We start from the raw sequence: 57,671 nt of genomic DNA, 5'->3' as shown, positions 1-57,671 counted from the left end.
CGGATAGCATATTTCGCTTTTTCACCGTCGGTCGCCGCGATCTTCACAGTACCATCATCTTCGATTTCGATGGTGGTGCCGGTTTCTTCGGTCAGAGCACGGATAACAGAACCGCCTTTACCGATAACGTCTTTGATTTTGTCCGGGCTGATCTTAATGGTGTGGATACGCGGAGCGAACTGAGAGATGTCGCCGCGCGGCGCATTGATCGCCTGTTCCATCACGCCCAGGATGTGCAGACGCGCACCTTTAGCCTGGTTCAAAGCAACCTGCATGATCTCTTTGGTGATACCTTCGATTTTGATATCCATCTGCAGTGCAGAGATACCATCGCGGGAACCCGCCACTTTAAAGTCCATGTCGCCCAGGTGATCTTCGTCACCCAGAATGTCAGACAGAACCACAAAGTTATCGCCTTCTTTCACCAAGCCCATCGCGATACCCGCAACAGCGGCTTTGATCGGCACGCCTGCGTCCATCAGTGCCAGAGAAGCACCGCACACGGAAGCCATGGAAGAAGAACCGTTGGATTCGGTGATTTCAGACACAACACGTACGGTGTACGGGAATTTGTCCAGTTCCGGCATAACTGCCAGCACGCCGCGTTTCGCCAGACGGCCGTGACCAATCTCACGACGCTTCGGAGAACCGACCATACCGGTTTCGCCTACGCAGTACGGAGGGAAGTTGTAGTGGAACAGGAAGTTGTCAGTACGCTCGCCCATCAGTTCGTCGAGGTTCTGCGCATCACGGGTGGTGCCCAGGGTCGCAGTAACCAGCGCCTGAGTTTCGCCACGGGTGAACAGTGCGGAACCGTGAGTACGCGGCAGTACGCCAGTACGCACGTCCAGACCACGGATCATGTCTTTTTCGCGGCCATCGATGCGCGGCTCGCCTGCCAGTACGCGGCTACGAACGACGTTTTTCTCGATAGCGTGCAGGATTTCACCCAGTTCGTTAGCGTCCAGGGTTTCGTCTTCTGCAACCAGCTGAGCGATGGTTTCAGATTTGATCACGTCAACCTGAGCATAACGCTCTTGCTTGTCGGTGATACGGTAAGCATCGCTCAAACGCGTTTCTGCCAGCGCGGCAACGCGTGCATTCAGCGCTTCGTTGACAGCTTCTGGCTGCCAGTCCCAACGCGGTTTGCCAGCGACTTTAACCAGCTCGTTGATTTCTTTGATAACAATCTGCTGCTGTTCGTGACCGAATACGACAGCGCCCAGCATCTGGTCTTCGCTCAGCAATTCAGCTTCGGATTCAACCATCAGTACGGCAGCTTCAGTACCGGCAACAACCAGGTCCAGCTTGCTTTCTTTCAGTTCGTCTTGAGTCGGGTTCAGTACATACTGGTCATTGATATAACCAACACGAGCAGAACCGATCGGGCCGTTGAACGGCAGACCAGACAGGGACAGCGCAGCGGATGCGCCGATCATTGCCACGATATCTGGGTTAACCTGCGGGTTAACGGAGACAACGGTCGCAATAACCTGAACTTCGTTGATGAAACCTTCCGGGAACAGCGGACGAACCGGGCGGTCAATCAGACGCGCGATCAGGGTTTCGCCTTCACTCGGACGGCCTTCACGACGGAAGAAACTACCCGGGATACGGCCAGCAGCGTAGGTACGCTCCTGATAGTTAACGGTCAGCGGGAAGAAATCCTGGCCTGGCTTGGTCTTTTTCTGACCAACAACGGTCACAAATACCGCGGTGTCATCCATGCTAACCATAACAGCAGCAGTAGCCTGACGTGCCATCATGCCGGTTTCCAGCGTTACGGTATGTTGGCCGTACTGGAATTTACGAACGATCGGATTAAGCAAAATAATATCCTTTCTCTTTTTTAACGGCGTATTTATACACGCCATCGTTAATACCCGACCTTCTGCGCATCCTCGCGACTAATGACAACCCTAACCCACGCGTATTGGGTAAAGCCTCTCATTAGCCGCGCGAACCTCTGCGACGGAAGATCATTCATAGCAACAATACATTAGTTTCCAGCGAATTGCTGCCATCTGCTGGAAAAAAGGGGCCATGAAGGCCCCCTCTTTCTGAAACTCGAAAGACTTAGCGACGCAGACCCAGACGCTCGATCAGCGCAGTGTAACGTGCAACATCTTTACGCTTCAGGTAGTCGAGCAGTTTACGACGCTGAGAAACCATACGCAGCAGACCACGACGGCTGTGGTGATCTTTTTTGTGTTCAGAGAAGTGACCCTGCAGGTGGTTAATCTGTGCAGTTAACAGAGCAACCTGAACATCGGTAGAACCGGTGTCGTTTGCATCACGACCAAACTCAGAAACAATTTTAGCTGTAGCTTCAGTACTTAGAGACATTTTAAAACTCCAAAGTGTTAAGAATGTAAGGACGCCGATCTCTAATTCAGCGATCCCAGTGTATACACTTCATCCTTCAAACTGCCTCTGCGTTGGCTGCGTCCGCTCACCTCAGTCACTTACTTCAGTAAGCTCCTGAGGATCCTCAGACTTGCCGCCTTGATGCAGCTCGAATGATTTTGTGTACACGCCGCGCGAACTGTTAAATAATTTACGCGACGTTAAGCGGCGGTATTCTACTCGCAGCGCCTGCTTATCGCAAGACAGAGAGCGCTATGCAGGATACTCAACCACCAGTCGACGAGGGGCGACACGACCTTCATCGTCGATCTCCCCCATGCCGATAAATTTGCCATCATCGCCTTCCGTCACGCGAACCAGCCCTTCCAGCGGCACGCCCGACGTACGTACCGGATTACCATTTTTAAAGTAAACCGATGATGTTAAAGGCAGATTAACAATGGGATAGTCCGATGCCGGACTGTCCATTGGCATCAGCAGCGGATCAAGTAATTCTGCCGCCGGAATGTTCTGCTGTTCAGCCTGTTCAACCAGGCTGTGCAGATGTTCCAGCGTGACCATGCGGTCTACCGGATACTTGCTGACCGTCAGACGACGCAGATACGTCACGTGCGCGCCGCATCCGAGCTTCTCGCCCAGATCGTCAACAATCGTGCGAATGTACGTGCCTTTGGAGCAATGGACTTCCAGCTCCAGTTCATTACCTTCGTGGCGAATAAACAGCAGTTCGTACACGGTAATCGGTCTGGATTCACGCGGGACCTCAATACCCTGACGCGCGTACTCGTACAGCTTTTTACCCTGATACTTCAGCGCTGAGTACATCGACGGGATCTGTTGGATGTCACCGCGAAACGTCTCCAGCGCGCTGGCAAGCTGTTCCGGGGTAAACGTCACCGGACGCTCCTGCACAATTTGCCCATCGGCATCAGAGGTATCAGTACGCTGTCCCAGGCGGGCCACCACGCGATAGCGTTTGTCAGAGTCCAGCAGGTACTGCGAAAACTTGGTCGCCTCTCCCAGGCAGATAGGCAGCATGCCTGTCGCCAGCGGATCCAGCGCACCGGTATGGCCGGCACGGTTGGCATTGTAGAGGCGTTTTACTTTTTGCAGCACGTCATTGCTGGACATGCCTTGCGGCTTATCCAGCAACAGGACGCCATGAATGTCGCGACCACGACGACGAGGACGACTCATTAGTCCTCCTTGCTGTCGTCCGCAGGATTCACACGACGTTCATCGTCATGCTTCACCACGCTGGTCACCAGGTTAGACATGCGCATCCCTTCGACCAACGAGTTGTCGTAGAAGAAAGTCAGTTCCGGCACGATACGCAGGCGCATGGCTTTACCCAGCAGAGAGCGGATGAAACCAGAGGCTTCCTGCAAGGCTTTAATACCGTTCTTCACGGCAGCTTCGTCCTGGTCATTCAGGAACGTCACGAACACTTTGGCATACGCCAGGTCACGAGACATCTCAACGCCGGACACGGTAGTCATCACGCCGACGCGCGGATCTTTGATTTCGCGTTGCAGGATGAGTGCGATCTCTTTTTGCATCTCCTGGGCCACGCGCTGCGGGCGACCAAATTCTTTCGCCATAATAAATTCTCCAGAATAAAGACAAAAAAGGGGCCATAAGCCCCTTTTTAAATTTCATTGCCGGGTGGCGCTTCGCTTACCCGGCCTACCTCAAATAAGCTTCTATGCCTTGAGCTGCCAACACAGCGGCAGCCCAAAAGACGACGAAAATTATGCGATGGTACGTTTGATCTCGATGATTTCGAACACTTCGATCATATCGCCAACGCGAACGTCGTTGTAGTTCTTAACGCCGATACCACATTCCATGCCGTTACGGACTTCGTTAACGTCATCTTTGAAGCGGCGCAGGGATTCCAGCTCGCCTTCATAGATAACCACGTTGTCACGCAGAACGCGGATTGGGTTGTGACGTTTAATCGTACCTTCGGTAACCATACAACCTGCGATGGCGCCAAATTTCGGTGATTTGAACACGTCACGTACTTCAGCCAGACCGATGATCTGCTGTTTCAGTTCCGGAGACAGCATGCCGCTCATCGCAGCTTTCACTTCGTCGATCAGGTGATAGATGACGGAGTAGTAACGCAGATCCAGGCTTTCAGATTCAATCACTTTACGTGCAGAGGCATCAGCACGAACGTTGAAGCCAACCAGAATCGCGTTGGATGCCGCAGCCAGCGTGGCGTCGGTTTCGGTGATACCACCTACGCCGGAACCGATGATCTTCACTTTCACTTCGTCGGTAGACAGTTTCAGCAAGGAATCGGAGATCGCTTCGACAGAACCCTGAACGTCAGCTTTCAGGACAACGTTCACTTCGTGAACTTCGCCTTCGGTCATGTTGGCGAACATGTTCTCGAGTTTAGATTTCTGCTGGCGAGCCAGTTTAACTTCACGGAATTTGCCCTGACGATACAGTGCAACTTCACGCGCTTTTTTCTCGTCACGTACGACGGTAACTTCGTCACCCGCAGCCGGAACGCCGGACAGACCCAGGATTTCAACTGGAATAGACGGACCTGCTTCCAGGACTTCCTGACCCAGTTCGTTACGCATTGCACGAACGCGGCCATACTCGAAGCCACACAGTACGATATCGCCCTTATTCAGGGTACCTTCACGAACCAGGACGGTAGCAACTGGGCCACGACCTTTGTCCAGGAAGGATTCGATTACCGCACCGCTTGCCATACCTTTACGAATCGCTTTCAGCTCCAGAACTTCAGCCTGCAGCAGGATAGCGTTCAACAGGTCATCAATACCGGTGCCTGCTTTCGCAGAAACAGGGATGAACTGAGATTCGCCGCCCCACTCTTCCGGCATAACGCCGTACTGAGACAGTTCGTTCTTAACGCGATCCATATCGGCTTCTGGCTTATCGATTTTGTTGACTGCAACAACCATCGGCACCTGCGCTGCTTTCGCATGCTGGATAGCTTCAATGGTCTGAGGCATCACGCCATCATCTGCTGCAACAACCAGAACAACGATATCTGTTGCCTGTGCACCACGAGCACGCATAGAGGTAAACGCGGCGTGCCCCGGGGTATCCAGGAAGGTGATCATACCGTTGTCAGTTTCAACGTGGTATGCACCAATGTGCTGGGTAATGCCGCCCGCTTCGCCAGAGGCGACTTTCGTTGAACGAATGTAGTCCAGCAGAGAGGTTTTACCGTGGTCAACGTGACCCATGATGGTCACAACCGGTGCACGCGGTTCAGCCGCTGCGCCAGTGTCACGGTCGCTCATTACCGCTTCTTCCAGCTCGTTTTCACGACGCAGGATAACTTTGTGGCCCATCTCTTCAGCAACCAACTGTGCGGTTTCCTGATCGATGACCTGGTTGATGGTGGCCATCGCACCCAGCTTCATCATCGCTTTGATGACCTGAGAACCTTTAACCGCCATCTTGTTCGCTAAGTCGCCAACGGTGATGGTTTCGCCAATCACAACGTCACGGTTAACGGCCTGAGCTGGCTTCTGGAAGCCTTGCTGCAGGGAAGAACCTTTACGCTTGCCACCTTTACCACCGCGACCAGCAGCACGTGCTTCTTCGCGATCGGCTTTAGATTCAGCGTGCTTATTGCCTTTCTTCTGAGGACGAGCAGCTTTCGTCGCAGTACGCGTACGGCCACGGCCGCCTTCTACTTCGCGATCGTTTTCGTCTTCTGCCTGGCGAGCATGCTGAGAAGTGGTGACGTGATAATCGGTCTTATCCTCTTCACCTTTTGCTTTCTCTTGTTCTGCCCAAACACCGGCATTTTCTTCCGCCATACGACGGGCTTCTTCAGCCACACGGCGAGCTTCTTCTTCAAGCTTGCGACGCGCTTCTTCTTCCGCTTTACGCTTCAGTTCTGCGGCTTCATTTTCACGGCGGGCTTTTTCGGCCTGGGCGGTTTTAGTCATATCGTCGGTCTGTTGATTGCTCACTTTGTCTTTTTCCGCAGCTTCACGTTTCGCTTTATCAGCGGCTTCACGTTTAGCTTGTTCTGCGGCCTCACGTTCGGCTTTTTGTTGCGCCTCGCGTTTAGCAGTTTCTTCTGCCTCACGACGGGCTTGCTCTTCCGCTTCACGCTGCGCCTGCTCTTCCGCGGCAAGGCGTTCTGCCTCTTGCGGATCGCGTTTCACAAAGGTGCGTGTCTTGCGGACTTCGATTTGTACCGATTTACTTTTTCCACCGGTACCAGGAATATTGAGAGTACTGCGCGTTTTACGCTGCAATGTCAACTTATCTGGTGCAGAGCCGTTCTCACGGTTCAGGTGCGCCAGTAAGGTTTGCTTCTCTTGTGCGGACACAGAGTCGTCAGCAGACTTCGGGATACCTGCATCAGCAAATTGCTGTACCAGGCGATCCACGGAGGTCTGTATCTCTGCAGCCAGCGTTTTTACGGTTACATCTGTCATACTGTTCCTTCCTGCTACAGTTTATTACGCTTCGTCGCCGAACCAGCAAATATTACGGGCAGCCATAATCAGCTCACCGGCTTTTTCGTCGGTCAACCCTTCGATATCAGCCAGATCATCAATGCCCTGTTCAGCGAGATCTTCCAGCGTACAAACACCACGGGCAGCCAGTTTGAAGGCCATATCACGATCTAATCCTTCCAGATTCAGCAGATCGTCAGCCGGTTTGTTATCACCGAGGCTTTCTTCCTGGGCCAGTGCCAGAGTGGTCAGTGCGTTTTTAGCACGCTCGCGCAGCGCTTCAACGGTTGCTTCATCCAGGCCGTCGATTGCCAGAAGCTCTTTCATTGGCACGTAGGCCAGCTCTTCCAGCGTAGCAAAACCTTCTTCTACCAGAACCGTCGCGAAATCTTCATCGATATCGAGATATTTGGTGAAGGTATCAATAGCAGCATGCGCTTCAGCCTGATGCTTAGCCTGCAGGTCATCAACGGTCATTACGTTGAGTTCCCAACCGCTCAATTGTGAAGCCAGGCGGACGTTCTGACCATTACGTCCAATCGCCTGAGCCAGGTTACCGGCTTCAACCGCGATATCCATGGTGTGTTTATCTTCATCCACCACGATAGACGCGACGTCTGCAGGCGCCATTGCGTTGATCACGAACTGTGCCGGGTTATCATCCCACAGGACGATATCGATACGTTCGCCGCCCAGTTCGGTAGAAACCGCCTGAACGCGTGCACCGCGCATACCTACGCAAGCACCCACCGGATCGATACGCTTATCGTTGGTTTTCACCGCGATTTTCGCACGAGAACCCGGATCGCGAGCCGCCGCTTTAATTTCAATCACTTCTTCGCCAATTTCTGGCACTTCAATGCGGAACAGTTCAATCAGCATTTCCGGTTTGGAACGCGTCACAAACAGTTGCGCGCCGCGTGCTTCCGGGCGAACGGAGTACAGAACACCACGGATACGGTCACCCGGGCGGAAGTTTTCACGCGGCAGCATGTCTTCACGCAGGATCACGGCTTCAGCATTACTGCCGAGGTCCAGCGCAATGTTGTCACGGTTAACTTTCTTCACCACACCGGTGACGATCTCACCTTCGTGCTCGCGGAATTGATCAACAACCATCGCACGTTCAGCTTCACGTACTTTCTGTACGATAACCTGTTTCGCCGTCTGGGTGGTGATACGGTCAAAGGTGACTGATTCAATCTGGTCTTCAACGTATTCACCCACGTTCAGACTCTCGTCTTCGTAACGTGCGGCTTCCAGAGTAATTTCTTTGGTTGGCTGAGTGACTTCTTCCACAATTACCCAACGGCGGAAGGTATCGAAATCACCGCTTTTACGATCGATTTCTACGCGAACGTCGATCTCTTGTTCGTATTTTTTCTTTGTTGCTGTAGCCAGCGCACTTTCCAGCGCTTCAAAAATTTTCTCGCGTGGCAGCGATTTTTCATTGGATACGGCTTCAACAACAGCCAAAATTTCTTTGTTCATCGCGGGCTTTTCACCTCAATCCAGACTGTTAAAAGTGGGGAACCAGGTTCGCCTTCTGGATATTACTCAGCGCGAACACTTCATCTTTACCGTCGACTGTGACAGTGATCATCTCACCATCCACCGCTTTGATAACGCCCTGCCATTTACGGCGATTTTGTACCGCCATACGAAGAACCAGCGTGACTTCTTCACCCAGGAAACGTACGTAGTGTTCAGCCGTGAACATAGGACGATCGAGACCCGGTGAGGAGACTTCCAGGTTATAAGCAACGGTGATCGGATCTTCAACGTCCATCACGGCGCTAACCTGGTGGCTCACATCAGCACAATCATCAACATTGATGCCATCTTCACTATCAATATAGATGCGCAGTGTGGATGTGCGACCACGAATAAATTCGATGCCGACCAGCTCGTAGCCCAAGGCTTCAACTGGTGCTTTAATCATCTCTGTTAATTTTTGCTCTAATGTGGACAAGCCCACCCCCAAGACATAAAAAAAGGGCCTAAAGCCCAGTTATTCTGTAATCAGATAACAAAAAACCCCGATAAATCGGGGCTTTAGATAACTGAACCCTATAACCGCACCTGCGGTTCGGAGAACCTTCCGAAAGAATTTTTTTTCAAATCCAGCTACGAAGGCCTAAGTCTTCACAGTATATTTGAAAAAGAACTCTAAGGGAAAGTGGTTGCGGGGGCCGGATTTGAACCGACGACCTTCGGGTTATGAGCCCGACGAGCTACCAGGCTGCTCCACCCCGCGCCTGAAACGTGGCAAATTTTACTCGCTTTGGGTAAAAAATGCAAATACTGCTGGGATTTGGTACCGAGGACGGGACGTAAAATCTGCGCACAGTATATTGATTTTCTATCCCTTATGTCAACCTTGTTACTACTATGCAAATGAATGAATGCCAGCCTGCGCAAATTTAGCAAAGTGCAACAAAGATAAATCTGCCTTCAACGCCGTTATTTAACGAAATTATCACTAAACTCTTCCTGTCACCGTTAAAAGGTGATTAAATGAAAACTCATTTATTTTGCATAAAAATGCACTTAACATAAAAAACCGACCTCTTCACCAGTCTATCAAGCAGGGTTTTATTTTATGACGACGATTCTCAAGCATCTCCCGGTAGGTCAACGTATTGGTATCGCTTTTTCCGGCGGCCTGGACACCAGTGCTGCACTGCTGTGGATGCGACAAAAAGGGGCTGTCCCATATGCATATACTGCGAATTTGGGACAACCGGATGAGGATGACTATGACGCCATCCCTCGCCGTGCAATGGAATATGGTGCTGAGAACGCTCGCCTGGTTGATTGCCGCAAGCAACTGGTTGCCGAAGGGATCGCAGCGATTCAATGTGGTGCATTCCATAATACCACCGGCGGACTGACCTATTTCAACACCACGCCACTAGGCCGCGCGGTGACCGGCACCATGTTGGTGGCCGCCATGAAAGATGACGGTGTGAATATCTGGGGTGACGGCAGTACCTATAAAGGCAATGATATTGAGCGTTTCTATCGTTACGGTCTGCTGACCAATGCCGAACTGCAGATTTACAAACCATGGCTGGACACTGACTTCATTGACGAACTCGGCGGTCGCCATGAGATGTCTGAATTTATGATCGCCTGCGGTTTCGACTACAAAATGTCTGTCGAAAAAGCGTATTCCACTGACTCCAACATGCTCGGCGCTACGCACGAAGCGAAAGATCTGGAATTCCTTAACTCCAGCCTGAAGATCGTTAACCCGATTATGGGCGTCAAGTTCTGGGATGAAAGCGTGAAGATCCCGGCGGAAGAAGTAACCGTACGTTTTGAGCAGGGACATCCAGTTGCGCTGAACGGCAAAACCTTCAGCGACGATGTTGAGATGATGATGGAAGCCAACCGCATTGGCGGCCGTCATGGTCTGGGCATGAGCGATCAAATTGAAAACCGTATTATCGAGGCGAAAAGCCGTGGTATTTACGAAGCCCCGGGAATGGCGCTGCTGCATATCGCTTACGAGCGTCTGCTGACCGGTATTCACAATGAAGATACCATTGAGCAGTATCACGCTCACGGCCGCCAACTGGGTCGTCTGCTGTACCAGGGTCGCTGGTTTGACTCCCAGGCGCTAATGCTGCGTGACGGTCTGCAACGTTGGGTTGCGAGCCAAATCACCGGCGAAGTTACGCTGGAGCTGCGTCGCGGTAACGACTATTCCATTATGAATACCGTCTCCGACAACCTGACCTACAAGCCAGAACGTCTGACCATGGAGAAAGGGGATTCCGTCTTCTCACCGGACGATCGTATCGGTCAGTTGACTATGCGTAACCTGGATATTACCGATACCCGCGAGAAGCTGTTCGGCTACGCCCAGTCGGGCCTGCTGACCGCCTCTTCCGCCACCGGTCTGCCGCAGGTAGAGAATCTGGAAAACAAAGCGAAGTAATCGCCAACAGAAATGACAAAAGCCGCGCAAGCGGCTTTTTTATGCGCGGAATTTAAGGCGTGTAGCCGCCATCCGACAATTTGCAGGACATGCCTGATAGCGCTATCGCTTATCAGGCCTACGTGCTACTACGCACACCTACGGATCACAACATACAGACGAAAAAAAGACGCTTTTCAGCGTCTTTCTTTCGGAATATTGGTACTGAGGATGGGACTCGAACCCACAAGCCCGTTAGGGCACTACCACCTCAAGGTAGCGTGTCTACCAATTCCACCACCTCAGCACAGATACTACTATTAGCGCGGGATATCGCTGGTCGGCTGAGCCGGAGCAGCTGGCTGAGTTTGCTCGGTTTTCGCCGGTGCACTCAGATTTTCCCACTCACTTCCTTTATTGGTCTTATTGCTGTTCATGTTACCCAGCACCAGACTGATAATGAAGAACAAGGTTCCCAATACAGCTGTCATTCGGGTCATGAAGTTACCAGAACCACTTGAACCAAACAGTGTACCAGAAGCGCCTGCGCCAAAAGAGGCTCCCATATCAGCGCCTTTGCCTTGCTGCAGCATGATCAAGCCTACCAGGCCAATTGCTACAATAAGGAAAACTACTAAAAGAGCTTCGTGCATAATCAACCTGTTCCTTGCGGAGTTGCCGCGTACCAATGCTTCGACCATTAAAGCGGGAATGTTTAACTGTTTCCCACTGAAGCGGGTGTGAATACTAACCAATGCGAATAACCTTCGCAAGGGCAATTTAAGTGTATTGTATCAACTGAAGAAAAAATCGCCACATCAATCAAAAACGCAGCAATTTATCCCAGCATCGCTGCATCACGGGTCGCTGATCGTCAAGGTTTGCCCAAACAACGACCGGGATTTCACCTATCAGATCTGAATTATCTGGCCAACAGTGGATAACTTCATTATTCACTAATTCTTCAGCCACCATCGACTCGGGCAACCATGCCATTCCCATATGGCGCAGCACCATTTCCCGGATTGTTTCGCTTAACCCACTCTCAAAGACCTTTTTTTAGTCGTGGGTGAACCTGTTGCTCTAGCGGATCGATAATGCGTCTGACAAAGGTATAGTCGCTGTAGCAAAGCCAGGGAATCGGAGCATCTGGAGAATCAAGCTTGTCCGCCAGTTGGGCTGAAATCACCGGGATGAACCGCTCATATCGCCACAATGAGCGTTTTAGCCCCCCGACAATCTCCAGCCCCGGCTGCGAAGACGGCAAATCGTAGGTTACCAGAAAATCAATTTGCCGGTTTATCAGCGCGTTAAAGTGATTATCAATTCCCTGGATGCTGGCGTTTACCGTAAAACTTAATTGTGGTTCGCTTTGGCGCAGGTAATTGATCATGTCAGGCAGGATATTCACCGACAGCGTGTGAAGACTGACCATCACCAGCGTATTTTCCGTTGCCGGCATCATGGCGGCCAGTTCATGACGCGCCTCGGTAAGCGTACTGAGGACATGCCGGGCATAGGGTTCAAACCGTTCACCATAACGGGTTAACGTAACGGGTGTCGTGGTACGATCAAATAGCGGGACGCCTAACGTCTCTTCCAGCGCTTTAATACGCCGACTTAGCGCAGGCTGAGTAATATGCCGCTGTATGGCGGCCTGGGAGTAATTCCCATGCTGACTTAAAGCCAGGAAATCATCTAACCACTTACTATCCACGTCGCATTCTCCACCATTCCATATCCGTATCCTCCGATAACAAATCGGAAATAGTCACAGTTATAGTAATGGCTTTAGTGTGGACCGCATAACAACAATATTCTGTTTCACCTGCCGAGTCTCCCTCCCCTTGACGTTTGACAGGACTAATATGTTTACTTTACTGACTAATGCCCGTGTCTTTTCCCCGGAGGATTTAGGCCTCTGCTCTCTGCTCATATATGCCGATCGTATTGTGGCGGTAGGCAACGATATTTCACGTTTCGATGGCGTCAACGAGGTCATCGATTGCCGGGGTAAATGGGTAATTCCGGGGATTATCGACCAGCATGTCCATCTGACCGGCGGCGGTGGTGAAGCAGGATTTGCCAGCCGAACGCCTGCCGTAAAACTGCGCGATCTGCTTCAAGCTGGCATTACGACGGTCGTCGGCGTGCTGGGCACCGATGCCATTTCTCGCTCGCCCAAAGATCTGTACGCCAAAATGCAGTCACTGAATCTGGAGGGCGTGCGCGCGTTTATGCACACAGGGGCTTACGCGGTACCCAGCCCGACAATTACGCAATCCATTCGCGATGACATAACCTTTATCCCGGCCATTCTCGGCGTTAAAATCGCCCTCGCCGATCATCGGGGTTCATATCCCTCTTTCCAGGAGCTGTTGAGAATCGTCAGCGATATCCGCGTGGCCTCACTGCTGGCGGGGAAAAAAGGGCTGCTGCATGTGCACCTGGGCAACCTGCCGGAAGGCATGTCGCAACTTAGTGCGCTTTGTGATGCCGGTATTCCGATCCACCATATTTCACCGACTCACGTGGCCAGAACCGAAGCCCTGTTCAACCAGGCGATCGCTTTCGCCCATCGCGGCGGCCATATTGACGTGACGTCTGGCGGTAGCCGTTTTATGCCTCAGGAACAGGCCATTCTCCACGCGTTGGAGGCTCAGGTTCCAGCCGATCGCATCACCATCAGCTCAGATGGCAATGGCAGCGTGCCGCGCTTTAATGCTCAGGGTATGGTTGAAGGACTCACGGCCGCGCCGGTAGGCGGTAACCTTGCACTGCTCCCTCGCCTGATTGATGCGGGCATTCCGATCGCACAGGCCGTGGCCATGATGACGGCAAACGTTGCATGCTCGCTGGGAATTTCCGGCGGCAAGCTTTGTGCCGGAGAACGCGCCGATATTTGCGTCCTCAATGATGACCTGTCGCTGGCGCATCTGTTTGCCGCGGGTAGACCGTTACTGCGCGATGGAGAGTGTTTGGTCAACGGCAACTTTGAGTGAGGATGAAAGAATGTCTTTATTGCTGGCGCTAGTCGCCATTGTCTTTGCCGGACGGCTGATCCTGAAAAAGTACCATCCCCAGTCCGTGCTGCTGCTCACCGGGATTGTATTACTACTCATCGCCCATTTTAGCGGAATGACCACGCTCAGTAGCCTGGTGAAGAAAAGCACCGGGTTTGGCCCCTTTGATGCGTTTGAGTTTATCCGCGATACCCTGAGCGTGCGCCTGGGTGGCCTTGGTCTGCAAATTATGCTGATTGGCGGCTTTGCCACCTATATGTCAGCCATTGGTGCCAGTCAGGTGCTGGTTCGGGTGACTTCGCGTCCATTACAGCGTCTGAACTCGCCATATCTCCTACTGGGGCTGGCGTTGCTGCTGGGGCAATTTTTGTCGCTGTTTATCAGTAGCGCTACGGGGTTGGGTTTGTTGTTGATGGCAACGCTTTATCCGCTGCTCACCCGCCTTGGCTGCAGCCGTGCCGCCGTCGCCGCCGTTATCGCCAGTACCTGTGCGGTTGAATTCGGCCCCGGTTCCGGTAACTCGGTTCTTGCCGCCAAAACAGCGGGTATCGAGGTGGTGAACTATTTTGTTCACGATCAGCTTCCCATCGTCGTGCCGGTCATTCTTTTCATCGCCCTGCTCCATATTGTCGTCCAACGCTTTTTCGATCGCCGAGAAAGCGGCGGCGATGTAACCCAGCAGATGCAAACGTTGACCGCCACAGAAGAAACCCACGCCCCGATCGCCTGGCTGTTTCTGCCGATGCTACCGTTGGTATTGATGCTGCTGTGCAGTGATTTACTGTTTAGCTCGCTCAAAATTACGCTGGATACCGCCGTTCTGATTAGCCTGGCCATTACGCTGATTTGCGAGTATTGGCGTCATCGCAAGGCACGTGAAGTGATGGCTGGCGTGCAAAAAGTTTTCGACAGCATGGGCAGCGTGTTTGCCACCGTCGTAACGTTGATTATCGCGGGTGAAGTTTTTTCAGCCGGGCTAAAAGCCATTGGTGCAGTCGACGCGCTGCTTTCACTCTCCGGCGAATTTGGTCTCAGTGCCGCCTCGATAATCCTGCTGATGACGCTGATCACCTTTGCGATTTCTGCGTTGATGGGGTCGGGGAATGCCGCGTTCTTCTCCTTCGCCCCCATGGTGCCGGATATCAGCCGCCATATCGGCAGCGACATCGCCGTGATGATGCTACCTATTCAGATTTCGGCGGGTATTGGCCGGACGTTATCGCCGATCGCTGGCGTGATCATTGCCATTGCCGGGATCGCAGGCGTATCGCCAGTGGATATTGTTAAACGTACCGCAATTCCAATGCTGGGAGGGTGGTTGTTGATGATTGCCCTGACATTTGCCCGTTCAGGGCATTTGCTGGCGGTCCTGCCGTGGCTGGCTGCTCTTGTGCTGATGATGGCCGGGGGCTACTTCTGGCAGCATCGACGCAAACAAGCACTTTCAGTAGGATAAAAAAAGCCGGAGTCTCGGACTCCGGCTCTCAAACTTCAGGAGTTATACGGCTTTCACCGCATCTGCAATACGGTGCGCGAACTCAGTAACCTGCGCTTCATCTTCGCCTTCAACCATCACACGGATTAACGGCTCAGTACCTGATTTACGCAGCAGAACACGACCTCGGTTACCCAACGCCGCTTCAACGTCCGCCATCACCGCTTTCACGGTTTCATGTTCCAGCGGATCGCCGCTACCGGCGGTAAAGCGAACGTTAACCAGCAGTTGTGGGAACATTTTCATACCGCTGCACAGGTCGTGCAAACTCATATGGTTACGTACCATTGCTGCCAGCACCTGCAGACCCGCCACAATACCGTCACCGGTGGTGGTTTTATCCAGCAGGATCACGTGCCCTGAGTTTTCAGCCCCGATGCGCCAGCCTTTTTCCTGCATTTTTTCCAGCACGTAGCGGTCACCCACTTTCGCCCGAGCAAAGGGAATACCCAGCTGCTTCAGCGCCAGCTCGAGACCCATGTTGCTCATCAGCGTACCGACAGCACCACCACGCAGTTGCCCCTGACGTAACGCTTCACGGGCAATGATATACATGATCTGATCGCCATCGACCTTATTACCTTCGTGGTCCACCATGATCACGCGGTCGCCATCACCATCCAGCGCAATACCCAGATCGGCTTTTTCTGCAATCACGCGCGCCTGCAGCGCACGAACGTCGGTCGCACCCACTTCTTCATTGATGTTGACGCCATCCGGCTCACAGCCAATCGCAATGACATTTGCGCCCAGTTCACGGAGTACATTTGGCGCAATGTGATACGTCGCGCCGTTCGCACAATCCACCACGATTTTTAGCTCGTTCAGGCTCAGCTCGTTCGGGAACGTACCTTTGCAAAATTCGATATAGCGGCCCGCAGCATCGACAATACGGCTGGCTTTCCCCAGTTCAGCAGAGTCCACACAGGTGAGCGGCTTTTCCATCTCGGCTTCGATAGCTTCTTCAACGGAGTCAGGTAATTTGGTCCCGTCGATGGAGAAGAACTTAATTCCGTTATCATAAAACGGGTTGTGCGAGGCAGATATGACAATCCCTGCTTCGGCGCGGAAAGCGCGCGTCAGATACGCAACCGCGGGGGTTGGCATTGGCCCGGTGAATGAAGCAGACAGGCCCGCTGCGGCCAAACCAGCCTCCAGCGCTGACTCCAGCATATAGCCAGAAATACGCGTATCTTTACCGATAATAATTTTACGTGAACCATGACGTGCCAGCACTTTTCCTGCCGCCCAGCCCAGTTTGAGCACAAAATCAGGCGTAATTGGGGCATCGCCAACGCGACCGCGGATACCGTCAGTGCCAAAATATTTACGATTACTCATAGCGTTTTTTTTCCTTTGCAGACAATGTGGCTTCCACCACACGCATCGCTTCTACGGTTTCTTTGACGTCATGGACACGAATAATCTGCGCGCCCTGCATGGCAGCAATCACCGCACATGCCAGGCTTCCGCTCAAACGTTCAGATGGCCCCACGTTCAGTAACTGACCAATCATTGATTTTCGTGACATCCCGACCAGCAGCGGCAGATTAAAATGATGAAACTCTGCCAGGCGTGCCAGTAATGTGTAGTTGTGGGTAAGATTTTTACCGAAACCGAATCCCGGGTCGAGCAACAATTTATCTTTTGCGATCCCAGCCCTTTCACAACGTGCTATTTGCTCAACAAAGTAGCGATTTACCTCAGCAAAAACATCTTCGTACTTTGGCGCTTCCTGCATGGTCTTCGGCTGCCCCTGCATATGCATCAGACACACGGGTAATCCAGTTTCCGCCGCAGCTTCCAGTGCACCTGGTTCTGTCAGGGAGCGAATATCATTAATGATATGCGCACCGACTCGGGCACATTCACGAATCACCTCCGGTTTTGAGGTATCCACCGAGATCCACACCTCAAAGCGTTGGGCAATGGCCTCAACGACCGGGATCACCCGTTCCAGTTCTTCTTCTACGCTGACGTCTGCCGCCCCCGGCCGCGTGGATTCGCCACCCACATCAATGATAGTCGCCCCGGCGTTAATCATCAGATTGGCGTGTTTCACCGCCTCAACCAAGGTGTTGTGCGCGCCGCCATCGGAAAAAGAGTCCGGCGTGACGTTTAAAATCCCCATGACGTGGGGATGGCTGAGATCCAGCGAAGAACCCTGAGCAAAGAGTTTCATAGTGTTATCCCTGGTATATACCCATCGTCTTTCAAGCTGCATCTGCGTTAGCTTTATTCGGCCTTCGGCCTCACCCCTTCGGGGCCAGCGCAAGCGCTGTTCAAACCGGCATAGCCGGTTTGTCCTCGATCACCCCAGTCACGTACTGATGTACGCTCCTGGGGATTCCCCTTCGGGGCCAGCGCAAGCGCTGTTCAAACCGGCATAGCCGGTTTGTCCTCGATCACCCCAGTCACGTACTGATGTACGCTCCTGGGGATTCCCTGCGTCGCCGCCTTGATGCAACTCGAAATTCATTGGGTATAAGTTGATAAATAAAAAAACCCCGGAGCAAGCCCCAGGGTTTTCAATTAAAGCACGGTCATCAGCAACGATAACTTATTTGTCACCTAACTGCTCTGACATGTTACCCGGATTCGGCGAGGTCGGTTCATCAACCGGACGCGGCGCACTTGGGGTGCCATTATTGCCAGAGTTGTTAGACGTACCTGACTCTTCCCAACCTGCTGGCGGACGCACATCGCGGCGAGCCATCAGATCGTCAATCTGCGGTGCATCGATGGTCTCATATTTCATGAGCGCATCTTTCATCGAGTGCAGAATGTCCAGGTTATCGTTCAGAAGACGACGAGCACGCTCGTAGTTACGTTCAATCAGCAATTTAACTTCCTGATCGATAATGCGCGCGGTTTCATCGGACATATGTTTTGCTTTAGCAACAGAACGACCGAGGAACACTTCGCCTTCTTCTTCCGCGTACAGCAACGGACCCAGCTTTTCAGAGAAGCCCCACTGCGTCACCATATTACGTGCCAGGTTAGTCGCGACTTTAATGTCGTTCGACGCGCCGGTAGAAACATGTTCAGCACCGTAGATAATCTCTTCAGCCAAACGACCGCCGTACAGCGTAGAGATCTGACTTTCCAGTTTCTGACGGCTAGCGCTGATTGCATCGCCTTCCGGCAGGAAGAAGGTCACACCCAACGCACGACCGCGTGGAATAATCGTTACTTTGTGCACCGGATCGTGTTCCGGTACCAGGCGACCGATAATCGCGTGGCCTGCTTCGTGGTACGCGGTAGATTCTTTCTGCGCTTCCGTCATCACCATGGAGCGACGTTCCGCACCCATCATGATTTTGTCTTTCGCTTTCTCGAACTCAACCATCGATACAACGCGCTTGTTACCACGGGCAGCGAACAACGCTGCTTCGTTCACCAGGTTCGCCAGGTCTGCACCGGAGAAACCAGGCGTACCACGAGCGATAATTGCCGCATCGATATCCGGAGACAGCGGTACGCGACGCATATGCACTTTCAGAATCTGTTCACGACCGCGAACGTCTGGCAGTCCGACCACAACCTGACGGTCAAAACGGCCTGGACGCAGCAGCGCTGGGTCAAGTACGTCTGGACGGTTAGTTGCTGCGATAACGATAATACCTTCGTTACCTTCGAAGCCATCCATCTCAACCAGCATCTGGTTCAGCGTCTGCTCACGTTCATCGTGACCACCGCCCAGACCTGCGCCACGCTGGCGGCCTACGGCGTCGATTTCATCGATGAAGATGATGCACGGTGCTGCTTTCTTGGCCTGTTCGAACATGTCACGCACACGAGATGCGCCGACACCCACAAACATTTCCACGAAGTCAGAACCAGAAATAGTGAAGAACGGAACCTTCGCTTCACCCGCGATGGCTTTTGCCAACAGGGTTTTACCGGTACCCGGAGGGCCGACCATCAGGATGCCTTTCGGGATCTTACCGCCCAGCTTCTGGAAACGGCTCGGTTCGCGCAGGTACTCAACCAGCTCAGCCACCTCTTCTTTCGCTTCGTCACAACCTGCAACGTCGGCAAAAGTGGTTTTGATCTGATCTTCCGTCAGCATGCGCGCTTTACTCTTACCGAACGACATGGCGCCTTTGCCACCCCCGCCCTGCATTTGACGCATGAAGAAGATCCAGACACCAATCAGCAGCAGCATTGGGAACCAGGAAATGAAGATAGAAGCCAGCAGGCTCGGCTCTTCAGGCGGCTCGCCAACAACCTTGACGTTTTTGGTCAGCAGGTTATCAAGCAGCTTCGGATCGTTAACCGGGATGTAGGTCGTGTAACGGTTACTGTCTTTCTTGGTAACGTTAATCTCACGTCCGTTGATACGCGCTTCACGAACCTGGTCCTGATTGACCTCTTGCAGGAAGGTAGAGTAATCCACCTTACGGCCATTAGACTCGCTGGGCCCAAAGCTCTGGAATACTGACATCAGCACAACGGCAATGACCAGCCAGAGTATTAGGTTTTTCGCCATGTCACTCAAGGGATTAACCTCTTATTACAACTGTGTTAAAAACAGCGTCAGGATACTCTATATCCAGCGTCTTTCAAACTTTCGTTTAAAATCTGCCGGTTATGGTTTACGCCCGGTCGCTACAATGTACACTTCACGCGAACGAGCGCGGGAAGAGTCCGGCTTACGAACTTTGACCTTCGTAAACAGGGAGCGAATCTCTCTTAGATACTCATCGAAGCCTTCGCCCTGGAACACCTTAACTACAAAACTACCACCTGGCGCTAATACATCACGAGCCATTCCAAGCGCCAGCTCTACCAAATACATGGCCCGGGGAATGTCCACCGCCGGTGTTCCACACATATTTGGTGCCATATCGGACATGACAACTTGTACTTTACTGTCACCTACGCGCTCAAGTAACGCTTTCAGGACTAATTCATCACGAAAGTCGCCCTGAAGGAAGTCCACACCAACGATTGGATCCATAGGTAAAAGATCGCAAGCGATAATGCGGCCGCTGTTTCCGATCTGCGTAACCGCATATTGCGACCAGCCACCGGGTGCAGCGCCGAGGTCAACTATCGTCATCCCCGGTTTAAAAATTTTGTCACTTTGCTGTATTTCATCAAGTTTAAACCAGGCACGGGAACGTAACCCCTTTTTCTGTGCCTGCTGAACATATTTATCGCTAAAGTGTTCCTGAAGCCAGCGGCTTGAGCTGGCAGAACGCTTTTTACCTGTCATTTTACTTTCCCATCGGGCAGTTCATCGTAACCAATGGTGTAAATTTCTACACTGCTATTTGGTGATATATGGGAGATGGCGGTAGAATGACCCGTTTTCAATCCCAACCTAAGCAAAAATATACGATGAATCTGAGTACTAAACAAAAACAGCACCTGAAAGGTCTGGCACATCCGCTCAAGCCTGTAGTCATGCTTGGCAATAATGGTTTGACCGAAGGGGTACTGGCCGAGATTGAACAAGCGCTAGAGCACCATGAACTTATCAAGGTGAAAATCGCCTCGGAAGATCGCGATAACAAAACCTTGATCGTGGAAGCTATCGTACGCGAAACCGGCGCCTGTAACGTACAGGTCATCGGCAAAACGCTGGTACTGTATCGCCCGACTAAAGAACGTAAAATCTCGCTGCCACGCTAAGAATATCCCAAAGTTGAACACGTAGTTTGTGTAAAACGCGGGAATTTCCGCTAGCAGGAGAGCAAAATGCCACGCTCTCTTCGTTGATAAAAGGCCGCTATGCGGCCTTTTTCCTTTCTTTACAATGTATCAACATCTTAACCAAGATGCGAATTACAGGTATTCTACTTTCACCACTTCATATTCCACTTCACCGCCCGGCGTTTTGATAACCACCACGTCATCCTGCTCTTTGCCAATCAGGCCACGAGCAATAGGCGAGTTAACTGAAATTAGGTTCTGTTTAAAATCGGCTTCGTCATCACCTACGATGCGCCAGGTCTGTTCTTCATCGTTATCAAGATTCAGAACGGTCACCGTTGCACCGAAAACGACACGGCCACTGTTCGGCATTTTAGTGACGTCGATAACCTGCGCGTTAGACAGCTTAGCTTCGATATCTTTAATGCGTCCTTCGCAGAATCCCTGCTGTTCACGGGCCGCGTGGTACTCCGCGTTCTCTTTCAAGTCACCGTGCTCACGCGCATCGGCGATCGCGGCAATGATTTCAGGGCGGCGCACAGATTTCAGAAAATCCAGCTCTTCACGCAGTTTTTCAGCACCACGTAAGGTCATCGGGATAGCTTGCATTTGTTATACCTCTTGAACATTCCTGTAGGGGGCGGTTGTCCTCACCCCGGCTGCTAAGCCCACCCTGGCAAACGCGATGCCAGAGTCAGAAGCAAAAAAATACCGACCCGGGCCCGAGGACCCAGGTCAGCTACAATTCTCTATTTGATGATCATTTTACCCTGGAGTTCCCTATGGGTCATCGTTTACTTTTTGGGGCGTTGCGCCGTAGTATGACGGCCTGTTTCCAGGTTGTTAGCGCGAGATTATGCGATTTCCCAGATTTACCATCGGATTGACTGCCAGTATTGCGGCGTTCAGCGTTCAGGCTGCGAATGTTGACGAGTATATCAACCAGCTCCCTGCCGGGGCCAACCTCGCCCTTATGGTACAGAAGGTTGGGGCTCCGACGCCTGCTATTGATTACCATAGCCAACAAATGGCCCTACCCGCCAGCACCCAAAAAGTCATCACCGCCCTGGCGGCCTTGATCCAGCTTGGGCCGGACTTCCGTTTTACTACTACGCTAGAAACCAAAGGTAGCGTGGAAGGCGGGGTATTGAAAGGTGACTTGGTGGCGCGATTTGGTGCCGATCCGACGCTAAAACGTCAGGATATTCGCAATATGGTAGCAACCCTGAAAAAATCAGGCGTGACGCAAATTGCCGGAAATGTCCTCATCGACACGTCCATTTTCGCCAGTCATGATAAAGCACCTGGCTGGCCCTGGAACGACATGACGCAGTGTTTTAGCGCACCGCCTGCGGCAGCGATTGTTGATCGTAACTGCTTCTCGGTGTCGCTTTACAGTGCGCAAAAACCTAACGATCTCGCCTTTATTCGCGTGGCATCATACTACCCGGTAACCATGTTCAGCCAGGTTCGCACCCTCGCACGTGGTTCTGCAGAAGCGCAATATTGTGAACTGGATGTCGTTCCTGGCGATTTAAACCGCTTCACGCTAACCGGTTGTCTGCCCCAGCGCACCGACCCACTGCCGCTGGCGTTTGCCATTCAGGACGGCGCCAGCTATGCCGGGGCAATTATTAAAGATGAGCTGAAACAAGCGAGTATCGCCTACAGCGGTACGCTGCTGCGCCAGACGCAAGTCAACGAGCAGGGTACCGTTGTCGCCAGCAAGCAGTCAGCACCTTTACATGACCTGCTTAAGATTATGCTGAAAAAGTCGGACAACATGATTGCTGACACCGTTTTTCGTATGATCGGCCACGCGCGATTTAATGTCCCTGGCACCTGGCGCGCAGGTTCCGATGCCGTACGCCAGATCCTGCGCCAGCAGGCGGGTGTCGATATTGGTAACACGATCATTGCCGACGGATCCGGCCTCTCTCGCCACAACCTGATTGCGCCCGCCACCATGATGCAGGTGCTGCAGTACATCGCACAGCATGACAACGAGCTGAACTTTATTACGATGCTGCCGCTGGCAGGCCATGACGGCTCTCTGCAATACCGTGCGGGTCTGCATCAGGCTGGCGTGGATGGCAAAGTCTCCGCGAAGACCGGCTCGTTACAGGGGGTGTATAACCTTGCAGGATTCATTACCACGGCAAGCGGGCAACGCATGGCGTTTGTACAGTATCTGTCTGGCTATGCGGTAGAACCCGCTGACCAGCGTAACCGCCGTATCCCGCTGGTACGCTTTGAAAGCCGGTTGTACAAAGATATTTATCAGAACAACTGACGGTGATGCTGTCGGATAGCGCTTGCGCGTATCCGACCTACACGCATTTGCGGCCCGTTGATATTGTTGGCCGGATAAGACGCAATCGCGTCGCCATCCGGCACCAGGATTAACGCTTGTAGATGAACTCAACGCCTTCTTCGTCGTCTTCGTCCCAATCTTCATCCCAGTCATCTTCCGCTTCGTCTTCGACTTCAGCGAGCTGCTGACGGTGATAATCGTCCCACATGAACTCCACTTTCTCTGGCTGCTTCGCTTCTTCAGCCTGAACAATTGGGTTCTCAATGATAAACGTCATCACATCCCAGCAAAGATCCTTCACGCCCAGCTGACTGGCAGCAGAGATCAGGTAATATTTACCTTCCCAGCCCAGCGCTTCAGCGATCGCTTTCGCTTTCTCTTCCGCTTCGTCTTTGTCCATCAAATCAATTTTGTTGAACACTAACCAACGCGGCTTGGAGGCCAGATCCTGACTGTATTTCTCCAGTTCACCAATAATAATACGGGCGTTTTCTACCGGATCTGAACCGTCAATCGGATCGATATCGATGAGGTGCAGCAGGACGCGGCAACGCTCCAGGTGCTTCAGGAATCGGATCCCCAGACCCGCGCCTTCCGCAGCGCCTTCAATCAGACCCGGGATGTCAGCAACCACAAAGCTCTTTTCGTTGTCCATACGCACAACGCCCAGACTCGGCACCAGCGTGGTGAACGGATAATCCGCCACTTTCGGTTTCGCTGCAGAGACCGCACGGATAAACGTTGATTTACCGGCGTTTGGCATACCCAGCATACCGACATCCGCTAACAGCATCAGCTCCAGCATCAGATCGCGTTTATCGCCCGGCGTACCCATTGTTTTCTGACGCGGAGTACGGTTGACCGAGGATTTGAAACGGGTGTTACCCAGACCGTGCCAGCCGCCTTTAGCGACCATCAGACGCTGACCGTGCTTGGTCATGTCGCCCATGGTTTCGCCCGTGCCCTGATCGATCACACGCGTACCGACAGGCACTTTAATCGTAACGTCTTTACCACGCTTACCGGTGCAATCACGGCTCGCGCCATTCTGACCACGTTCCGCACGGAACGATTTTTCGAAGCGGTAATCGATCAGCGTGTTCAGGTTTTCGTCGGCTTCCAGCCAGACGTCACCACCATCACCACCATCACCGCCGTCCGGACCGCCTCTCGGGATGTACTTTTCGCGGCGGAAGCTGACGCAACCATTACCGCCATCACCTGCAACGACCAGAATCGATGCTTCATCAACAAACTTCATTTTACTCTCCGTAAATCATTCGCCTGAGCGGGGTTGCGAAACCACCGTTTCATGCTTACGTAAACCGCCCCAAATACGATGACCAATGGCGGAATACATCGCGCCCGCAACCACGATAAACGCACCGAGATAACCTAAAAGGTTTAGCATCGGTCTGGCGAAGAAATCGGGCCAGGCCAGTGATAATAAATCTGAAAATAATAACGTAAACAGCGGTGTGAGCGTAATAATGGCGCTCACCTGAGCCGCCTGCCAGCGCGCCATTGCTTCCGCAAGTGCGCCGTATCCTACCAGCGTATTCAGGCCGCAGAATATCAGGCAAGCCAGCTGCCAGTCGCTGAGCTGCGTTATCACACCGGGTTTAGCCAGCGGCAACAACGCGAGCGTACATAAAGTGTACAGTAAAAACAGGATCTGCTGTGATGCCAGGCGACGCAATAACACCTTTTGCGCAACCCCATAGCTCACCCAGACCGTCGCCGCACCCACACCAAAGATCACACCCCAGGTGTAATCAGTGAGTTTGGTAAAAATCTCGATCAGACTGGTATTAAAAAACATCACCAGTCCACTCAGCAGCATTATGGCGCCAATAATCTGCGTACCGCGCATCTTTTCCTTCAGGATAAAGACGCTGGCGACCATCATGCCAACCGGTGACAATTGTCCGATAACCTGCGAAGTCGTTGGGCTCAAATATTGCAAAGATGAACTAAACAGAATGAAGTTACCAAACAGCCCACCGGTGGCGATTGCCAACAGTACCAACCAACGCGCTTTGCGAAAAATACGCAATGGCGGGAGCTTTTTTTTAACCGCAAGAATCGCCCCAAGGCCAATACTTGCCATTAAAAAACGGTAGAACACTACCGTAGGAGGCTCCATCACCTCCAGCACTTGCTTCATCGCTATTGGTAAAGCGCCCCAACAGACTGCCGTCGTCAGCGCTAAAAGAATACCAATACCTGCCTGCTGCTTCATGCCGTATTTCCTGCAAGAGCTCGTTTCCGGGTTGTCACGGCGAGACGAGCATATTTACCGGCCATCGAATGTAAAAAGCCCCGCAACACGTTGCGGGGCTTTCATCCGTTACCGGGACGCGAAAAACTTATTCAGCAACAATGCTGATGAAACGACGGTTTTTCGGGCCTTTCACTTCGAATTTCACTTTACCGTCTGCTTTAGCAAACAGAGTGTGGTCTTTGCCGCAGCCCACGTTAGAACCAGCGTGGAACTGAGTACCACGTTGACGAACGATGATGCTACCTGCCAGAACTGTTTCGCCGCCAAAGCGTTTTACGCCCAGACGTTTAGCTTCTGAATCGCGACCGTTACGAGTCGAGCCGCCAGCCTTTTTATGTGCCATTTAATCTGCTCCTCTTAACTTAAGCGCTGATGCCAGTGATTTTCACATCAGTGAACCACTGACGATGGCCCTGCTGCTTACGGTAGTGTTTACGACGACGAAACTTAACAATTTTAACTTTCTCGCCACGACCGTGAGCAACAACTTCAGCTTTGATAACGCCGCCATCAACGAAAGGAACGCCGATTTTGACTTCTTCACCGTTTGCGATCATCAGAACTTCTGCGAATTCAACAGATTCGCCAGTTGCGATGTCCAGCTTTTCCAGGCGAACGGTCTGACCTTCGCTTACTCGGTGTTGTTTACCACCACTTTGGAAAACCGCGTACATAAAAAACTCCGCTTCCGCGCACACCTTTTTGATGATTCAGAGTGCGCTATAAATATTCACAATAGGGCGCGAATATTACGCAAAACGCGAGCCTTTGACAAGTGCTACCGTCAATACATGCAGAAAAAAAACACAACGTGTATGGTAACGTTTATCTGTGGCGTTTTTTCAGTACAATCAGCATATATTTCTAACCCTAAACCCGTAGTTACCTTGCCATACAGTGAGGTAATCGGGGCGAGAAGCCCGGCTTTTGCGATGAATTTAGAAAAAATCAATGAGTTAACCGCGCAAGATATGGCGGGTGTCAATGCGACAATCCTTGAACAGCTCAATTCCGACGTCCAGCTGATCAATCAGTTGGGGTACTACATCATCAGCGGCGGCGGAAAACGCATTCGCCCAATGATCGCCGTACTTGCTGCTCGCGCCGTTGGCTATCAGGAAAACGCCCACGTTACGATCGCGGCCCTAATCGAGTTTATCCACACCGCAACCCTGCTTCATGACGATGTGGTGGATGAATCCGACATGCGCCGTGGGAAAGCAACGGCAAACGCAGCGTTTGGTAATGCAGCCAGCGTACTGGTCGGCGATTTTATCTATACCCGCGCCTTTCAGATGATGACCAGCCTTGGCTCACTGAAAGTGCTGGAAGTGATGTCTAAGGCAGTGAACGTCATTGCTGAGGGTGAAGTTCTGCAATTGATGAACGTCAACGACCCTGACATTACCGAAGAAAACTATATGCGCGTCATCTACAGCAAGACAGCGCGCCTGTTTGAAGCGGCAGCACAGTGCTCTGGTATTCTTGCCGGCTGCAGCGAAGAACAAGAGAAAGGCTTGCAGGATTATGGCCGCTATCTTGGCACAGCTTTCCAGTTAATCGACGACTTACTCGATTACAGCGCAGACGGCGAGCAACTGGGTAAAAACGTGGGCGACGATCTCAACGAAGGGAAACCGACGCTGCCGCTGCTGCATGCGATGCGCCACGGTACCCCAGAACAGGCGCAAATGATTCGTCAGGCTATCGAGCAAGGAAACGGGCGTCATCTTCTGGAGCCGGTTCTGGAGGCCATGAACGCCTGCGGCTCGCTGGAATGGACCCGCCAGCGTGCAGAAGAAGAGGCCGACAAGGCCATCGCCGCGCTTCAGGTACTCCCTGAAACGCAATGGAAAGAAGCCCTGATTGGCCTGGCACATATCGCCGTACAGCGCGACCGTTAATCCTTTCCTCGCCTTTCTTCGTATAACATCATCCCGTGCACTGCACGGGATTTTTTATATTCCAATAAGTTCCAATAAAAACAACGATTTTACATAACACTAGAAAAAATCTTGGTTTATTCTGAATATATAAACCCTTTACACGAACATTTTAGAACATTCGTTCTCCGCGAGTATAGTGTCACTACTGGCTAATTGTTAAACCACAAGTGGTGAACCAAAGGAGAAAGGGACGTATGGAAAGCAAGCTCATTGACTGGCATCCAGCTGATATCATCGCAGGACTGCGCAAGAAAGGGACCTCAATGGCCGCAGAGTCGCGGAGAAATGGGTTGAGTTCATCAACGCTGGCAAATGCGTTAACTCGTCCATGGCCAAAAGGAGAAGTCATTATCGCGAAAGCGCTAGGCACTGAACCCTGGGTAATTTGGCCGTCGCGATATCACGACGCAAAGACGCATGAATTCATCGACAGAACACGGATGATGAGAGTGCGTAAAAACAGCGAAAAATAATGGCACACAGCGATAGAAGTCTTTGTAGTATGGTTAAGGATAAAACGACTAATCCTTAACCGCTTATCCGACTTATTTTAGTACGGTGCAGTCGAAGACTGTTTATCGATATCTTCCGGCCAGCGGACGGTGGTAAAGGGTGTCCAGTCCCGGGGCCTGTCGGTCCACAATGGTTTTGTCGGCACCGGCTTTGCTTCCATATAGTGACAGCAATGACTCCACAGGCCGTAAACCGCTGACACATCCCCCACGGTCCAGGTCAGGACAAAACGGTCCACAACGTCGCAGGTGCCTGGTTTACAGACCGCGCAGTATATCCGGTGCCCCCATTCTGCATGCCCGCTCATCTGCACCCGTTCGGCATGAATATCCGCCCAGTCAAAAACCTTCACCTGCACCGGCCAGCGTTTCCACGACCAGATACCGCGCTGGTATTCATAGGCATACACTTTCTGCCGCTTACGGTTAAAGCGGAGCGGCGCACCACGGGGTTCGAATAAAACAATTTTAAGAAAAAAAACATTCAATGAACCTAATAAAATAAAAGATATTAAATAAAAAATAAAACCTGATATTCCGGAAAACATATCCAATAAGGCATAAGGTGAAGTGACGAAATAACAAGCAGATAATAATATAACGATGCAAACCAACCATACTCCCCACCAGCCATGATTTACATAGCGGGGGATCTCCATCCAGATATCGTTAATTTCATTCACCCGGATTAGCTGCGGAGGATAATACTGCTCTGCCGCCGTGTCGGGCAGATCGCCGCTCCAGTGTTCCACCGGCGGTGTCATCCGTGGAGTCACCGGCTGACGGACTTTCCTGGCGCGACGTTTAATTTTTCCCATTGGTGATATTCATCCCTGTGCTGTCTGGTGGGGTGCTCGACTCCCGGTCGATATCTTCCGGCCAGCGGACGGTGGTAAAGGGCGTCCAGTCCCGGGGCCTGTCGGTCCACAATGGTTTTGTCGGCACCGGCTTTGCTTCCATATAGTGACAGCAATGACTCCACAGGCCGTAAACCGCTGACACATCCCCCACGGTCCAGGTCAGGACAAAACGGTCCACAACGTCGCAGGTGCCTGGTTTACAGACCGCGCAGTATATCCGGTGCCCCCATTCTGCATGCCCGCTCATCTGCACCCGTTCGGCATGAATATCCGCCCAGTCAAAAACCTTCACCTGCACCGGCCAGCATTTCCACGGCCAGATACCACGCTGGTATTCATAGGCATACACTTTCTGCCGCTTACGGTTAAAGCGGAGCGGCGCACCACGGGGTTCGAATAAAACAATTTTGAAAAAATGAGCTAAAAAGGACAGAAAAATAAAAACAATAACTCCCGTGACAAACAACAATAAATAGTTTAATTCCCTATATATCTCAAAAATAAACAATATACCTGCAGTTATTGGTATTAATGGAATGAAAGAGAACAACCATATACCCCACCAGCCATGATTTACATAGCGGGGGATCTCCATCCAGATATCGTTAATTTCATTCACCCGGATTAGCTGCGGAGGATAATACTGCTCTGCCGCCGTGTCGGGCAGATCGCCGCTCCAGTGTTCCACCGGCGGTGTCATCCGTGGCGTCACCGGCTGGTGGGCTTTCCTGGCACGACGTTTAATCTTGCCCATTGTGTTTAGTCCCGCTTCGCGCTGACCGTCAGCCCCAGTTGATAATGGGGGTCGCTCTTATCTGGCCAGTATGCAACCACCAGCGTGGCCTCTGGCGTGCTGAATTCCTTCACCCAAATGCTGACGATCACGCTCAGGCTTTTCGGTTTTGTGACTTTTTCGTCCTTATTATCCGCACCTTCAATGCGATATGCATATTTATAGTAGCCCTGCGGACTGCTGCTCTGGCGATGGTTTTCAACGCCTGGCACATCACTGGATTCAGCAAACAATACCTGGCTCCCCCCGGTCAGCGTGAGCGACCAGCCGCTGCGTTCTTCCTGCCATCCTGGCAGGCTTACGCGAAAATCCAGTCGTCGGTGTGCCACAGCGTCGATGGTTGTGTTGCCCGTCACGACATCCAGCGCCGAGGCGAAGGCGATATCAGCCACCATTCCGCTAACAATGGCCCGGTATTCCACTACGGACTCCGCCAAATCCTCGAGACTCCAGGCTCGCCAGACAAAACCGTGAAATTCGCTGGCCGGAATGCCAAAGCAGGAGCGCCGCAGCCAGTGTTCAAACGCCATCGTCCTTAGTTCATTGGCAATAAACGCCAGCGTAACCCCGGCAATGATCAGTAGAGTGGCCCATCCGGCAGGACCAAGTCCAAGGAGACCGGTAGTACTGATCAAGGCAAAAATGCCATGCCCCCCATACCCCCCGCTGATAATTCCACTGGAAATAAACGCCACTGCACTTATTCCATAAGCGTAAGTTGCGCCGGCATCGCCTACCTTATAAGCTTCCCAACCATCCTTCCCGTTTCTCAACCCCTCCACAATAGCCGCCATCCCACCCAGTACCGCACCAAACCGGACCAATGAAGGTATCTGCTGTGCTTTAGAGAGCACCGCCCAGTTTTGTTTTAACGCCAGTTTGGAAGCAAAGCCGGAGAGCTCCGTGAAACCCTCAATAAGCAGCAGGTTGTTAATGGAAATATCGGCAACAACATCCACATCGGAGCCACCGGATGTCTCCAGGCGTTCTAACAGATCGCTCCAGTTTGCCACCTGTAGCGCCATCAGCCCGGCTCCCAACATCAGTCCGGCGCTGTCACCGCTAATCAGGCGCATTCCCCGCTCATGCCATACTGCCAGTTGTGCATAGCTTGCTTTTACTACCGGGCCAGCAAGCCCTTTTCCCTGTAATGACAGATCGGAAATAAACAGGTCGTGGATCTCACTGACCATTGCCGGATTGTTGAAAGGTGTTTTCCCCATATTAAGATAAGGGAGTTCCGCCCGTAGCTGCTCCAGTGTACCGGGCGCGCTGTAACGCACCCGTATTGGGGTATCCAGTGCCTTGCCCCGCATGCTCATCAGCTCATCAACTACCCGCGCGCCACCGCCCCGATAGCCAGTATCTTTAAAAGTAGCGTTATTCACTGACAGCGACTGACGTAAGGTCTCGTTATTTTTAAGATGCCGCTTTAACTTACGGAAGGTCGTTTCATACTCCAGCACAACGGTAGATTCTCCCGCAGTTAGCATTGCCGCCTGCGTCATTGCCAGATAACTTTTGCGGGTCGCTTCATTCAACGTTTTGTTCAAACGGCTGAATGAACCCGCAGCCGCCAGAAGCCTGCTTGCCCATCCCTGCTTAATGGCTGCACTTTTCAGATATCGGCCAAATTCATCCGACGTTGCTGCCGCCTTGAGATCACCATAAACATTAGCGCCGCTGAACACGAGTGCCGTCAATGACGTTTTCATTCCGGTAAACCCCAGCCAGGCTGGAGAATCGGATGTCTGTAGCCACTGGTGCCAGACTTTGTCCGTCGCCTCCCCCATAGCCCCGCCCTGAAGGCAGGCTGACAACGACAGCATCTGCGCCGCCCAATCAGCAATACATGTTTCCGGAGCATAGTCATTAGTGAGAATATTTTGCCAAAGCACAGACTGGTACCAGGCGGCCAGATCGGTATCAACGTCATTAAGTCGTTGCAGCGGCCAGGTGAATTTACTGTCAAACTGTCTGTCAAAATCAGCCCTGACCGGCTCCTTATAGCTTTTTAATAAGCGGGCATACTTTCGGGCAAACGCCTCTGCAGCAACATCTTCTTGCGGAATAGCCTTTGGTCCATAACTGCCGATTGACGGTCCAGTAGATTCAACAAGCGGGCCACTTTGCGCGGTAATATCAGACTTTAGTTTCTCGAGATACTGGGTGATGGCCTGCGATATCACATATTGGTGGAGAACTTCTGGTCGCTCAATATAGGCCTGAATAGACTCCGTCAGCTGCATGCGGGCGTTGTTCAACTCCTGAATAATACCCATCTCATCAGCAAGCGGTACTGCCATTACAGTACAGTGATACTCCTGAGACAAGCGGAATATCTGATAGCTCAACGCGTCCTGCTTTTCAGGATCGGTGCGAGGGTAAAATCCATGCACGCCCCCCACATCGTCACCCTCAACCTGTTCAATATTTTGAAAATTTTCGCTGTTAAATTCGGCCACGTTGGCTTTGAGCGTAGAAAGAGACTCATCCAGAGCAAAGCATCCATCCCCGGATACCTGTCCTTCTTTTGAGAGGATAATTTTGGTAAAACGACTGTCCGGACGGGAACCATCCTGGTAGCCTTTCAGCACATCAGGACTCCATGGATAACGACTAAAGGCCAGCCAGGCTTCGCTGTAGCACGTATTATCGATGTTGATAAACCCTGCTATAACATCATGGTTAGTCATCCTGCACATCTGCGCAAGCGGCTCGACGGTGTCACCTTCTGGCATTAATAGCGCCTCAAATTGCCGCATACACCCATCCGCCGTAACTTCATAACCATGCCAGACAATTTTATCGAGTAGTACATACAGATACCCCATCCGCAACGTGCGCAGGGCATACTTAAATTCATCTCCGCTTAGCTGGACATCCTGTTCAGGGACTTCGGGACGCCATGTTGAGCCAGCCTGCCCTCTCGGCACTGCAGCGACGCGCAGTGGGTAGACAGGAACACCTTTACGTTCACAAACTCTGCAACCGGTAGGGTACGAAGCTGCCTGCAGGCTGGCGACACGATTACGGTTTAATTCTTCACGAAGTCCCATAGCGAATTAATCCATTATGTTTGCATGGTTTAATACACATACTACTCCATAGTGACTTAACCGAAATTCGATCCACCTGAAATTCAGATATTATCAAGGAAGAACTGGCGACCCAGGCAGCCAAAGGCTAATCGGCATTCAAGGAACTGCAGCAATTTTAGTGATCAATGCGCAACTGGCATTTACTGTCAGGTAGTGGCGTACTACGAGGGGCCAGACTCTCGCCAGAACGGCGAGAGTGCTGTAGAAAAAATTACTCGCCTTTCACGCGCTCGATATTTGCGCCCAGCGCACGCAGCTTATCTTCGATGCGCTCATAGCCGCGATCGATGTGATAAATGCGATCAACTACCGTGGTGCCTTCTGCAATACAGCCTGCCAGTACCAGGCTTGCTGACGCACGCAGATCCGTTGCCATCACCTGCGCGCCGGAGAGCGTTTCAACGCCGTGACAAATCACGGTATTGCTTTCAATCTCCGCGTGAGCGCCCATACGGCTAAGTTCAGGCACGTGCATGAAGCGGTTTTCAAACACGGTCTCCGTGATGAAGCCGGTGCCTTCTGCCACCAGATTCAGCAGCGTGAACTGTGCCTGCATGTCAGTCGGGAACGCCGGATGCGGAGCAGTGCGCACATTGACCGCTTTCGGACGCTTGCCGTGCATGTCGAGGCTAATCCAGTCGGCCCCGACTTCAATATCCGCACCTGCATCACGCAGTTTCGCCAGAACGGCATCCAGCGTGTCCGGTTGTGCGTTATGGCAGATGATTTTGCCGCGAGAAATCGCCGCTGCCACCAGGAACGTCCCGGTTTCAATACGGTCTGGCAGAACGCGATACACGCCGCCACCGAGACGCTCAACGCCCTCGATGGTGATACGATCGGTGCCCTGACCGGTGATCTTCGCACCCAGTGCAATCAGGAAGTTCGCGGTATCAACGATTTCCGGCTCGCGCGCGGCGTTCTCGATGATGGTCGTACCTTCGGCAAGCGTAGCCGCACACATGATAGTGACCGTCGCGCCGACGCTCACTTTATCCATCACGATGTGCGCGCCTTTCAGACGGCCATCAACGGACGCCTTCACATAGCCTTCTTCCAGCTTGATGGTCGCCCCTAACTGCTCCAGACCGGTAATGTGCAGGTCAACCGGACGCGCGCCAATCGTGCAGCCGCCCGGCAGTGATACCTGGCCCTGACCAAAGCGAGCCACCAGCGGACCCAGCGCCCAGATGGACGCGCGCATGGTTTTTACCAGGTCGTATGGCGCGCAGAAGACGTTAACATCGCGAGCATCAATGTGCACGGAACCGTTACGTTCAACCTTTGCGCCCAGCTGACTCAGCAGCTTCATCGAGGTATCAACGTCCTTCAGTTTCGGGACGTTTTGGATTTCGACAGGTTCTTCTGCCAGCAATGCCGCAAACAGGATTGGCAGTGCGGCGTTTTTAGCGCCTGAAATTGTGACTTCGCCCTGGAGCTTAGTCGGCCCCTGTACACGAAACTTATCCATTATTCTGTTCTCTGTTAAGAATTCATATTCGCTACCGGCGCATCACCCGTAGCTCAAAAACCGTTAAGTTTGCGATCGCGTGCCCATTCCGCTGGGGTAAATGCTTTGATCGACACGGCATGAATGCGGTTGTCCGCAATGTACTCCATCAATGGGCCATAGACCGATTGCTGCTTCTTGACCCGGCTCATGCCGTCAAACATCTCACCCACGGCAATAACCTGAAAGTGACTGCCATCGCCAGAGACGTGGACTTCCTGGAGGGAGAGTGCGTTCATCAGCACGCTCTGAATTTCATTATTTTCCATGGGCTCTTCATTCGTCAGATAGTGAAAACAGCCCAACATCTTAGAGCAAAGTTGCGCTGTCATAAATAAGCAAAAAGCCTCGCCGATAAATCAGACAAGGCTTTGGTGGCTGCTACCCCCTCAGGGGGTTTGCCGGATGGCGGCACAAGACCTTATCCGGCCTACAAAAAATTAACGCGGAAGGACATCGTCAGGCAGATTGTAAAGCTTTGCCAGCGTATAAACCTTATCGTTCACACCGCTGAGTACAACACGGTTCCCCTGCCTCTTGCCCTGGTCAATAAGATGGACCAGCAGTGCCAGTCCACCGGTATCAACCCGGGAAACCTGGCTCAGATCGATGCAGGTAACCCCTTTCATCGCTTCAACACGCGCATCCCATAATGGGTTTAACACGTCCTGATCCAGTTCCCCCACCAGCAACAACTTGTCACCTTCACGCGTCCAGGCGAGTGACTGCGTCATTATTTTTTCTCTTCCAGAGTGATTTTCTGCTGAGAAATAGATTTCAGCTGCGCCGTCAGGCCATCAATACCTTTGGTCCGCAGCAGGTCACTCCACTCATTTTGTTTGGTGGTGATCATGCTGACGCCTTCGGCGATCATGTCATACGCCTGCCAGTGACCGGTCTGGGAGTTTTTACGCCACTGGAAATCCAGACGTACCGGAGGACGGCCATTCGGATCGATAATGGTGACACGGATCGGCACGATGGTCGCGTCACCCAGCGGTTGTTCCGGGGCAATCTGATAAGTCTGGCCATGGTACATCGCCAGCGCCTGGCCGTAGGCCTGTTTCAGGTACTCACGAAACGCAGCAAAATACGCGTCACGTTGTGCAGGCGTCGCTTCTTTGTAATAACGACCCAGCACCAGCGCGCCGGCATATTTCACCTGCACGTACGGCAACAGCTCCTGATCGACGATATCACGCAGGTAATCCGGGTTAGAACGGATTTTCGGCTGTTCGTTCTTCAGACGGTCGAAGGTTTTCTGCGCCGCCTCATCCATCTGTTTGTAAGGGTTGGCTTGATCCGCTGCCGTTGCTGCGCTAAGTGGAGCAATGACCAGCATAGCCACCATCATCAATCGTTTAAACATATGTCGATTCTCCTGAGATTATTTCGTCGCGCCCGCAGGCGTGGTGGCTTCATTATTACCCTGAGCCGCAGTCGGCGCATCGCCAGAATTCTTATTGTCATCGCCTTTACTGTTACTGTTGTAAAGGAACTGACCAATCATATCTTCCAGCACCATCGCCGATTTGGTGTCCTGGATCGTATCACCATCCTTGAGAATAGCGGTTCCCAGTTCAGGATCCTCAAAACCGACGTTCAATGCCAGATATTGCTCACCCAACAGACCGGAAGTGCGGATACTCAGCGAACTGGTATCTGGAATCTGGTTAAAGCGCGATTCAATCTCCAGCGTCACACGCGGCAGGTACGATTTCGGATCCAACGAAATGTCCGACACGCGTCCAACAACTACTCCGCCAATCCGCACCGGAGAGCGTTCTCTCAAGCCGCCAATGTTATCAAAGGTCGCATAAATCGTGTAGGTCGGCTCAGTACGCATAGAGGTGACGTTAGCTGCTTTCAGGCAGACGAACAGCGCCGCCAGCAGCGCAACCAACAGGAATAACCCGACCCAAATTTCATTTTTTTTCGTTTGCATGAACTCAATTCCCAAACATCAGTGCGGTCAGCACAAAATCCAGCCCCAGAACGGCAAGAGAGGCGTGCACAACGGTACGTGTCGTTGCCCGGCTAATCCCGGCAGAGGTCGGGATTGCATCATAACCATTGAACAATGCAATCCATGTGACCGTAATGGCGAACACCACGCTCTTAATTAAACAGTTGACCAGGTCCAGGCGCCAGTCGACGGCATTTTGCATCGCAGACCAGAAAAAGCCTGCATCAATACCTTTCCAGCTTACGCCGACCAGTGAACCGCCCCAGATACCTACCGCGACAAAAATAATCGTCAGCAGCGGCAGTGAAATCACCCCCGCCCAAAAGCGTGGGGATATCACCCGACGCAGGGGATCAACCGCCATCATTTCCATACTGGAAAGCTGTTCGGTTGCCCGCATCAGACCAATTTCTGCGGTTAAGGCCGACCCGGCTCGCCCGGCGAACAGCAGCGCCGCCACAACCGGTCCCAGTTCACGCAGCAGCGAAAGCGCCACCAGCATACCAAGACTGGTTTCCGCACTGTAGGTGGTCAGAACCAGGTATCCCTGCAGCCCCAACACCATACCGATGAACACGCCAGAAACGATAATAATCAGCATCGATAAGACGCCGACATTATAGAGCTGACGGATCAGAAGCGGCGCATGTTTGCGAAACTCCGGCTTGCCGACTACCGCATTGAACAACATTAATCCAGCACGCCCGAACGTCCTGAGGGTTTTAATCCCTCGATGTCCGAGTGAGGCCAGCGCATTTAACAACATGGATGGCTTAACTCCCTGTTTTAAGTAAATCGGAGTGGTAATCGCCCGCCGGGTAGCGGAACGGAACCGGCCCATCAGCAATGCCATCGAGGAACTGACGTACACGCGGATCGGCATTTTCTTGCAGTGCCTGAGCACTACCGTAGGCCACAATTTTTTTATCCGCCATTATATAGGCGTAATCCGCAATACTCAGAACCTCCGGCACATCATGAGATACCACCACACAGGTGACGCCCAGCGTGCTGTTCAGTTCAGAGATCAGCTTCACCAGCACGCCCATGGTGATGGGGTCCTGACCGACAAACGGCTCATCAAACATGATCAGGTCTGGTTCCAGCGCAATGGCGCGTGCAAGTGCGGCACGTCGCGCCATCCCACCAGATAATTCAGAAGGCATTAATTTTGCTGCACCGCGCAGGCCAACGGCCTCAAGCTTCATCATCACCGTGCTTTTCAGCAACGGCGCGGGTAGCGTCGTATGCTCACGTAGCGGATAAGCAACGTTGTCGAACACGTTCATATCGGTAAACAGCGCACCCGATTGAAACAGCATACTCATACGTTTACGCACGGTGTATAACCGCGAACGAGACATGGCCGGGACGTTCTCGCCATCAAACAGGATCTCACCCTTATCCGGGGGAATTTGTCCGCCAATCAGACGCAACAGCGTCGTTTTGCCGATGCCTGATGGCCCCATGATCGCCGTTATCTTGCCGCGCGGCACCGTCAGGGAAATATTATCAAAAATGCAGCGGTCGCCTCGGGAAAAGCTGACATCGTGCATATCGACTAGATTCGCCACAGACTGACCCATTGATTCATCCTTTACTATTGCCTCGTTGATCGAAGAGTTTGGCGCTCAATTTAGCCATGAACCCAACATATTTACAGATTATTACCCGCTCTGGTTAGCGAAAGCTGGCATTTGTTTTACTTTTTAGCCGCATAAAGTCAAAATTAAGACTTCGTTACGGCTTCCAGAAGATCCTTCACGTGGACCGGCGAGTATACCTGAAGAAAGGACTTTAGATGCTTTTAGCGACGGCGCTGTTAATAATTGGTTTACTTCTGGTGGTCTACGGTGCCGACCGTCTGGTATTTGCCGCCTCTATTTTATGCCGCACCTTCGGCATTCCCCCCATCATCATTGGGATGACCGTCGTCAGCATAGGCACATCGTTACCTGAAATTATTGTCTCCGTTGCCGCCTCTATGAATGGGCAGCTCGATTTAGCCGTCGGCACCGCGCTCGGCTCAAACATCACCAATATTCTCCTGATTTTAGGCCTGTCAGCGCTGATTCACCCTTTTACCGTGCATTCTGATGTTCTGCGTCGCGAATTACCGCTAATGTTGCTGGTCAGTATTCTGGCCGCATCCGTGCTGTACGACGGGGAACTAAGCCGCAGCGATGGTTTTTTTCTTCTGCTTCTGGCCGTGCTATGGCTGCTATTCATTGTTAAAATCGCGCGGTTGGCGGAACAGGAAGGCAATGACAGCCTGACCCGGGAGCAAGTGGCAGAACTGCCGCGCGAAGGAGGACTACCTGTCGCCTTTCTGTGGCTGGGCATTGCGCTGATTATTATGCCAATGGCAACGCGAATGGTGGTCGATAACGCCACCGTACTGGCGAATTACTTTGCCATGAGCGAACTCACCATCGGATTAACGGTGGTGGCGATTGGCACCAGCCTGCCAGAGCTGGCAACGGCTATCGCGGGCCTGCGTAAGGGTGAAAATGATATTGCTGTCGGCAACATCATCGGGGCCAACATTTTTAATATTGTTATCGTTCTCGGACTCCCCGCACTGATCACACCGGGCGAGGTCAATCCGATGGCCTTCGTCCGTGACTACAGTGTGATGCTACTGGTAAGTGTTATTTTTGCATTACTCTGCTGGCGACGTCCGCGCCAGATTGGTCGCGGCGCGGGTGCGCTGCTGACCGGCGGTTTTATCATATGGCTGGCGATGCTGTATTGGGTATCGCCACTTCTCGTTGGATAACTGGAAACGCATTATGTCGCACTTAGAGTTGCAACCGGGTTTTGACTTTCAGCAAGCAGGCAAGGAAGTCCTGGCTATTGAACGTGAAGGCCTGGCGGAGCTTGATCAGTACATCGACCTGAACTTTACCCTCGCCTGTGAGAAAATCGTCAACTGCGCGGGTAAAGTTGTGGTGATGGGAATGGGGAAATCCGGGCATATCGGGCGCAAAATGGCCGCCACGTTTGCCAGTACCGGTACGCCGTCCTTTTTCGTACATCCTGGTGAAGCCGCACACGGCGATCTGGGCATGGTATCGCCGCAGGACGTGGTGATCGCCATTTCTAATTCCGGTGAATCCAATGAGATTGCCGCATTAATTCCGGTGCTCAAACGCCTTCACGTCCCGCTTATCTGCATGACCGGTCGTCCGGAAAGCAGCATGGCGCGTGCAGCAGATGTGCATCTGTGTGTTAAAGTACCCAAGGAAGCCTGCCCATTAGGTCTGGCGCCGACCAGCAGCACAACCGCGACGCTGGTGATGGGCGATGCGCTCGCCGTGGCATTATTGAAAGCCCGCGGCTTTACTGCGGAAGATTTTGCGTTGTCGCACCCCGGTGGCGCACTGGGGCGTAAGCTTTTGCTGCGCGTTAACGATATTATGCATACGGGCGACGAGATCCCGCATGTGAATAAAAACGCCAGCCTGCGCGATGCGTTACTTGAGATTACGCGTAAAAATCTCGGCATGACCGTCATTTGCGATGACACCATGAAGATCGACGGCATCTTCACGGATGGTGACTTACGCCGCGTCTTTGATATGGGCGTTGACGTTCGCCAGTTGGGGATTGCCGACGTGATGACCCCCGGGGGCATTCGCGTGCGTCCGGGCATTCTTGCCGTGGACGCTCTGAATTTAATGCAATCCCGCCATATTACCTCGGTGATGGTTGCTGATGGCGACCGTTTACTCGGTGTGTTACATATGCATGATCTCCTGCGTGCAGGCGTAGTGTAAAAAGTAGAGTAGAAACGCAAGGATAAAAGAAATGAGTAACGCAGGTGCGTCGCTTGCGACCTGTTATGGACCCGTCAGCGCTGAAGTCATCACCAGGGCAGAGAATATTCGTCTGCTGATCCTTGATGTGGATGGCGTACTGTCTGATGGCCTGATTTATATGGGCAACAACGGCGAAGAGCTCAAGGCGTTTAACGTCCGTGATGGCTACGGAATTCGTTGTGCGCTCACTTCCGGTATCGAGGTTGCTATTATTACCGGACGAAAGGCTAAACTTGTAGAAGACCGCTGTAACACGTTGGGGATTACCCATCTGTACCAGGGGCAGTCGGACAAACTGGTCGCCTTCGACGATCTGCTCAACAAGCTGGCGATCGCGCCGGAACAGGTGGCATACGTCGGCGACGATCTGATCGACTGGCCGGTGATGGCAAAAGTCGGATTAAGCGTGGCGGTGGCGGATGCCCACCCGCTGTTAATCCCTCGTGCCGACTATGTCACGCGCATTGATGGAGGGCGCGGCGCGGTACGTGAAGTCTGCGATTTATTACTCCTGGCGCAGGGCAAACTGGACGAGGCCAAAGGTCAATCGATATGAGCAAAACCAGACGTTGGGTTATCATTCTACTGTCGCTGGCCGTCCTTGTGCTGATCGGTATTAACCTGGCAGACAAAGACGACACCACTCAGGTGGTAATCAATAACAACGAGCCGACCTATAAGAGCGAACATACCGACAGCGTCGTGTATAGCCCGGAAGGCGCACTGAGCTATCGACTTATCGCTCAACACGTTGAATATTATTCCGATCAGGCTGTTTCGTGGTTTACTCAACCGGTATTAACCACGTTTGATAAGGATAAAGTGCCGACCTGGTCTATCAAGGCTGATAAAGCCAAATTGACTGAGGATCGGATGCTGTATCTGTATGGCCATGTTGAAGTCAACGCCCTGGTGGCAGACTCTCAACTACGCAGAATTACGACCGATAACGCGCAGATTAACCTGGTGACGCAAGATGTCACCTCAAACGATCTGGTCACGTTGTATGGAACAACATTTAACTCCAGCGGACTGAAGATGCGCGGCAATTTACGCAGCAAGAACGCCGAGCTGATTGAAAAGGTTAGAACCTCATATGAAATCCAAAACAAACAAACTCAGCCTTAATCTTGTGCTTGCCAGCTCCCTTCTGGCCGCCAGCATTCCGGCATTTGCCGTCACCGGCGATACCGAGCAGCCGATTCACATTGAATCGGATCAGCAGTCCCTGGATATGCAGGGTAACGTGGTGACATTTACCGGTAATGTTATCGTGACGCAGGGCACCATCAAAATTAATGCCGATAAGGTTGTCGTGACCCGTCCGGGCGGTGAAGACGGTAAAGAAGTGATCGATGGCTACGGCAATCCGGCAACGTTTTACCAGATGCAGGATAACGGTAAACCCGTTAACGGCCATGCCTTACAGATGCACTATGAACTGGCAAAAGATTTCGTTGTGCTGACGGGTAAAGCCTATCTGGAGCAGGTGGACAGCAACATCACCGGCGACAAAATTACCTATCTGGTAAAAGAGCAGAAAATGCAGGCCTTCAGCGATAAAGGCAAACGCGTCACTACCGTTCTGGTGCCGTCACAACTGCAGGATAAAAACAAAACCAAAGCTCCGGCAGAGAAAAAAGGTAACTGATTCGTTATGGCAACATTAACTGCAAAGAACCTTGCAAAAGCCTATAAAGGCCGCCGTGTGGTGGAAGACGTCAGTCTGACCGTCAACTCTGGGGAGATCGTCGGTCTGCTCGGCCCTAACGGTGCGGGCAAAACAACGACCTTTTACATGGTGGTGGGCATTGTGCCGCGCGATGCGGGCAACATCATCATCGATGACGAAGACATCAGCCTGCTGCCGCTGCATGCACGCGCCCGTCGCGGCATCGGTTATTTACCGCAGGAAGCCTCTATTTTTCGTCGTCTGAGCGTGTTTGATAACCTGATGGCGGTACTGCAAATTCGTGACGATCTCTCCAGCGAACAGCGCGAAGATCGTGCTAACGAACTGATGGAAGAGTTCCATATTGAACACCTGCGTGACAGCCTGGGACAGTCGCTGTCCGGGGGGGAACGTCGCCGTGTGGAAATCGCTCGTGCATTGGCTGCAAATCCGAAATTTATCCTGCTGGATGAACCGTTTGCCGGCGTTGACCCGATCTCCGTTATTGATATCAAACGTATCATTGAACACCTGCGCGACAGCGGACTGGGCGTGCTGATCACCGACCATAACGTGCGTGAAACGCTGGCGGTCTGTGAACGCGCCTATATTGTGAGTCAGGGACATCTGATAGCACACGGCACGCCAACCGAAATACTGCAAGACGAACACGTTAAGCGCGTATACCTTGGGGAAGACTTCAGACTCTGATAGGGTAGAAGACGTCACGTTACTGCAGGAGAAAACCACTCTGAACATGAAGCAAGGTTTGCAACTCAGGCTTAGCCAACAACTGGCAATGACGCCTCAGCTACAACAGGCTATCCGTCTGTTGCAGTTGTCTACGCTGGAACTTCAGCAAGAACTTCAGCAAGCGCTGGAAAGTAACCCACTGCTCGAGCAAACCGATCTTCACGACGAAATTGATACCCAGGAAAAACAGGACAGCGATTCCCTCGATACCGCAGATGCTCTCGAACAAAAAGAGATGCCGGAAGAACTGCCGCTGGATGCCAGTTGGGATGAAATTTACACCGCAGGCACGCCGTCGGGCACCAGTGGGGATTACATTGACGACGAACTGCCTGTGTATCAGGGTGAAACCACGCAATCATTACAAGATTACCTGATGTGGCAAGTGGGATTGACCCCGTTCTCGGATACCGATCGCGCCATTGCGACGTCAATTGTTGATGCGGTTGATGACACCGGATATCTCACCGTTTCTCTGGACGATATTCTCGAGAGCATGGGTGATGACGACATTGGTCTCGATGAAGTCGAAGCCGTGCTAAAACGCGTTCAACGTTTTGATCCGGTTGGCGTGGCGGCGAAAGATCTCCGCGACTGCCTGTTGATTCAACTGTCGCAGTTTGACAAAGCCACAGCATGGCTGGGAGAAGCCCGCCTGATCATCAGCGATCACCTCGATCTGTTAGCCAATCACGATTTCCGCTCGCTCATGCGCGTTACCCGGTTGAAAGAAGATGTGCTGAAAGAAGCCGTCAACCTGATCCAGTCGCTGGATCCGAGACCCGGGCAGTCGATCCAAACCGGTGAGCCAGAGTACGTGATCCCAGATGTACTGGTGCGCAAACATAACGATCGTTGGGTCGTCGAACTGAACAGCGACAGCATTCCGCGTCTACAGATTAATCAGCACTATGCCGCCATGTGCAATGGCGCGCGCAACGATGCCGACAGCCAGTTTATTCGCACCAATCTCCAGGATGCAAAGTGGCTGATTAAAAGTCTGGAAAGCCGTAACGACACGCTGTTGCGCGTCAGTCGATGTATCGTTGAGCAACAGCAAGCCTTCTTTGAGAAAGGCGAAGAATTTATGAAGCCGATGGTGCTGGCGGATATCGCCCAGGCCGTCGAGATGCACGAATCGACCATTTCCCGAGTGACCACGCAAAAGTATCTGCACAGTCCACGCGGCATTTTTGAACTCAAGTATTTCTTTTCCAGCCACGTCAACACTGAGGGCGGGGGCGAAGCCTCTTCTACAGCGATACGCGCACTGGTGAAGAAATTAATTGCTGCGGAGAACCCTGCGAAACCGCTGAGTGACAGCAAGTTAACCTCTATGCTGTCAGAACAGGGTATCATGGTGGCGCGCCGCACCGTTGCGAAGTACCGAGAGTCTTTATCCATTCCGCCGTCTAACCAGCGCAAACAGCTGGTCTGACCCAACCGATAAGGAAGACACTATGCAGCTCAACATCACTGGAAACAACGTCGAAATCACTGAAGCACTGCGTGACTTTGTGAACACAAAGTTCGCCAAACTTGAGCAATATTTCGACCGGATTAATCAGGTCTATATTGTGTTGAAGGTGGAGAAGGTGACACACATCTCGGATGCAACACTGCATGTGAACGGTGGCGAAATTCATGCCAGCGCGGAAGGTCAGGATATGTACGCCGCCATTGACGGTTTAATTGATAAACTGGCTCGGCAGTTAACAAAACATAAAGATAAACTGAAACAGCACTAACTTGTCCGGGCAGTTAGCGGGTGCAGGACGGCCTGTTGTGCAGCACAACGGGCCATTTGTACAGTTAGCGCTTAGGTGAAATTATGACAAATAACGATACGACTCTACAACTGAGTACTGTTCTTAACCAGGAATGTACGCGCTCTGGTGTTCACTGCCAAAGCAAAAAACGCGCTCTGGAAATCATCAGCGAACTGGCAGCAAAGCAGCTCAGCTTGCCTTCTCAGGTGGTATTTGAAGCCATTCTGACGCGTGAAAAAATGGGCAGTACCGGCATCGGCAATGGTATTGCCATTCCGCACGGAAAGCTGGAAGAAGACACGATGCGCGCGGTCGGCGTGTTTGTGCAGCTCGAAACGCCTATCGCATTCGACGCCATTGATAATCAACCGGTCGATCTGTTGTTCGCCCTGCTGGTTCCCGCAGACCAAACCAAGACGCATTTGCACACCTTGTCACTGGTTGCAAAACGTCTGGCGGATAAAACCATCTGTCGCCGCCTGCGTTCCGCGCAGAGCGATCAGGAGCTGTATCAAATCATCACGGACACCGAAGGTGTACAGGATGAAGCATAACAACCCAATGGCACCCTTTTTTGTCGTTGTGAGGAGAAACAGTACATGGTACTGATGATCGTCAGCGGTCGTTCAGGGTCAGGCAAATCTGTTGCCCTGCGAGCGCTGGAAGATATGGGTTTTTACTGCGTGGATAACCTTCCCGTAGTGCTGTTGCCCGATCTGGCCCGCACCCTGGCCGATAGCCAAATTTCTGCGGCCGTCAGCATTGATGTGCGCAATATGCCTGAGTCACCAGAAATTTTCGAGCAGGCAATGAATAACCTGCCTGAAGGTTTCTCGCCGCAGCTGCTGTTCCTCGATGCTGACCGTAACACGCTGATCCGTCGCTACAGTGATACCCGTCGACTGCACCCACTCTCCAGCAAAAATCTGTCACTGGAAAGTGCTATCGATAAGGAAAGTGACTTACTGGAGCCACTGCGTTCTCGCGCGGATCTGATCGTCGATACCTCTGAAATGTCCGTGCACGAGCTGGCAGAAATGTTGCGTACCCGACTGCTGGGCAAACGTGAACGTGAACTGACCATGGTATTCGAGTCCTTTGGCTTCAAGCACGGCATCCCGATTGATGCGGATTACGTCTTTGACGTGCGCTTCCTGCCAAACCCACACTGGGATCCTAAACTGCGTCCGATGACCGGTCTGGACAGGCCCGTTGCCGCGTTTCTCGACCGCCACACAGAAGTACACAATTTTATCTACCAGACTCGCAGCTATCTTGAGCTATGGTTACCCATGCTGGAGACTAACAACCGCAGCTACCTCACCGTAGCCATCGGCTGTACCGGCGGGAAACACCGATCGGTGTATATTGCAGAGCAACTGGCTGACTACTTCCGCTCTCGCGGTAAAAACGTGCAGTCACGCCATCGCACGCTGGAAAAACGCAAATCATGACCGTAAAACAGACTGTCGAAATCACCAATAAGCTGGGCATGCACGCCCGGCCTGCGATGAAGCTGTTTGAATTAATGCAGGGTTTTGAGGCGGAAGTGCTGTTGCGTAACGATGAAGGTACAGAGGCGGAGGCGAACAGCGTCATCGCCCTGCTGATGCTGGATTCCGCCAAAGGTCGCCAGATAGAGGTTGAAGCCTCTGGCCCACAGGAAGTAGAAGCCCTGGCGGCGGTGATTGCGCTGTTTAATTCGGGGTTTGACGAGGATTAGTCAGTACAGAGCTACCATTTCAGCACGTAGCGAGTAGGTCGGATAAGGCGTTTACGCCGCATCCGGCAATGTCGTTGTGTCGTATTCTGCCTGATGCGCTGCGCTTATCAGGCCTACAAAAACAGCGTCAGCATCAACTAATACAGCTTATTTTCCCGCATAAACGACTCACCGCCTAACTGGCGCATTTGCCTCATGATCCATGCCTGGCGGTTACGTACATAACCTGACGGGGCATTCGCCTTAAAACGCAGAGGATTTGGCAGCACCGCCGCAAGCAGCGCTGCTTCAGACTGACTCAGGCGGCTGGCCGGTTTATGGAAATAATGTTGTGCTGCCGCTTCTACGCCGAATACACCGTCGCCAAACTCGGCGATATTCAGATAAACCGTCAGAATACGTTTCTTACTCCACACTGTTTCCATACCCAGTGTGAGTCCGGCCTCAAGACCTTTACGCACCCAACTGCGTCCATCCCACAGAAAGAGATTTTTTGCTGTCTGCTGCGAGAGCGTCGATGCTCCACGAATGCGGCTTTCATTGCGCTCATTATGCGCCAGCGCCTTTTCTATCGCAGAGACATCAAATCCCCAGTGCTGCGGAAATTTTTGGTCTTCTGCGGCAATAACCGCCAGCCCCATCCACGGTGAGATCTCATCCATACTGACCCAGTCAGAATGCGCCACATAGCCGAAATCACCGTGCAACCAGGCGCTAATTTGTCGTTCAGCCATCACCGCTGAAAAGGGCACGGGCAGCACGCTGAAGAGGGCGATGCCCCCGCCCCAGAACACGGCGAGGACAATGACCGCCCGCAGAAAGAGTCGCCGCAAACTGGCGGTCCCCCCTTTTTTCATTCAGTCAGCACCAGCACACGCGAGACCAGCTTGTCGATACCGCTCGCCGCCTGGGCAATATCCTGTGCCAGCATATAAGCCGGCGTGGTGACGATTTTGTGGTCTTCATCAACCACAATATCATCGACCGGACACGGCACATGCTCTGCCCCCATATCCTCCAGCACTTCCGCAGTATCGATATCGGTGCCAATCGTCAGACGCAGCGGAAAATCGAATATTTTAGGCAGCATCGCTGGGGCAATACACATGAACCCCAACGGCTTACCGGATTGATGCATGGCGACTGCCAGCGCGGCTAAGTCGCTATCCACCCGGCATTCGCTTCCCTGGCTGGCGAAATTGCTCAGGTTCTTCGCTGCACCGAATCCACCAGGGACAATCAGCGCATCCAGTTCAGCAGAGACCGCCTGGGCAAGCGGGCGAATATCACCACGGGTTATACGTGCAGCCTCAATCAGGACATTGCGGGTCTCCTGCATGGGTTCGCCCGTCAGATGATTAATCACATCTGCTTGTTGTTTATCCGGCGCAAAGCAGATGGCCTGAGCCCCGTTGCGGGCAATAGCCAGCAGCGTTAACACGGCTTCATGGATCTCCGAGCCGTCATACACGCCGCATCCACCGAGCACTACGCCAATTTTCTTCATCGTGAGACTCCTTTCGCAACTGGCTGTAGCATATTAATAATTCTTATTAAAATGCTACGCTTCACACATTTAACTGATTCATGTAACAAATTATTTAAGATTTGCTATCTTAACTGCGTGCGGCCTGAAAATTAGGGCTGCGCCCTTGTAAACAATGATAATAATTTACGGCGCAGCCACGATTTCCCTGGTGTTGGCGCAGTATTCGCGCACCCCGGCTAAGCCGGGGTCATTTTTTTTCAACACTCGCCACCCAGGCTCTTAATACAGCCACGTCGTGCTGCCACTCCTGCTTCATCTCTTCAATCCATTCCCCCACGTTGTCCTCCCAGGCAGGAAGGTCCGGGGATTGAATTTGCTGACCCAGCTGCTGCAGATGGCGCAGTCCCACTGACCCCGCGGCACCTTTGATTTTATGGCCTTCCTCAACAACGCCTTTTTTATCACGCGCGGTCAGGTTGGACTCCAGCACACTTAAATAACCCGGCATCATCTTCTCAAATACCGCCAATCCATCGGTAATTAACTTCGGTCCCACCAGCTCGAGGTATTGTTCCAACATGGGAATATCTAACAGCGCTTGCGATTTACTGCTTTCTTCAGATGTCACAGTGCTCTCCTCTTTGTTTCGGGTATCCCAGTATTTTTTAATCATGGCGGTTAACGCCGGTACCGACAGCGGCTTGCTCAGCACGTCATCCATACCCGCTTCCAGATATTCTTTTTTGTCTTTCAGAACGTTAGCGGTGAGCGCCACCAGCGGCGGCAGATCTTCCCGCGCGTACTTTTGCGTTAACTCTCTGGAGATATCCAGACCCGTCATATCCGGCAACTGAATATCCAACAGCACCAGGTCGTACTCACCCGGTTTGAACATTTCCAGCGCGGCTTTCCCGGTCATGGCGACGTCCACGCTGTTACCCAGTTTTTCCAGCACCGAACGGGCGACAATCACGTTCAGTTCAATGTCCTCAACCAGCAGCACATTCAGGGCAGGCAACGGCATGTCGTCTTCTTCGAAGGCGTCTTCAATCTCTTCCGCAACGGCTGGGGCATGAACGGTAAGGGTAAAGACGGAACCTTTCCCCGGCTGGCTGGAAACCGTAATATCGCCGCCCATGTTTTTCGCCAGACGACGAGACACTGCCAGACCAATCCCGGTCCCAGTGGCCGGTTTACCGCCATTGCTGTCCTTCACCTGATAATACATGGCGAAGATTTTATCCTGCTCATCCTGCGGAATACCGATACCAGAATCTTCCACTTCAAAATGCAGCATGTTGCCTTTGTCATAGCGCGCCCGCACGGTGACCTGCCCTTTCTGGGTAAACTTCACGGCGTTGCTGATCAGATTCCACAGGATTTGACGCAGACGCGTCCCGTCGGTAATGACCTTATGCGGCAGCGGCAATGTCGGATCAAGTACAAAACGCAGCCCTTTTTGCTGCGCCTGCAGGCCGGAGAGGTTTTCCAGATCTGCCATAAAGCTGGTGAAATCTATCGGCTGGTTATCGAGCTGAACTTTACGCCGCTCCATCTTATCCATGTCGATAATATCGTTGAAAATATTCCCAAGCGTAACGGCAGAAACATGGATAGTTTTCAGGTATTTTTCCTGCTCAGCGGTCAGATCCGTATCCAGCAGTATCCGACTTAAACCGACAATACCGTTCAGCGGCGTACGCAGTTCGTGGCTGATGGTGGAAATAAAGGTCGTCTTGTCACGGCTGGCACGTTCAAGTGCATCCTGGTAGCGCTTGCGCTCGGTAATATCGCGGCCAAAGCCCATCAGGCCGTGTCGTTTACCGACGCGGTCGTAATAAGGCACTTTACGAATTTCAAAGCAGGCTTTACGTCCGTCCGGGTAATCCAGCCATTGTTCATAGGTCAACGAGACATTATGGCGGAACACTTTCTCGTCGGTTTCGATCACTTTCTCAGCCGCTTCTGGCGAGTAAACTTCAATCGGTTTTAAATTCACCAGTTGCTTTTCGCTCTTGCCTGTCAGCAATTCCATGGCGCGGTTACAGCCGGAGAACTCTTTATCTTCATTGCGATAAAAAACCAGATCCGGTGAAGCATCGAGAAAAGAACGCAGAAAAGAGGATTGTTGTTCCAGTTGGATCTGCGCTTCTTCACGCTCTTTAATTTCAACTTTGAGTTGTTCAAACGTTTCCTGGCGCTCCGCTTCCGCCTTTTCACGTTCGACAATCTCCTGGTTAAGCTGCGCAATATTGTCCTTTAACTGCACGTTAAGCTTGAGATCGCGTTCGCGCATCTCTTCCAGCTTCTGCACCAGTCGTGACAGCCGTTGCCGGGACTCCTCCAGTTGCTCCACGACCACTGACAGGAAATAGACCGCCCAGGGGGTAATTAACAGGCCAAAAAAGATGGAACGTATTACATCAATACTTTCTACCTGGCCATGCAGCACCATGGTGACGGCCATTTGCACCACTATGGCCAACACCACCAGAGCCAGCGCCAATAGCAGCGAAAAGCGCACCAGACCTAATTTCATCATCAGGTCGACATAATACTGCGCCAGCATTCGAATTTGCTTCATAGAGGGTTCCTTCACGACAACTTGGCACAATAATACTCAATTCTCGGCGTGACGTTTGAGATTGTGCAATAAATGCGGAGGCTATCGGTGAAATGACTGAGGAGAGGTCATCGTAGACCTGATAAGCGAAGCGCCATCAGGCAAGCAGGCGCAGATTGCCGGAGGTCGGCTTTGCCTTATCCGGCCTACAGAGGGTTAGCTCCCCGGCTGAGCCCACGGCGTTCCAAGAGCGGAGCCTTGTACACCATGCTCATTGAGATAACGGTCCAGTTCGACCATCCCGGTCCAGCGATTTTCACACCACAGCGGCGCCAGTAACGTCGGGCGACGGGCGCTGGCAGAAATACGATGATAAATAACCTCTGGCGGCGTATGGCGAATCATCTCGCCCGCCGTCACGGTGTAATCGGCCAGCTCAATACCGCTCAGACGCCCTGCTTCCCAGGCCTTCGCCATAATGCTGCCCTTCACGATATGCAGCGGATGCAGCTTAATGCCATCAACGCCAGTCTCCACCACGCGCGCCAGCGTTTGCAGACATTCCGCTTGCCCTTCTCCCGGCAGGCCGACAATCAGATGTGAGCACACTTTCAACCCACGCTCACGCGCCAACTGCGTGGTGCGTTGATAGCAGGCAAAGTCATGCCCACGGTTAATACGGTGCAGCGTTTTATCATGGGCCGTTTGCAGCCCCAGTTCCAACCACACCTCGTAGCCCTGATCTTTATATTCGCACAGCAGATCGAGCACCGCCTCTGGCACGCAGTCAGGGCGTGTCCCGACGCACAGCCCGACAATATTGGCCTGAGTGACCGCCTGCTGGTACATCGAACGCAGCACCTGCACTTCGGCAAACGTGCTGGTATAAGCCTGAAAATAGGCCAGGTAGCGCTTGGCGCGATTCACCAGTTGAGCCTGATGTTCGAGCTGCTCAGCAATCGAATGATGCTGCTGTGCCTCATCGGCAAAGGAGGCGACATTACAGAAGGTGCACCCGCCACGTCCAATGGTGCCATCGCGATTTGGGCAGCTAAACCCGCCGTGCAGCGTGAGTTTATGAACCTTTTGCCCATAACGACGAGAAAGATCCCCACCAAACATATTGACTAATTTCTGTAACTGCATAATCTGATAGACCGCGCCTTGAAAAGAGGCCAAAGCCTGCCATTTTTAGCCCCCGTCGGCGATGACCTGGATCAATCGCCCCGGCGTGCTTTTATTCATTGCATATTCAAGCAAAATAAATGAAATTTCATTCAATCAAAATGTGATTACTTTTCCTTATATCCGATGATTTTTTTTATCTTCCGACGGCCAACGGATAAAAACAGTATCTTTAAGACGCGTAAACTCTATAAACCAGCATAAAATACCAAACATCGCGATAAACAAAGGGAGGACAAGCGATAACGGACCTTTCTGACAGTGAGACAGATCACACTTCCCTCGCCATCCACTGTGCGTTAAATCAATGTAAAAATGCCATTAATTTCAATATATTCATATCGTTAATCGACCTATAGCACATTTTTGCATAAATAAGATTGCCATTTGACCTGTGTGTGGATTCCCGATAACGTGGAAATCCGCTGGAAGCTTTCTGGATGAGCAGCCTGCTCATCATATTTATGCAGTAATTGAGATTCCCTCTGAAGCAAGTCCTCAAACTTGTTTGACCTATGCGAAAAGGATTAAAGAGGGCGAATGCGAGGTGAGCGTATAACGCGCAACCCCCGTCGCCATGCTCTTGGTGTGCCTGTGCGCAAACGGTATCGGAGAGGCGTCCCGCAGAGCCTGGGGAGGTTCACTGATATGTTGTACGATAAATCCCTTGAGAAGGATAACTGTGGTTTCGGCCTGATCGCCCACATAGAAGGCGAACCTAGCCACAAGGTAGTGCGTACCGCCATACACGCACTGGCCCGTATGCAGCACCGTGGAGCCATCCTCGCGGACGGTAAAACCGGCGACGGCTGTGGCCTGTTATTACAAAAACCCGATCGCTTTTTCCGCATTGTTGCGCAAGAGCGCGGCTGGCGTTTAGCCAAAAACTACGCGGTCGGCATGATCTTTTTAAATAAAGACGCTGAACTGGCGGCGGCGTCTCGTCGCATCGTTGAAGAAGAGTTACAGCAGGAAACCCTGTCGATTGTGGGCTGGCGCGACGTGCCGACCAACGACGGTGTTCTCGGTGAAATTGCCCTCTCCTCCCTGCCCCGTATTGAGCAAATTTTTGTTAACGCCCCTGCGGGCTGGCGTCCACGCGATATGGAGCGCCGTCTGTTCATCGCGCGTCGCCGCATCGAAAAACGTTTACAGGACGATAAAGACTTCTACGTCTGTAGCTTGTCCAATCTGGTCAATATCTATAAAGGTCTGTGTATGCCGGCGGATCTGCCGCGCTTTTACCTAGACCTCGCGGACCTGCGTCTGGAATCGGCCATCTGCCTGTTCCACCAGCGCTTTTCCACCAACACCGTACCGCGCTGGCCGCTGGCCCAACCGTTCCGCTACCTGGCGCACAACGGCGAAATCAATACCATTACCGGTAACCGCCAGTGGGCGCGCGCCCGTACTTATAAGTTCCAGACCCCGCTGATCCCGGATCTCCACGATGCCGCGCCGTTCGTCAACGAAACTGGCTCCGACTCCAGCTCAATGGATAACATGCTCGAACTGTTGCTGGCAGGCGGGATGGACATCATCCGCGCGATGCGCCTGCTGGTGCCACCGGCCTGGCAGAACAACCCGGATATGGACCCGGAGCTGCGCGCATTCTTCGACTTTAACTCCATGCACATGGAGCCGTGGGACGGCCCGGCAGGCATTGTCATGTCTGACGGTCGCTTTGCCGCCTGTAACCTTGACCGTAACGGCCTGCGCCCGGCGCGCTACGTCATCACCAAAGACAAGCTCATCACCTGCGCCTCCGAAGTGGGTATCTGGGATTATCAGCCCGATGAAGTCGTCGAGAAAGGCCGCGTCGGTCCCGGCGAACTGATGGTGATCGACACCCGCTCGGGTCGCATTCTGCACTCGGCGGAAACCGATGATGACCTGAAAAGTCGCCATCCGTACAAAGAGTGGATGGAAAAGAACGTCCGCCGTCTGGTACCGTTTGAAGACCTGGCTGACGATCAAGTCGGCAGCCGTGAGCTGGACGACGACACCCTTGCCAGCTACCAAAAACAGTTTAACTACAGCGCCGAAGAACTGGATTCCGTGATTCGCGTGTTGGGTGAAAACGGCCAGGAAGCGGTCGGTTCAATGGGCGATGACACCCCGTTTGCCGTGCTTTCCAGCCAGCCGCGTATCATTTATGACTACTTCCGTCAGCAGTTCGCGCAGGTGACCAACCCGCCTATCGATCCGCTGCGTGAAGCGCACGTGATGTCGCTGGCCACCAGCATTGGTCGTGAGATGAACGTCTTCTGTGAAGCCGAAGGCCAGGCGCATCGCCTGAGCTTTAAATCGCCGATCTTGCTGTACTCTGATTTCACCCAGCTCACCACCATGAAAGAGGAACATTATCGCGCTGACCGGCTCGATATCACCTTCGACGTGAGTGAAACCACGCTGGAAGAGACCGTCAAGGCGCTGTGCGATAAAGCCGAACAGATGGTGCGTAACGGCACGGTATTGCTGGTGCTCTCTGACCGTAACATCACCAAAAATCGCCTGCCGGTCCCGGCACCGATGGCGGTCGGTGCGGTGCAAACGCGTCTGGTGGAACAAAACCTGCGCTGCGACGCTAACATCATCGTCGAAACCGCCAGTACCCGCGATCCACATCACTTCGCGGTACTCCTCGGCTTTGGTGCCACAGCCATCTATCCGTATCTGGCCTATGAAACGCTGGGGCGTCTGATTGACACTCACGCTATTGCCAAAGATTACCGGACCGTGATGCTGAACTACCGTAATGGCATCAACAAAGGTCTGTACAAAATCATGTCCAAAATGGGCATTTCGACCATTGCCTCCTACCGCTGTTCGAAGCTGTTTGAAGCCGTCGGCCTGCATGATGACGTGGTGGCATTGTGCTTCCAGGGCGTGGTCAGTCGCATCAGCGGCGCAGGCTTTGCCGACTTCCAGCAGGATCTGCTGAACCTCTCCAAACATGCCTGGCTGGCGCGCAAACCGATTAGCCAGGGCGGCCTGCTGAAGTACGTTCACGGTGGCGAATACCACGCCTACAACCCGGACGTGGTACGCACCCTGCAACAGGCAGTACAAAGCGGCGAATACAGCGACTACCAGCAATACGCGAAGTTGGTTAACGAGCGTCCGGCAGCAACGCTGCGCGATCTGCTGGCTATCGCACCTGGCAATGAAGCAGTAAGTATTGACGACGTCGAACCCGCAACCGAGTTGTTTAAACGTTTTGATACCGCAGCCATGTCCATCGGCGCGTTAAGCCCGGAAGCGCACGAAGCGCTGGCCGAAGCGATGAACAGCATCGGCGGTAATTCCAACTCCGGCGAAGGCGGTGAGGACCCCGCACGCTATGGCACCAACAAGGTGTCGCGCATCAAGCAGGTGGCTTCCGGTCGCTTCGGTGTAACCCCGGCGTATCTGGTCAACGCTGACGTCATTCAGATTAAGGTCGCACAGGGCGCGAAGCCCGGCGAAGGTGGTCAGTTACCGGGAGATAAAGTTACTCCGTACATCGCCAAACTGCGTTATTCGGTGCCGGGCGTGACGCTGATTTCCCCGCCGCCACACCACGATATCTACTCTATCGAGGACCTGGCGCAGCTGATTTTCGACTTAAAACAGGTTAACCCGAAGGCGATGATCTCTGTGAAGCTGGTTTCCGAACCGGGCGTCGGCACCATCGCCACCGGCGTGGCAAAAGCCTACGCGGATCTGATAACCATTGCCGGTTACGACGGCGGCACCGGTGCCAGCCCGCTCTCTTCGGTGAAATACGCAGGTTGTCCGTGGGAACTGGGGCTGGTAGAAACTCAGCAGGCACTGGTGGCTAACGGTCTGCGCCATAAGATCCGTTTACAAGTTGATGGCGGTCTGAAAACCGGCGTCGACATCATCAAAGCAGCCATTCTCGGCGCGGAAAGCTTCGGCTTTGGTACCGGCCCGATGGTCGCGCTGGGCTGTAAATACCTGCGTATTTGCCACCTGAACAACTGTGCAACCGGTGTAGCAACCCAGGACGAAAAACTGCGTAAGAACCACTACCACGGTCTGCCGTTCAAAGTGACCAACTACTTTGAGTTTGTCGCCCGTGAAACCCGCGAGCTGATGGCATCGCTTGGCGTAACACGCCTGGTGGATCTGATTGGCCGTACCGACCTGCTCAAAGAGCTGGACGGGTATACTGCCAAGCAGCAGAAACTGGAGCTGTCTCATCTGCTGGAAACCGCACAACCTCACCCAGGCAAAGCGGTGTACTGTACTGAGAACAACCCACCGTTCGACAACGGCGTGCTCAACGCGCAGTTGCTGCAACATGCCAAACCATTTGTTGATGAGCGCCAGAGTAAAACTTTCTGGTTCGACATCCGCAACACCGACCGTTCTGTCGGCGCATCACTGTCGGGCTATATCGCTCAGACGCACGGCGATCAGGGGCTGGCTTCCGACCCGATCAAGGCGCATTTCAGCGGTACCGCAGGCCAGAGCTTTGGCGTGTGGAATGCGGGCGGCGTGGAACTGTATCTGACCGGCGATGCCAACGACTATGTCGGTAAAGGCATGGCGGGCGGCCTGTTGGCGGTACGTCCTCCGGTCGGTTCTGCTTTCCGCAGCCATGAAGCGAGCATCATCGGCAACACCTGCCTGTACGGCGCAACCGGCGGTCGTCTGTTTGCCGCAGGCCGCGCGGGTGAACGCTTTGGGGTACGTAACTCAGGTGCCATCACTGTGGTCGAAGGCATCGGTGACAACGGCTGTGAATACATGACCGGCGGCATCGTCTGTATTCTCGGTAAAACGGGCGTCAACTTCGGCGCAGGCATGACGGGCGGGTTCGCCTACGTGCTGGACGAAGACGGCGAATTCCGCAAACGCGTGAATCCAGAGCTGGTCGAAGTCCTGAGCGTGGACTCGCTGGCTATCCACGAAGAGCATTTGCGTGGACTGATCACCGAGCATGTACAGCATACCGGTTCGTCACGCGGAGAAGAGATCCTGGCCAACTGGCCGGCATTCTCGGCGAAATTCGCGCTGGTTAAACCGAAGTCCAGTGATGTGAAAGCACTGTTGGGTCACCGTAGTCGTAGCGCAGCTGAGCTGCGCGTGCAGGCGCAGTAAGGGGTAGCAGCAATGAGCCAGAACGTATACCAATTTATCGACCTGCAGCGCGTTGATCCGCCGAAGAAACCGCTGAAGATCCGCAAGATCGAGTTTATCGAAATCTACGAGCCGTTTTCCGAAGGCCAGGCTAAGGCGCAGGCAGACCGCTGCCTGTCCTGCGGCAACCCGTACTGCGAGTGGAAATGCCCGGTGCACAACTACATCCCGAACTGGCTGAAGCTGGCTAACGAAGGACGTATTTTTGAAGCAGCCGAGCTGTCACACCAGACCAACACGCTGCCGGAAGTCTGCGGTCGTGTGTGTCCGCAGGACCGTTTGTGTGAGGGTTCTTGCACGCTGAACGATGAGTTCGGCGCGGTAACCATCGGCAACATTGAGCGCTATATCAACGATAAAGCGTTTGAAATGGGCTGGCGCCCGGATATGACCGGCGTACGCCAGACCGATAAACGCGTCGCCATTATCGGTGCCGGTCCGGCAGGGCTGGCCTGTGCCGACGTACTCACCCGTAACGGCGTAAAGGCGGTGGTGTTTGACCGTCATCCGGAGATTGGCGGCCTGCTAACCTTCGGTATTCCAGCCTTCAAGCTGGAAAAAGAGGTGATGACCCGTCGTCGTGAAATCTTCACCGGTATGGGCATTGAGTTCAAACTCAATGTAGAAGTGGGTCGTGACGTGCAGCTCGACGATCTACTGAAAGATTATGACGCTGTGTTTCTCGGCGTCGGAACCTATCAGTCGATGCGCGGTGGGCTGGAAAACGAAGATGCCGATGGCGTATTCGATGCCCTGCCGTTCCTGATTGCCAATACCAAGCAGTTGATGGGCTTTGGCGAAAGCAGCAACGAGCCGTACATCAGTATGGAAGGCAAACGCGTTGTGGTACTGGGCGGCGGTGATACTGCGATGGACTGCGTACGTACTTCCGTTCGTCAGAACGCCTCACACGTGATTTGCGCCTATCGTCGCGACGAAGAAAACATGCCTGGCTCGAAACGCGAAGTAAAAAACGCGCGTGAAGAAGGTGTAGAATTCCAGTTCAACGTGCAGCCGCTGGGCGTGGAAATTAACGCCAACGGCAAAGTGTGCGGTGTAAAAATGGCGCATACTGAAATGGGTGCACCGGACGCACAAGGCCGCCGCCGTGCGGAGATCGTGCCCGGTTCTGAACACGTGGTACCCGCCGATGCCGTGGTGATGGCATTCGGTTTCCGTCCGCACAGCATGGAATGGCTGGCAAAGCACAGCGTCGAGCTGGATTCACAGGGCCGCATTATCGCCCCGGAACGCAGCGACAACGCGTTCCAGACCAGCAACCCGAAAATCTTCGCCGGTGGCGACATCGTGCGCGGTTCGGA

At 52.8% G+C, this 57,671-nt stretch carries 51 protein-coding genes, 2 tRNA genes and 1 pseudogene (1 of these 54 running past the window's edge); 20 read left to right on the top strand and 34 right to left on the bottom strand.

Annotated features, from left to right (window positions below):
- The 8 genes from pnp to FDW88_RS22020 all read right to left on the bottom strand — a co-directional run.
- Window positions 1-1,829 carry the 5' portion of a polyribonucleotide nucleotidyltransferase gene (pnp, locus tag FDW88_RS22055; protein ID WP_096755536.1) on the bottom strand. The gene continues 304 nt to the left of window position 1, outside the view, so 1,829 of the gene's 2,133 nt are visible here — the first part of the coding sequence; its start codon is at window positions 1,827-1,829; its stop codon lies beyond the left edge, outside the window.
- 247 nt (window positions 1,830-2,076) lie between these two features.
- A complete protein-coding gene (rpsO, locus tag FDW88_RS22050) occupies window positions 2,077-2,346 on the bottom strand; it encodes a 30S ribosomal protein S15 (protein ID WP_096755535.1) in 270 nt (89 codons plus the stop codon).
- Window positions 2,347-2,619: 273 nt separating this feature from the next.
- Entirely contained in the window at window positions 2,620-3,564 is a 945-nt protein-coding gene (gene truB, locus FDW88_RS22045) for a tRNA pseudouridine(55) synthase TruB (RefSeq protein ID WP_096755534.1), read from the bottom strand.
- On the bottom strand, window positions 3,564-3,968 hold the full coding sequence (gene rbfA, locus FDW88_RS22040; RefSeq protein ID WP_096755533.1) for a 30S ribosome-binding factor RbfA: 405 nt from the start codon (window positions 3,966-3,968) through the stop codon (window positions 3,564-3,566). The genes truB and rbfA overlap by 1 nt, the downstream gene beginning before the upstream one ends.
- A 150-nt stretch (window positions 3,969-4,118) precedes the next feature.
- Window positions 4,119-6,815 carry a translation initiation factor IF-2 gene (gene infB, locus FDW88_RS22035; RefSeq protein WP_096755532.1) on the bottom strand — a complete coding sequence of 899 codons (2,697 nt, stop codon included), beginning with the start codon at window positions 6,813-6,815 and terminating at the stop codon, window positions 4,119-4,121.
- Between the two features lie 24 nt (window positions 6,816-6,839).
- On the bottom strand, window positions 6,840-8,327 hold the full coding sequence (gene nusA, locus FDW88_RS22030; protein ID WP_096755531.1) for a transcription termination factor NusA: 1,488 nt from the start codon (window positions 8,325-8,327) through the stop codon (window positions 6,840-6,842).
- A gap of 28 nt (window positions 8,328-8,355) precedes the next feature.
- The gene (rimP, locus tag FDW88_RS22025; protein ID WP_135911333.1) at window positions 8,356-8,808 is read right to left on the bottom strand and encodes a ribosome maturation factor RimP; all 453 of its coding nucleotides are present in this window, start codon (window positions 8,806-8,808) and stop codon (window positions 8,356-8,358) included.
- A gap of 208 nt (window positions 8,809-9,016) precedes the next feature.
- A tRNA-Met gene (locus FDW88_RS22020) sits at window positions 9,017-9,093 on the bottom strand.
- Between the two features lie 345 nt (window positions 9,094-9,438).
- On the opposite strand from FDW88_RS22020, the gene argG reads away from it, so the two are divergent.
- A complete protein-coding gene (argG, locus tag FDW88_RS22015) occupies window positions 9,439-10,782 on the top strand; it encodes an argininosuccinate synthase (protein ID WP_115257395.1) in 1,344 nt (447 codons plus the stop codon).
- A 199-nt stretch (window positions 10,783-10,981) separates the two neighbouring features.
- Here argG and FDW88_RS22010 read toward each other — a convergent pair.
- The 3 genes and pseudogenes from FDW88_RS22010 to FDW88_RS22000 form a co-directional block, all read right to left on the bottom strand.
- A tRNA-Leu gene (locus FDW88_RS22010) sits at window positions 10,982-11,068 on the bottom strand.
- A 13-nt stretch (window positions 11,069-11,081) separates the two neighbouring features.
- On the bottom strand, window positions 11,082-11,414 hold the full coding sequence (gene secG, locus FDW88_RS22005; RefSeq protein WP_003025000.1) for a preprotein translocase subunit SecG: 333 nt from the start codon (window positions 11,412-11,414) through the stop codon (window positions 11,082-11,084).
- Between the two features lie 169 nt (window positions 11,415-11,583).
- Window positions 11,584-12,478: pseudogene (locus FDW88_RS22000) on the bottom strand (LysR family transcriptional regulator).
- Window positions 12,479-12,629: 151 nt separating this feature from the next.
- On the opposite strand from FDW88_RS22000, the gene iadA reads away from it, so the two are divergent.
- Together iadA and dcuC are read left to right on the top strand one after the other, a co-directional pair.
- Window positions 12,630-13,763 (top strand): beta-aspartyl-peptidase, encoded by a 1,134-nt coding sequence (iadA, locus tag FDW88_RS21995; protein ID WP_137363363.1) that lies wholly within the window; start codon window positions 12,630-12,632, stop codon window positions 13,761-13,763.
- Window positions 13,764-13,773: 10 nt separating this feature from the next.
- Entirely contained in the window at window positions 13,774-15,240 is a 1,467-nt protein-coding gene (dcuC, locus tag FDW88_RS21990; RefSeq protein WP_115257391.1) for a C4-dicarboxylate transporter DcuC, read from the top strand.
- 42 nt (window positions 15,241-15,282) lie between these two features.
- Here dcuC and glmM read toward each other — a convergent pair whose 3' ends face one another.
- The 4 genes from glmM to rlmE form a co-directional block, all read right to left on the bottom strand.
- The gene (glmM, locus tag FDW88_RS21985; protein WP_096755525.1) at window positions 15,283-16,620 is read right to left on the bottom strand and encodes a phosphoglucosamine mutase; all 1,338 of its coding nucleotides are present in this window, start codon (window positions 16,618-16,620) and stop codon (window positions 15,283-15,285) included.
- Window positions 16,613-17,461, bottom strand: a complete 849-nt coding sequence (gene folP, locus FDW88_RS21980) for a dihydropteroate synthase (RefSeq protein ID WP_096755524.1) — start codon at window positions 17,459-17,461, stop codon at window positions 16,613-16,615. Before folP ends, glmM begins: the two co-directional genes overlap by 8 nt.
- A 378-nt stretch (window positions 17,462-17,839) precedes the next feature.
- The gene (ftsH, locus tag FDW88_RS21975; RefSeq protein WP_137363362.1) at window positions 17,840-19,771 is read right to left on the bottom strand and encodes an ATP-dependent zinc metalloprotease FtsH; all 1,932 of its coding nucleotides are present in this window, start codon (window positions 19,769-19,771) and stop codon (window positions 17,840-17,842) included.
- A gap of 99 nt (window positions 19,772-19,870) precedes the next feature.
- Complete coding sequence (gene rlmE, locus FDW88_RS21970) at window positions 19,871-20,500, bottom strand: 23S rRNA (uridine(2552)-2'-O)-methyltransferase RlmE (RefSeq protein ID WP_004106110.1); 630 nt, start codon at window positions 20,498-20,500, stop codon at window positions 19,871-19,873.
- 125 nt (window positions 20,501-20,625) lie between these two features.
- On the opposite strand from rlmE, the gene yhbY reads away from it, so the two are divergent.
- On the top strand, window positions 20,626-20,919 hold the full coding sequence (gene yhbY / locus FDW88_RS21965) for a ribosome assembly RNA-binding protein YhbY (RefSeq protein WP_096755522.1): 294 nt from the start codon (window positions 20,626-20,628) through the stop codon (window positions 20,917-20,919).
- 153 nt (window positions 20,920-21,072) lie between these two features.
- Here yhbY and greA read toward each other — a convergent pair whose 3' ends face one another.
- Entirely contained in the window at window positions 21,073-21,549 is a 477-nt protein-coding gene (gene greA, locus FDW88_RS21955; RefSeq protein WP_137363361.1) for a transcription elongation factor GreA, read from the bottom strand.
- A gap of 247 nt (window positions 21,550-21,796) precedes the next feature.
- On the opposite strand from greA, the gene dacB reads away from it, so the two are divergent.
- The gene (gene dacB, locus FDW88_RS21950) at window positions 21,797-23,233 is read left to right on the top strand and encodes a serine-type D-Ala-D-Ala carboxypeptidase (protein WP_137363360.1); all 1,437 of its coding nucleotides are present in this window, start codon (window positions 21,797-21,799) and stop codon (window positions 23,231-23,233) included.
- Window positions 23,234-23,342: 109 nt separating this feature from the next.
- Here the strand turns inward: dacB and cgtA are convergent, their stop codons facing one another.
- The 4 genes from cgtA to rplU form a co-directional block, all read right to left on the bottom strand.
- Window positions 23,343-24,515 carry an Obg family GTPase CgtA gene (gene cgtA / locus FDW88_RS21945; protein ID WP_096755518.1) on the bottom strand — a complete coding sequence of 391 codons (1,173 nt, stop codon included), beginning with the start codon at window positions 24,513-24,515 and terminating at the stop codon, window positions 23,343-23,345.
- Window positions 24,516-24,530: 15 nt separating this feature from the next.
- Window positions 24,531-25,496, bottom strand: coding sequence for a DMT family transporter (locus FDW88_RS21940; protein ID WP_096755517.1), 966 nt, complete (start codon window positions 25,494-25,496; stop codon window positions 24,531-24,533).
- A gap of 127 nt (window positions 25,497-25,623) precedes the next feature.
- Window positions 25,624-25,881: a 50S ribosomal protein L27 gene (gene rpmA, locus FDW88_RS21935; protein ID WP_096755516.1), complete on the bottom strand. Its 258-nt coding sequence runs from the start codon at window positions 25,879-25,881 to the stop codon at window positions 25,624-25,626.
- Between the two features lie 19 nt (window positions 25,882-25,900).
- Complete coding sequence (gene rplU / locus FDW88_RS21930; protein ID WP_003025032.1) at window positions 25,901-26,212, bottom strand: 50S ribosomal protein L21; 312 nt, start codon at window positions 26,210-26,212, stop codon at window positions 25,901-25,903.
- Between the two features lie 258 nt (window positions 26,213-26,470).
- On the opposite strand from rplU, the gene ispB reads away from it, so the two are divergent.
- Both ispB and sfsB read left to right on the top strand, forming a co-directional pair.
- Window positions 26,471-27,442 carry an octaprenyl diphosphate synthase gene (gene ispB, locus FDW88_RS21925; RefSeq protein WP_115257385.1) on the top strand — a complete coding sequence of 324 codons (972 nt, stop codon included), beginning with the start codon at window positions 26,471-26,473 and terminating at the stop codon, window positions 27,440-27,442.
- A 236-nt stretch (window positions 27,443-27,678) separates the two neighbouring features.
- Window positions 27,679-27,957, top strand: coding sequence for a DNA-binding transcriptional regulator SfsB (gene sfsB, locus FDW88_RS21920; protein ID WP_137363359.1), 279 nt, complete (start codon window positions 27,679-27,681; stop codon window positions 27,955-27,957).
- A gap of 77 nt (window positions 27,958-28,034) precedes the next feature.
- Here sfsB and FDW88_RS21915 read toward each other — a convergent pair whose 3' ends face one another.
- The 10 genes from FDW88_RS21915 to mlaF all read right to left on the bottom strand — a co-directional run bounded on the left by FDW88_RS21915 (window position 28,035) and on the right by mlaF (window position 37,812).
- Window positions 28,035-28,814, bottom strand: a complete 780-nt coding sequence (locus FDW88_RS21915) for a DUF6708 domain-containing protein (protein WP_137363358.1) — start codon at window positions 28,812-28,814, stop codon at window positions 28,035-28,037.
- Complete coding sequence (locus tag FDW88_RS21910) at window positions 28,801-29,610, bottom strand: DUF6708 domain-containing protein (RefSeq protein WP_137363357.1); 810 nt, start codon at window positions 29,608-29,610, stop codon at window positions 28,801-28,803. The genes FDW88_RS21915 and FDW88_RS21910 overlap by 14 nt, the downstream gene beginning before the upstream one ends.
- Before the next feature lie 5 nt (window positions 29,611-29,615).
- Complete coding sequence (locus FDW88_RS21905) at window positions 29,616-32,708, bottom strand: T6SS effector BTH_I2691 family protein (RefSeq protein ID WP_137363356.1); 3,093 nt, start codon at window positions 32,706-32,708, stop codon at window positions 29,616-29,618.
- Window positions 32,709-32,961: 253 nt separating this feature from the next.
- Window positions 32,962-34,221, bottom strand: a complete 1,260-nt coding sequence (gene murA, locus FDW88_RS21900; RefSeq protein WP_096755510.1) for a UDP-N-acetylglucosamine 1-carboxyvinyltransferase — start codon at window positions 34,219-34,221, stop codon at window positions 32,962-32,964.
- Between the two features lie 53 nt (window positions 34,222-34,274).
- Window positions 34,275-34,529, bottom strand: coding sequence for a BolA family iron metabolism protein IbaG (gene ibaG / locus FDW88_RS21895; protein WP_005121314.1), 255 nt, complete (start codon window positions 34,527-34,529; stop codon window positions 34,275-34,277).
- A gap of 171 nt (window positions 34,530-34,700) precedes the next feature.
- A complete protein-coding gene (gene mlaB / locus FDW88_RS21890) occupies window positions 34,701-34,994 on the bottom strand; it encodes a lipid asymmetry maintenance protein MlaB (RefSeq protein ID WP_137363355.1) in 294 nt (97 codons plus the stop codon).
- Window positions 34,994-35,629, bottom strand: coding sequence for a phospholipid-binding protein MlaC (gene mlaC, locus FDW88_RS21885; RefSeq protein WP_115257382.1), 636 nt, complete (start codon window positions 35,627-35,629; stop codon window positions 34,994-34,996). The genes mlaB and mlaC overlap by 1 nt, the downstream gene beginning before the upstream one ends.
- An 18-nt stretch (window positions 35,630-35,647) precedes the next feature.
- Window positions 35,648-36,205, bottom strand: coding sequence for an outer membrane lipid asymmetry maintenance protein MlaD (gene mlaD, locus FDW88_RS21880; protein ID WP_115259895.1), 558 nt, complete (start codon window positions 36,203-36,205; stop codon window positions 35,648-35,650).
- Window positions 36,206-36,209: 4 nt separating this feature from the next.
- On the bottom strand, window positions 36,210-36,992 hold the full coding sequence (gene mlaE / locus FDW88_RS21875; RefSeq protein WP_045448070.1) for a lipid asymmetry maintenance ABC transporter permease subunit MlaE: 783 nt from the start codon (window positions 36,990-36,992) through the stop codon (window positions 36,210-36,212).
- A 7-nt stretch (window positions 36,993-36,999) separates the two neighbouring features.
- Window positions 37,000-37,812 carry a phospholipid ABC transporter ATP-binding protein MlaF gene (mlaF, locus tag FDW88_RS21870; protein WP_115257381.1) on the bottom strand — a complete coding sequence of 271 codons (813 nt, stop codon included), beginning with the start codon at window positions 37,810-37,812 and terminating at the stop codon, window positions 37,000-37,002.
- Between the two features lie 215 nt (window positions 37,813-38,027).
- Here mlaF and FDW88_RS21865 point away from each other — a divergent pair, with 215 nt between their 5' ends.
- The 11 genes from FDW88_RS21865 (at window position 38,028) to npr (ending at window position 45,964) form a co-directional block, all read left to right on the top strand.
- On the top strand, window positions 38,028-39,005 hold the full coding sequence (locus FDW88_RS21865) for a calcium/sodium antiporter (protein WP_137363354.1): 978 nt from the start codon (window positions 38,028-38,030) through the stop codon (window positions 39,003-39,005).
- A 13-nt stretch (window positions 39,006-39,018) separates the two neighbouring features.
- Window positions 39,019-40,005, top strand: a complete 987-nt coding sequence (kdsD, locus tag FDW88_RS21860) for an arabinose-5-phosphate isomerase KdsD (protein WP_096755505.1) — start codon at window positions 39,019-39,021, stop codon at window positions 40,003-40,005.
- Window positions 40,006-40,036: 31 nt separating this feature from the next.
- Window positions 40,037-40,603, top strand: a complete 567-nt coding sequence (gene kdsC, locus FDW88_RS21855; protein ID WP_115257379.1) for a 3-deoxy-manno-octulosonate-8-phosphatase KdsC — start codon at window positions 40,037-40,039, stop codon at window positions 40,601-40,603.
- On the top strand, window positions 40,600-41,175 hold the full coding sequence (lptC, locus tag FDW88_RS21850) for an LPS export ABC transporter periplasmic protein LptC (protein WP_117342734.1): 576 nt from the start codon (window positions 40,600-40,602) through the stop codon (window positions 41,173-41,175). Before kdsC ends, lptC begins: the two co-directional genes overlap by 4 nt.
- Window positions 41,144-41,698 carry a lipopolysaccharide ABC transporter substrate-binding protein LptA gene (gene lptA / locus FDW88_RS21845; RefSeq protein WP_115257377.1) on the top strand — a complete coding sequence of 185 codons (555 nt, stop codon included), beginning with the start codon at window positions 41,144-41,146 and terminating at the stop codon, window positions 41,696-41,698. The genes lptC and lptA overlap by 32 nt, the downstream gene beginning before the upstream one ends.
- Window positions 41,699-41,704: 6 nt before the next feature.
- Window positions 41,705-42,430: an LPS export ABC transporter ATP-binding protein gene (gene lptB, locus FDW88_RS21840; RefSeq protein WP_040234138.1), complete on the top strand. Its 726-nt coding sequence runs from the start codon at window positions 41,705-41,707 to the stop codon at window positions 42,428-42,430.
- A 46-nt stretch (window positions 42,431-42,476) separates the two neighbouring features.
- Window positions 42,477-43,910, top strand: a complete 1,434-nt coding sequence (rpoN, locus tag FDW88_RS21835; RefSeq protein ID WP_137363353.1) for an RNA polymerase factor sigma-54 — start codon at window positions 42,477-42,479, stop codon at window positions 43,908-43,910.
- A gap of 22 nt (window positions 43,911-43,932) precedes the next feature.
- Window positions 43,933-44,220 carry a ribosome hibernation promoting factor gene (gene hpf / locus FDW88_RS21830; RefSeq protein ID WP_003025078.1) on the top strand — a complete coding sequence of 96 codons (288 nt, stop codon included), beginning with the start codon at window positions 43,933-43,935 and terminating at the stop codon, window positions 44,218-44,220.
- 83 nt (window positions 44,221-44,303) lie between these two features.
- Window positions 44,304-44,795 carry a PTS IIA-like nitrogen regulatory protein PtsN gene (gene ptsN, locus FDW88_RS21825; protein WP_096755500.1) on the top strand — a complete coding sequence of 164 codons (492 nt, stop codon included), beginning with the start codon at window positions 44,304-44,306 and terminating at the stop codon, window positions 44,793-44,795.
- A gap of 45 nt (window positions 44,796-44,840) precedes the next feature.
- The gene (rapZ, locus tag FDW88_RS21820; protein ID WP_096755499.1) at window positions 44,841-45,695 is read left to right on the top strand and encodes an RNase adapter RapZ; all 855 of its coding nucleotides are present in this window, start codon (window positions 44,841-44,843) and stop codon (window positions 45,693-45,695) included.
- The gene (gene npr / locus FDW88_RS21815; protein ID WP_096755498.1) at window positions 45,692-45,964 is read left to right on the top strand and encodes a PTS phosphocarrier protein NPr; all 273 of its coding nucleotides are present in this window, start codon (window positions 45,692-45,694) and stop codon (window positions 45,962-45,964) included. Before rapZ ends, npr begins: the two co-directional genes overlap by 4 nt.
- 137 nt (window positions 45,965-46,101) lie before the next feature.
- Here npr and mtgA read toward each other — a convergent pair whose 3' ends face one another.
- The 4 genes from mtgA to FDW88_RS21795 form a co-directional block, all read right to left on the bottom strand.
- Window positions 46,102-46,821: a monofunctional biosynthetic peptidoglycan transglycosylase gene (gene mtgA / locus FDW88_RS21810; protein ID WP_137363352.1), complete on the bottom strand. Its 720-nt coding sequence runs from the start codon at window positions 46,819-46,821 to the stop codon at window positions 46,102-46,104.
- Window positions 46,818-47,471, bottom strand: a complete 654-nt coding sequence (gene elbB, locus FDW88_RS21805; RefSeq protein ID WP_117342736.1) for an isoprenoid biosynthesis glyoxalase ElbB — start codon at window positions 47,469-47,471, stop codon at window positions 46,818-46,820. The genes mtgA and elbB overlap by 4 nt, the downstream gene beginning before the upstream one ends.
- Window positions 47,472-47,700: 229 nt before the next feature.
- Window positions 47,701-50,037: an aerobic respiration two-component sensor histidine kinase ArcB gene (arcB, locus tag FDW88_RS21800; RefSeq protein WP_117342737.1), complete on the bottom strand. Its 2,337-nt coding sequence runs from the start codon at window positions 50,035-50,037 to the stop codon at window positions 47,701-47,703.
- A gap of 195 nt (window positions 50,038-50,232) precedes the next feature.
- Window positions 50,233-51,162 carry a TIGR01212 family radical SAM protein gene (locus FDW88_RS21795; RefSeq protein WP_115257371.1) on the bottom strand — a complete coding sequence of 310 codons (930 nt, stop codon included), beginning with the start codon at window positions 51,160-51,162 and terminating at the stop codon, window positions 50,233-50,235.
- A 687-nt stretch (window positions 51,163-51,849) separates the two neighbouring features.
- On the opposite strand from FDW88_RS21795, the gene gltB reads away from it, so the two are divergent.
- Together gltB and FDW88_RS21785 are read left to right on the top strand one after the other, a co-directional pair.
- The gene (gene gltB / locus FDW88_RS21790) at window positions 51,850-56,310 is read left to right on the top strand and encodes a glutamate synthase large subunit (RefSeq protein ID WP_137363351.1); all 4,461 of its coding nucleotides are present in this window, start codon (window positions 51,850-51,852) and stop codon (window positions 56,308-56,310) included.
- A gap of 12 nt (window positions 56,311-56,322) precedes the next feature.
- On the top strand, window positions 56,323-57,671 hold a 1,349-nt coding region (locus FDW88_RS21785), incomplete at its 3' end, for a glutamate synthase small subunit (RefSeq protein WP_137363350.1).

This window comes from Citrobacter sp. wls829, from assembly GCF_005280825.1.
GTDB lineage: Bacteria > Pseudomonadota > Gammaproteobacteria > Enterobacterales > Enterobacteriaceae > Citrobacter > Citrobacter gillenii.
The sequence above is the reverse complement of the archived record's forward strand: the minus strand, read 5'-3'. Positions and strand labels throughout refer to the sequence as shown.

Excerpts from the sequence above, each read along its gene's own strand:
- rpsO (WP_096755535.1), bottom strand. The coding sequence starts at position 2,346 with ATGTCTCTAAGTACTGAAGCTACAGCTAAAATTGTTTCTGAGTTTGGT.
- truB (WP_096755534.1), bottom strand. The coding sequence starts at position 3,564 with ATGAGTCGTCCTCGTCGTCGTGGTCGCGACATTCATGGCGTCCTGTTG.
- rbfA (WP_096755533.1), bottom strand. The coding sequence starts at position 3,968 with ATGGCGAAAGAATTTGGTCGCCCGCAGCGCGTGGCCCAGGAGATGCAA.
- infB (WP_096755532.1), bottom strand. The coding sequence starts at position 6,815 with ATGACAGATGTAACCGTAAAAACGCTGGCTGCAGAGATACAGACCTCC.
- nusA (WP_096755531.1), bottom strand. The coding sequence starts at position 8,327 with ATGAACAAAGAAATTTTGGCTGTTGTTGAAGCCGTATCCAATGAAAAA.
- argG (WP_115257395.1), top strand. The coding sequence starts at position 9,439 with ATGACGACGATTCTCAAGCATCTCCCGGTAGGTCAACGTATTGGTATC.
- secG (WP_003025000.1), bottom strand. The coding sequence starts at position 11,414 with ATGCACGAAGCTCTTTTAGTAGTTTTCCTTATTGTAGCAATTGGCCTG.
- iadA (WP_137363363.1), top strand. The coding sequence starts at position 12,630 with ATGTTTACTTTACTGACTAATGCCCGTGTCTTTTCCCCGGAGGATTTA.
- dcuC (WP_115257391.1), top strand. The coding sequence starts at position 13,774 with ATGTCTTTATTGCTGGCGCTAGTCGCCATTGTCTTTGCCGGACGGCTG.
- glmM (WP_096755525.1), bottom strand. The coding sequence starts at position 16,620 with ATGAGTAATCGTAAATATTTTGGCACTGACGGTATCCGCGGTCGCGTT.
- folP (WP_096755524.1), bottom strand. The coding sequence starts at position 17,461 with ATGAAACTCTTTGCTCAGGGTTCTTCGCTGGATCTCAGCCATCCCCAC.
- ftsH (WP_137363362.1), bottom strand. The coding sequence starts at position 19,771 with ATGGCGAAAAACCTAATACTCTGGCTGGTCATTGCCGTTGTGCTGATG.
- rlmE (WP_004106110.1), bottom strand. The coding sequence starts at position 20,500 with ATGACAGGTAAAAAGCGTTCTGCCAGCTCAAGCCGCTGGCTTCAGGAA.
- yhbY (WP_096755522.1), top strand. The coding sequence starts at position 20,626 with ATGAATCTGAGTACTAAACAAAAACAGCACCTGAAAGGTCTGGCACAT.
- greA (WP_137363361.1), bottom strand. The coding sequence starts at position 21,549 with ATGCAAGCTATCCCGATGACCTTACGTGGTGCTGAAAAACTGCGTGAA.
- dacB (WP_137363360.1), top strand. The coding sequence starts at position 21,797 with ATGCGATTTCCCAGATTTACCATCGGATTGACTGCCAGTATTGCGGCG.
- cgtA (WP_096755518.1), bottom strand. The coding sequence starts at position 24,515 with ATGAAGTTTGTTGATGAAGCATCGATTCTGGTCGTTGCAGGTGATGGC.
- FDW88_RS21940 (WP_096755517.1), bottom strand. The coding sequence starts at position 25,496 with ATGAAGCAGCAGGCAGGTATTGGTATTCTTTTAGCGCTGACGACGGCA.
- rpmA (WP_096755516.1), bottom strand. The coding sequence starts at position 25,881 with ATGGCACATAAAAAGGCTGGCGGCTCGACTCGTAACGGTCGCGATTCA.
- rplU (WP_003025032.1), bottom strand. The coding sequence starts at position 26,212 with ATGTACGCGGTTTTCCAAAGTGGTGGTAAACAACACCGAGTAAGCGAA.
- ispB (WP_115257385.1), top strand. The coding sequence starts at position 26,471 with ATGAATTTAGAAAAAATCAATGAGTTAACCGCGCAAGATATGGCGGGT.
- sfsB (WP_137363359.1), top strand. The coding sequence starts at position 27,679 with ATGGAAAGCAAGCTCATTGACTGGCATCCAGCTGATATCATCGCAGGA.
- FDW88_RS21915 (WP_137363358.1), bottom strand. The coding sequence starts at position 28,814 with ATGGGAAAAATTAAACGTCGCGCCAGGAAAGTCCGTCAGCCGGTGACT.
- FDW88_RS21910 (WP_137363357.1), bottom strand. The coding sequence starts at position 29,610 with ATGGGCAAGATTAAACGTCGTGCCAGGAAAGCCCACCAGCCGGTGACG.
- FDW88_RS21905 (WP_137363356.1), bottom strand. The coding sequence starts at position 32,708 with ATGGGACTTCGTGAAGAATTAAACCGTAATCGTGTCGCCAGCCTGCAG.
- murA (WP_096755510.1), bottom strand. The coding sequence starts at position 34,221 with ATGGATAAGTTTCGTGTACAGGGGCCGACTAAGCTCCAGGGCGAAGTC.
- ibaG (WP_005121314.1), bottom strand. The coding sequence starts at position 34,529 with ATGGAAAATAATGAAATTCAGAGCGTGCTGATGAACGCACTCTCCCTC.
- mlaB (WP_137363355.1), bottom strand. The coding sequence starts at position 34,994 with ATGACGCAGTCACTCGCCTGGACGCGTGAAGGTGACAAGTTGTTGCTG.
- mlaC (WP_115257382.1), bottom strand. The coding sequence starts at position 35,629 with ATGTTTAAACGATTGATGATGGTGGCTATGCTGGTCATTGCTCCACTT.
- mlaD (WP_115259895.1), bottom strand. The coding sequence starts at position 36,205 with ATGCAAACGAAAAAAAATGAAATTTGGGTCGGGTTATTCCTGTTGGTT.
- mlaE (WP_045448070.1), bottom strand. The coding sequence starts at position 36,992 with ATGTTGTTAAATGCGCTGGCCTCACTCGGACATCGAGGGATTAAAACC.
- mlaF (WP_115257381.1), bottom strand. The coding sequence starts at position 37,812 with ATGGGTCAGTCTGTGGCGAATCTAGTCGATATGCACGATGTCAGCTTT.
- FDW88_RS21865 (WP_137363354.1), top strand. The coding sequence starts at position 38,028 with ATGCTTTTAGCGACGGCGCTGTTAATAATTGGTTTACTTCTGGTGGTC.
- kdsD (WP_096755505.1), top strand. The coding sequence starts at position 39,019 with ATGTCGCACTTAGAGTTGCAACCGGGTTTTGACTTTCAGCAAGCAGGC.
- kdsC (WP_115257379.1), top strand. The coding sequence starts at position 40,037 with ATGAGTAACGCAGGTGCGTCGCTTGCGACCTGTTATGGACCCGTCAGC.
- lptC (WP_117342734.1), top strand. The coding sequence starts at position 40,600 with ATGAGCAAAACCAGACGTTGGGTTATCATTCTACTGTCGCTGGCCGTC.
- lptA (WP_115257377.1), top strand. The coding sequence starts at position 41,144 with ATGAAATCCAAAACAAACAAACTCAGCCTTAATCTTGTGCTTGCCAGC.
- lptB (WP_040234138.1), top strand. The coding sequence starts at position 41,705 with ATGGCAACATTAACTGCAAAGAACCTTGCAAAAGCCTATAAAGGCCGC.
- rpoN (WP_137363353.1), top strand. The coding sequence starts at position 42,477 with ATGAAGCAAGGTTTGCAACTCAGGCTTAGCCAACAACTGGCAATGACG.
- hpf (WP_003025078.1), top strand. The coding sequence starts at position 43,933 with ATGCAGCTCAACATCACTGGAAACAACGTCGAAATCACTGAAGCACTG.
- ptsN (WP_096755500.1), top strand. The coding sequence starts at position 44,304 with ATGACAAATAACGATACGACTCTACAACTGAGTACTGTTCTTAACCAG.
- rapZ (WP_096755499.1), top strand. The coding sequence starts at position 44,841 with ATGGTACTGATGATCGTCAGCGGTCGTTCAGGGTCAGGCAAATCTGTT.
- npr (WP_096755498.1), top strand. The coding sequence starts at position 45,692 with ATGACCGTAAAACAGACTGTCGAAATCACCAATAAGCTGGGCATGCAC.
- mtgA (WP_137363352.1), bottom strand. The coding sequence starts at position 46,821 with ATGAAAAAAGGGGGGACCGCCAGTTTGCGGCGACTCTTTCTGCGGGCG.
- elbB (WP_117342736.1), bottom strand. The coding sequence starts at position 47,471 with ATGAAGAAAATTGGCGTAGTGCTCGGTGGATGCGGCGTGTATGACGGC.
- arcB (WP_117342737.1), bottom strand. The coding sequence starts at position 50,037 with ATGAAGCAAATTCGAATGCTGGCGCAGTATTATGTCGACCTGATGATG.
- FDW88_RS21795 (WP_115257371.1), bottom strand. The coding sequence starts at position 51,162 with ATGCAGTTACAGAAATTAGTCAATATGTTTGGTGGGGATCTTTCTCGT.
- gltB (WP_137363351.1), top strand. The coding sequence starts at position 51,850 with ATGTTGTACGATAAATCCCTTGAGAAGGATAACTGTGGTTTCGGCCTG.